General features: G+C 77.8%; 47 protein-coding genes and 1 pseudogene. 26 read left to right on the top strand and 22 right to left on the bottom strand.

What is annotated here, in order from left to right; genetic code table 11:
- Positions 1-308: 308 nt before the first annotated feature.
- The 15 genes from thrS (at position 309) to WDV86_RS15480 (ending at position 19,462) form a co-directional block, all read left to right on the top strand.
- Positions 309-2,294, top strand: coding sequence for a threonine--tRNA ligase (gene thrS / locus WDV86_RS15550; protein WP_445263122.1), 1,986 nt, complete (start codon positions 309-311; stop codon positions 2,292-2,294).
- Entirely contained in the window at positions 2,291-2,896 is a 606-nt protein-coding gene (locus tag WDV86_RS15545) for an HIT family protein (protein WP_339568550.1), read from the top strand. Before thrS ends, WDV86_RS15545 begins: the two co-directional genes overlap by 4 nt.
- 56 nt (positions 2,897-2,952) lie before the next feature.
- The gene (gene pgsA / locus WDV86_RS15540) at positions 2,953-3,573 is read left to right on the top strand and encodes a phosphatidylinositol phosphate synthase (protein WP_339568549.1); all 621 of its coding nucleotides are present in this window, start codon (positions 2,953-2,955) and stop codon (positions 3,571-3,573) included.
- Positions 3,570-4,529, top strand: a complete 960-nt coding sequence (locus tag WDV86_RS15535; protein ID WP_339568548.1) for a phosphatidylinositol mannoside acyltransferase — start codon at positions 3,570-3,572, stop codon at positions 4,527-4,529. Before pgsA ends, WDV86_RS15535 begins: the two co-directional genes overlap by 4 nt.
- Positions 4,526-5,839 (top strand): glycosyltransferase family 4 protein, encoded by a 1,314-nt coding sequence (locus tag WDV86_RS15530; protein ID WP_339568547.1) that lies wholly within the window; start codon positions 4,526-4,528, stop codon positions 5,837-5,839. Before WDV86_RS15535 ends, WDV86_RS15530 begins: the two co-directional genes overlap by 4 nt.
- A gap of 11 nt (positions 5,840-5,850) precedes the next feature.
- Complete coding sequence (locus WDV86_RS15525; RefSeq protein ID WP_339568546.1) at positions 5,851-6,525, top strand: hypothetical protein; 675 nt, start codon at positions 5,851-5,853, stop codon at positions 6,523-6,525.
- A 154-nt stretch (positions 6,526-6,679) separates the two neighbouring features.
- Positions 6,680-7,636, top strand: coding sequence for a pyridoxal 5'-phosphate synthase lyase subunit PdxS (gene pdxS / locus WDV86_RS15520; RefSeq protein ID WP_339568545.1), 957 nt, complete (start codon positions 6,680-6,682; stop codon positions 7,634-7,636).
- Positions 7,637-7,780: 144 nt separating this feature from the next.
- Entirely contained in the window at positions 7,781-9,019 is a 1,239-nt protein-coding gene (locus WDV86_RS15515; protein WP_339568544.1) for a hypothetical protein, read from the top strand.
- A gap of 167 nt (positions 9,020-9,186) precedes the next feature.
- Entirely contained in the window at positions 9,187-10,281 is a 1,095-nt protein-coding gene (locus tag WDV86_RS15510; RefSeq protein WP_339568543.1) for a hypothetical protein, read from the top strand.
- Entirely contained in the window at positions 10,265-11,029 is a 765-nt protein-coding gene (locus WDV86_RS15505; RefSeq protein ID WP_339568542.1) for a class F sortase, read from the top strand. Before WDV86_RS15510 ends, WDV86_RS15505 begins: the two co-directional genes overlap by 17 nt.
- 116 nt (positions 11,030-11,145) lie before the next feature.
- Positions 11,146-12,492: a glycosyltransferase family protein gene (locus tag WDV86_RS15500; RefSeq protein WP_339568541.1), complete on the top strand. Its 1,347-nt coding sequence runs from the start codon at positions 11,146-11,148 to the stop codon at positions 12,490-12,492.
- Positions 12,479-13,816, top strand: a complete 1,338-nt coding sequence (locus WDV86_RS15495; RefSeq protein ID WP_339568540.1) for a glycosyltransferase — start codon at positions 12,479-12,481, stop codon at positions 13,814-13,816. The genes WDV86_RS15500 and WDV86_RS15495 overlap by 14 nt, the downstream gene beginning before the upstream one ends.
- Entirely contained in the window at positions 13,813-15,138 is a 1,326-nt protein-coding gene (locus WDV86_RS15490) for a glycosyltransferase family 4 protein (protein WP_339568539.1), read from the top strand. Before WDV86_RS15495 ends, WDV86_RS15490 begins: the two co-directional genes overlap by 4 nt.
- Complete coding sequence (locus tag WDV86_RS15485) at positions 15,138-17,042, top strand: ABC transporter ATP-binding protein (protein WP_339568538.1); 1,905 nt, start codon at positions 15,138-15,140, stop codon at positions 17,040-17,042. The genes WDV86_RS15490 and WDV86_RS15485 overlap by 1 nt, the downstream gene beginning before the upstream one ends.
- Positions 17,039-19,462, top strand: coding sequence for a hypothetical protein (locus WDV86_RS15480; RefSeq protein WP_339568537.1), 2,424 nt, complete (start codon positions 17,039-17,041; stop codon positions 19,460-19,462). Before WDV86_RS15485 ends, WDV86_RS15480 begins: the two co-directional genes overlap by 4 nt.
- 879 nt (positions 19,463-20,341) lie before the next feature.
- Here the strand turns inward: WDV86_RS15480 and WDV86_RS16295 are convergent.
- The 5 genes and pseudogenes from WDV86_RS16295 to WDV86_RS15450 all read right to left on the bottom strand — a co-directional run bounded on the left by WDV86_RS16295 (position 20,342) and on the right by WDV86_RS15450 (position 25,976).
- Positions 20,342-21,003, bottom strand: a pseudogene (locus WDV86_RS16295) (response regulator transcription factor).
- Positions 21,000-22,703, bottom strand: coding sequence for a sensor histidine kinase (locus WDV86_RS15465; RefSeq protein ID WP_339568534.1), 1,704 nt, complete (start codon positions 22,701-22,703; stop codon positions 21,000-21,002). Before WDV86_RS15465 ends, WDV86_RS16295 begins: the two are co-directional and overlap by 4 nt.
- An 86-nt stretch (positions 22,704-22,789) precedes the next feature.
- Positions 22,790-23,227: a hypothetical protein gene (locus WDV86_RS15460; protein ID WP_339568533.1), complete on the bottom strand. Its 438-nt coding sequence runs from the start codon at positions 23,225-23,227 to the stop codon at positions 22,790-22,792.
- A gap of 101 nt (positions 23,228-23,328) precedes the next feature.
- The gene (panB, locus tag WDV86_RS15455; protein ID WP_339568532.1) at positions 23,329-24,198 is read right to left on the bottom strand and encodes a 3-methyl-2-oxobutanoate hydroxymethyltransferase; all 870 of its coding nucleotides are present in this window, start codon (positions 24,196-24,198) and stop codon (positions 23,329-23,331) included.
- Entirely contained in the window at positions 24,195-25,976 is a 1,782-nt protein-coding gene (locus WDV86_RS15450; RefSeq protein ID WP_339568531.1) for an NAD+ synthase, read from the bottom strand. The genes panB and WDV86_RS15450 overlap by 4 nt, the downstream gene beginning before the upstream one ends.
- Positions 25,977-26,258: 282 nt before the next feature.
- Between WDV86_RS15450 and WDV86_RS15445 the strand changes: the two genes are divergently transcribed.
- From WDV86_RS15445 to WDV86_RS15435, 3 genes are all read left to right on the top strand, one after another.
- Complete coding sequence (locus tag WDV86_RS15445; RefSeq protein WP_339568530.1) at positions 26,259-27,626, top strand: glutamine synthetase family protein; 1,368 nt, start codon at positions 26,259-26,261, stop codon at positions 27,624-27,626.
- Positions 27,627-27,711: 85 nt separating this feature from the next.
- On the top strand, positions 27,712-28,551 hold the full coding sequence (locus WDV86_RS15440) for a type 1 glutamine amidotransferase (RefSeq protein ID WP_339568529.1): 840 nt from the start codon (positions 27,712-27,714) through the stop codon (positions 28,549-28,551).
- Positions 28,548-31,670: a bifunctional [glutamine synthetase] adenylyltransferase/[glutamine synthetase]-adenylyl-L-tyrosine phosphorylase gene (locus WDV86_RS15435; RefSeq protein ID WP_339568528.1), complete on the top strand. Its 3,123-nt coding sequence runs from the start codon at positions 28,548-28,550 to the stop codon at positions 31,668-31,670. Before WDV86_RS15440 ends, WDV86_RS15435 begins: the two co-directional genes overlap by 4 nt.
- A 21-nt stretch (positions 31,671-31,691) precedes the next feature.
- Here WDV86_RS15435 and WDV86_RS15430 read toward each other — a convergent pair whose 3' ends face one another.
- Positions 31,692-31,979, bottom strand: a complete 288-nt coding sequence (locus WDV86_RS15430; protein WP_339568527.1) for a YrhK family protein — start codon at positions 31,977-31,979, stop codon at positions 31,692-31,694.
- A gap of 200 nt (positions 31,980-32,179) precedes the next feature.
- Here WDV86_RS15430 and WDV86_RS15425 point away from each other — a divergent pair, with 200 nt between their 5' ends.
- Complete coding sequence (locus WDV86_RS15425; protein WP_339568526.1) at positions 32,180-32,839, top strand: maleylpyruvate isomerase N-terminal domain-containing protein; 660 nt, start codon at positions 32,180-32,182, stop codon at positions 32,837-32,839.
- Positions 32,840-32,905: 66 nt separating this feature from the next.
- Here WDV86_RS15425 and WDV86_RS15420 read toward each other — a convergent pair whose 3' ends face one another.
- Positions 32,906-33,802 (bottom strand): glycosyltransferase family 2 protein, encoded by an 897-nt coding sequence (locus WDV86_RS15420; RefSeq protein ID WP_339568525.1) that lies wholly within the window; start codon positions 33,800-33,802, stop codon positions 32,906-32,908.
- A gap of 204 nt (positions 33,803-34,006) precedes the next feature.
- Here WDV86_RS15420 and WDV86_RS15415 point away from each other — a divergent pair, with 204 nt between their 5' ends.
- The 3 genes from WDV86_RS15415 to WDV86_RS15405 all read left to right on the top strand — a co-directional run bounded on the left by WDV86_RS15415 (position 34,007) and on the right by WDV86_RS15405 (position 36,497).
- Positions 34,007-34,204 (top strand): DUF2795 domain-containing protein, encoded by a 198-nt coding sequence (locus WDV86_RS15415; protein WP_339568524.1) that lies wholly within the window; start codon positions 34,007-34,009, stop codon positions 34,202-34,204.
- 120 nt (positions 34,205-34,324) lie between these two features.
- Positions 34,325-35,278 (top strand): NAD-dependent epimerase/dehydratase family protein, encoded by a 954-nt coding sequence (locus tag WDV86_RS15410; protein WP_445263121.1) that lies wholly within the window; start codon positions 34,325-34,327, stop codon positions 35,276-35,278.
- A 19-nt stretch (positions 35,279-35,297) separates the two neighbouring features.
- Positions 35,298-36,497, top strand: coding sequence for a putative manganese transporter (locus WDV86_RS15405; protein WP_339568522.1), 1,200 nt, complete (start codon positions 35,298-35,300; stop codon positions 36,495-36,497).
- Positions 36,498-36,565: 68 nt separating this feature from the next.
- Here the strand turns inward: WDV86_RS15405 and WDV86_RS15400 are convergent, their stop codons facing one another.
- The 11 genes from WDV86_RS15400 to WDV86_RS15350 form a co-directional block, all read right to left on the bottom strand.
- Positions 36,566-37,423, bottom strand: a complete 858-nt coding sequence (locus tag WDV86_RS15400; RefSeq protein WP_339568521.1) for a fructosamine kinase family protein — start codon at positions 37,421-37,423, stop codon at positions 36,566-36,568.
- The gene (locus WDV86_RS15395) at positions 37,420-37,809 is read right to left on the bottom strand and encodes a hypothetical protein (protein ID WP_339568520.1); all 390 of its coding nucleotides are present in this window, start codon (positions 37,807-37,809) and stop codon (positions 37,420-37,422) included. Before WDV86_RS15395 ends, WDV86_RS15400 begins: the two co-directional genes overlap by 4 nt.
- A 68-nt stretch (positions 37,810-37,877) precedes the next feature.
- The gene (locus WDV86_RS15390) at positions 37,878-38,837 is read right to left on the bottom strand and encodes a DNA-3-methyladenine glycosylase family protein (protein ID WP_339568519.1); all 960 of its coding nucleotides are present in this window, start codon (positions 38,835-38,837) and stop codon (positions 37,878-37,880) included.
- A gap of 7 nt (positions 38,838-38,844) precedes the next feature.
- Positions 38,845-39,837 (bottom strand): glycosyltransferase family 9 protein, encoded by a 993-nt coding sequence (locus WDV86_RS15385; protein ID WP_339568518.1) that lies wholly within the window; start codon positions 39,835-39,837, stop codon positions 38,845-38,847.
- An 89-nt stretch (positions 39,838-39,926) separates the two neighbouring features.
- A complete protein-coding gene (locus tag WDV86_RS15380; protein ID WP_445263120.1) occupies positions 39,927-40,622 on the bottom strand; it encodes an SDR family oxidoreductase in 696 nt (231 codons plus the stop codon).
- Positions 40,623-40,702: 80 nt separating this feature from the next.
- Positions 40,703-43,102 (bottom strand): PfkB family carbohydrate kinase, encoded by a 2,400-nt coding sequence (locus WDV86_RS15375; RefSeq protein ID WP_339568516.1) that lies wholly within the window; start codon positions 43,100-43,102, stop codon positions 40,703-40,705.
- The gene (locus WDV86_RS15370) at positions 43,099-44,394 is read right to left on the bottom strand and encodes a glycosyltransferase (protein ID WP_339568515.1); all 1,296 of its coding nucleotides are present in this window, start codon (positions 44,392-44,394) and stop codon (positions 43,099-43,101) included. The genes WDV86_RS15375 and WDV86_RS15370 overlap by 4 nt, the downstream gene beginning before the upstream one ends.
- Complete coding sequence (locus WDV86_RS15365) at positions 44,391-45,422, bottom strand: glycosyltransferase (protein ID WP_339568514.1); 1,032 nt, start codon at positions 45,420-45,422, stop codon at positions 44,391-44,393. The genes WDV86_RS15370 and WDV86_RS15365 overlap by 4 nt, the downstream gene beginning before the upstream one ends.
- Entirely contained in the window at positions 45,419-46,756 is a 1,338-nt protein-coding gene (locus WDV86_RS15360; RefSeq protein ID WP_339568513.1) for a glycosyltransferase family 9 protein, read from the bottom strand. The genes WDV86_RS15365 and WDV86_RS15360 overlap by 4 nt, the downstream gene beginning before the upstream one ends.
- Complete coding sequence (locus WDV86_RS15355; RefSeq protein ID WP_445263119.1) at positions 46,753-48,333, bottom strand: HAD-IIIA family hydrolase; 1,581 nt, start codon at positions 48,331-48,333, stop codon at positions 46,753-46,755. The genes WDV86_RS15360 and WDV86_RS15355 overlap by 4 nt, the downstream gene beginning before the upstream one ends.
- Positions 48,334-48,440: 107 nt before the next feature.
- A complete protein-coding gene (locus WDV86_RS15350) occupies positions 48,441-50,084 on the bottom strand; it encodes a carbamoyltransferase family protein (RefSeq protein ID WP_339568511.1) in 1,644 nt (547 codons plus the stop codon).
- A gap of 124 nt (positions 50,085-50,208) precedes the next feature.
- Here WDV86_RS15350 and WDV86_RS15345 point away from each other — a divergent pair, with 124 nt between their 5' ends.
- On the top strand, positions 50,209-51,678 hold the full coding sequence (locus tag WDV86_RS15345; protein ID WP_445263118.1) for an aldehyde dehydrogenase family protein: 1,470 nt from the start codon (positions 50,209-50,211) through the stop codon (positions 51,676-51,678).
- 217 nt (positions 51,679-51,895) lie between these two features.
- A complete protein-coding gene (locus WDV86_RS15340) occupies positions 51,896-53,026 on the top strand; it encodes a hypothetical protein (protein WP_339568509.1) in 1,131 nt (376 codons plus the stop codon).
- Between the two features lie 46 nt (positions 53,027-53,072).
- Here WDV86_RS15340 and ppgK read toward each other — a convergent pair whose 3' ends face one another.
- Both ppgK and map read right to left on the bottom strand, forming a co-directional pair.
- Positions 53,073-53,861: a polyphosphate--glucose phosphotransferase gene (ppgK, locus tag WDV86_RS15335; RefSeq protein ID WP_339568508.1), complete on the bottom strand. Its 789-nt coding sequence runs from the start codon at positions 53,859-53,861 to the stop codon at positions 53,073-53,075.
- Positions 53,858-54,745 (bottom strand): type I methionyl aminopeptidase, encoded by an 888-nt coding sequence (gene map, locus WDV86_RS15330; RefSeq protein WP_339568507.1) that lies wholly within the window; start codon positions 54,743-54,745, stop codon positions 53,858-53,860. The genes ppgK and map overlap by 4 nt, the downstream gene beginning before the upstream one ends.
- Before the next feature lie 54 nt (positions 54,746-54,799).
- On the opposite strand from map, the gene WDV86_RS15325 reads away from it, so the two are divergent.
- Together WDV86_RS15325 and WDV86_RS15320 are read left to right on the top strand one after the other, a co-directional pair.
- Entirely contained in the window at positions 54,800-55,012 is a 213-nt protein-coding gene (locus WDV86_RS15325) for an SPOR domain-containing protein (RefSeq protein WP_339568506.1), read from the top strand.
- A gap of 91 nt (positions 55,013-55,103) precedes the next feature.
- On the top strand, positions 55,104-56,372 hold the full coding sequence (locus WDV86_RS15320; RefSeq protein ID WP_339568505.1) for a hypothetical protein: 1,269 nt from the start codon (positions 55,104-55,106) through the stop codon (positions 56,370-56,372).
- A 15-nt stretch (positions 56,373-56,387) separates the two neighbouring features.
- On the opposite strand, the gene WDV86_RS15315 is transcribed toward WDV86_RS15320, so the two are convergent.
- Complete coding sequence (locus tag WDV86_RS15315) at positions 56,388-57,431, bottom strand: TIGR03557 family F420-dependent LLM class oxidoreductase (protein WP_339568504.1); 1,044 nt, start codon at positions 57,429-57,431, stop codon at positions 56,388-56,390.
- A gap of 40 nt (positions 57,432-57,471) precedes the next feature.
- Positions 57,472-57,671 (bottom strand): kynureninase/PvdN C-terminal domain-containing protein (locus WDV86_RS15310; RefSeq protein ID WP_339568503.1); only part of this gene is annotated, 200 nt, incomplete at its 5' end.

Genomic DNA, 57,671 nt, shown 5'->3' with positions numbered 1-57,671 from the left:
CCGCGGACGGGGCAGACGTCGACGGGGAGCCGCCCGGAGGACGCCCAGCCGTGTGATCCGGCGCAGGAGCGGGGCTGGGCGTCCCCAGAGCCTGCGTGTCCTCGCCGCGAGAACGACGAGGCGGGCTGTCGGCGGCCGTGGCTAGCATCGCGGCCGTGTCCCAGAGCTCCAGCCCCGCCGCCGACGCCCGCCCCGACGACGCACCCGCAGGCGGCGACGCGACGCCGCCGGCCGCCGAGACCGGCGGTGGGCCAAGCCTGCTCGTCACGGTGCACGGCGTCGACGGGCCGGCCGAGCGGCGGCTGCCGGTGGGCTCGACCGCCGGGGACGCCCTCGCCGCGCACCGCGGCGCCCGCGGTGAGGAGGCGCTCGTCGTCGCGCGCGTCGACGGCGAGCTGCGCGACCTCGACAGCCCCCTGGCCGACGGCGCCGTCGTCGAGCCGGTCCTCGCCGGCTCCGCCGACGGGCTCTCCGTGCTGCGCCACTCCGCGGCGCACGTCCTCGCCCAGGCCGTCCAGGCCGCCCGGCCCGACGCGCGCCTGGGCATCGGCCCGCCCGTCACCGACGGCTTCTACTACGACTTCGACGTCGAGGTGCCCTTCACCCCGGAGGACCTGCAGGCGCTGCAGAAGGCCATGGCCCGCCTCGTCAAGGAGGGCCAGCGCTTCCGGCGTCGCGTCGTCACCGAGGAGGAGGCACGCGCCGAGCTCGCCGACGAGCCGTACAAGCTCGAGCTCATCGGCCTCAAGGGCCCCGGCGCCGACGGCGACGGCGAGGAGGTCGCGGAGGGCGCCTCCGCCGAGGTCGGCGGCGGCGAGCTGACGATCTACGAGAACCTGCGCCGTGACGGCTCGGTGGCCTGGCGCGACCTGTGCCGCGGCCCGCACGCCCCCAGCACCAAGGCCCTCGGCAACGCCTTCGCGCTCACCCGCTCCGCCGCGGCCTACTGGCGCGGGGACCAGGGCAACGCCCAGCTGCAGCGCGTCTACGGCACCGCCTGGGCCACCAAGGAGGGCCTCGCCGCCTACGTCGAGCGCCTGGCCGAGGCCGAGCGCCGCGACCACCGGCGCCTGGGCAGCGAGCTCGACCTCTTCTCCTTCCCCGACGAGATCGGCTCGGGCCTCGCCGTCTTCCACCCGCGCGGGGGAGTGGTGCGCCGGGAGATGGAGGACTACTCCCGCCGCCGGCACGAGGAGTCGGGCTACTCCTTCGTCTACACCCCGCACATCACGAAGAAGGACCTCTTCGAGACCTCCGGGCACCTCGGCTGGTACGCCGACGGCATGTTCCCGCCCATGCACCTGGACGAGCAGCGCGACGCCGACGGCACGCTGCGCCGCCAGGGGCAGGACTACTACCTCAAGCCCATGAACTGCCCGTTCCACAACCTCGTGTTCGGGAGCCGGGGGCGCTCCTACCGCGAGCTGCCGCTGCGGCTCTTCGAGTTCGGGTCGGTCTACCGGTACGAGAAGTCCGGCGTCGTGCACGGGCTCACCCGCGTGCGCGGCATGACGCAGGACGACGCGCACATCTACTGCACCCGCGAGCAGATGGCCGGGGAGCTGGGCGACCTGCTCGCCTTCGTCCTGGGCCTGCTGCGCGACTACGGGCTCAACGACTTCTACCTCGAGCTGTCCACGCGCAACCCCGACAAGTCCATCGGCAGCGAGGAGGACTGGGCGCAGGCCACCGACGCGCTCGCCCAGGCCGCCGCGACGTCAGGGCTGGAGCTCGTGCCCGACCCGGGCGGCGCGGCCTTCTACGGCCCGAAGATCTCGGTGCAGGCGCGCGACGCCATCGGCCGCACCTGGCAGATGTCGACCATCCAGGTCGACTTCCAGCTGCCGCAGCGCTTCGAGCTGGAGTACCAGGCCGCCGACGGCTCCCGGCAGCGGCCGGTGATGATCCACCGGGCGCTGTTCGGCTCCGTCGAGCGCTTCTTCGGCGTCCTGCTGGAGCACTACGCGGGTGCCTTCCCGCCGTGGCTGGCGCCCGTGCAGGTGGTCGGCATCCCCGTCGCCGGGGACTTCGCGCCGCACCTGCACGACGTCGCCGCGCTGCTGCGCGCCCGCGGGGTGCGGGTCGAGGTGGACGACTCCGACGACCGGATGCAGAAGAAGATCCGCACGCACACCAAGGCCAAGGTGCCGTTCCAGCTCATCGCGGGCGCCGAGGACGTCGAGAAGGGCGCCGTGAGCTTCCGCTACCGCGACGGCACCCAGGACAACGGCGTGCCCGTCGCCGAGGCGGTCGAGCGGGTCGTCGCGGCCATCGCCTCGAAGGCGCAGGTGTGACGGCGTCCGACCTCTCCGGTGAGCCCGACGGCCAGGCGCCGCAGGTGCAGCGCTCCGGAGACCTCCCCGGCGTGCCCGACGCCTTCCAGCGGCTCTGGGTGCCGCACCGGATGGCCTACGTCGGTGGTCAGGACAAGCCCGGTGACGACGGCGAGGGCCCGCAGTGCCCCTTCTGCCGCAGCGGCCGCTCGGACGACGACGCGGCCTCCCTCGTCGTCGCGCGCGGCGAGGAGTGCTTCGCCGTCCTCAACCTCTACCCGTACAACCCCGGCCACCTGCTGGTCTGCCCCTACCGGCACGTCGCGTCCTACGTCGACCTCACGCCGTCGGAGACGGTCGAGGTGGCGCGCATGACCCAGACGGCGCTGCGCGTGCTCGCCGAGGTCAGCGCCCCGCACGGGTTCAACCTCGGGATGAACCAGGGACAGGTCGCCGGCGCGGGGATCGCCGCGCACCTGCACCAGCACGTCGTGCCGCGCTGGGGCGGGGACGCCAACTTCCTGCCCGTCGTCGCCCGCACCAAGGCCGTGCCGCAGCTGCTGGACGACGCACGGGGACTGCTGGCCGCGGCCTGGCCGGGGCCGGACCGCACGCAGCCCTGAGCCGGCGGCGCCGCCTGGCCGGCCGGGCGCGCCGGTCTGGCTAGGGTTCGACCACGATGCTGAGCCGTTACGCCCGGGCCGTGATGGCCGCCGTCTTCGCCCCGACGGCGCGTGCGCTCGTGCGTCGCGGCGTGAGCCCGGACGTCGTCACCGTCCTCGGGACGCTCGGCGTCGTCGTCTCGGCGCTGGTGCTGCTGCCGGCCGGGCACCTCGTCGCCGGGCCGCTCGTCATCACCGTCTTCGTGCTCTCGGACACCCTCGACGGCGCCATGGCCCGAGAGCTCGGGCGCACGGGCCCGTGGGGGGCCTTCCTGGACTCCACGCTCGACCGGGTCGGTGACGCCGCCATCTTCCTGGGCGTGGCGCTGTGGTTCCTCGGGGCGGGGGAGGACGCGACCGCGGGGGTGCTGGCCCTCGTGTGCCTCGTCCTGGGCTCGGTCGTCTCCTACGCCAAGGCCCGCGCCGAGGGGCTCGGCCTGAGCGCCGACGTCGGCGTCGCGGCGCGCGCCGACCGGCTCGTCGCCGTCCTCGTCGCCACCTTCCTCGTCGGGCTCGGCGCCCCGACGCTCCTCATGACGGTGACGCTCGGCGTCCTCGCCGTGCTGAGCGCGGTGACGGTCGGCCAGCGGGTCGCCGTCGTCCACCGCCAGGCGACCTCGCGCCCGACCGTCCGATGAGCGCGCACCCGCTGCTGCTGACCTGGCGGGCGGTGGGCGCCCTGCCCGAGACGCTCGCCCACCGCGCTGCCGCCGGGCTGGCCGACGTCGTCTGGGTCGCCTCGGGGACCCCCGGCATCCGGCGGGCTCCAGCCCTCGGCGGCGTCCGAGCCCTGGCCGCCAACCTCGACGCGGCCCGGCCGGGCCTGGGCCGGCGTGCGTCGCGGCGGCTGCTCCGGGCGGCGCTGCGCTCCTACGCCCGGTACTGGGTCGAGCTGTTCCGCCTCGGCTCCTGGAGCGAGGAGCGCCGCCGCGCCGCCTACCGGCCCGTCGCCTTCGAGGAGCTGCGGGCCGAGCTGGCCACCGGCCGCGGCGCCGTCGTCGCCCTCTCGCACTCGGCCAGCTGGGACGTCGCGGGCGCCTACGCCGCGCTGGACCTCGCGCCGACGACGACGGTCGCCGAGCGCGTCGAGCCCGCCGCCGTCTACGACGCCTTCGTCGCCGCGCGTGCCGCCGTCGGCGTCGAGGCCCTGCCGCTGACCGGGGGCGCCCCGCCGCTGCCGCAGCTCGTGCGGCGGCTGCGCGCCGGGCACCTCGTGCCGCTCCTGGTCGACCGCGACCTCGGCGGGGCCGCCGTCGAGGTCGACCTGCTCGGCGGGCGCGCGCGCGTCGCCTCGGGGGCGGCGGCGCTGGCCGACCTGGCCGGGTGCGGGCTCTTCGTCCTGGAGTCCTGGTACGAGCGCGACGCCGCCGCCCCCGGGGGGTGGGTCGTCGCCGGCCGTGCGCACCGTGTCGAGCGTGCCACCTCCGGCCCGCGGGGCGAGCGGGTGACCGCGACGACGCAGGCCCTGGCCGACCTCCTCGGCGCCGCCATCTCCCGCCACCCGCAGGACTGGCACGTCCTGTCCCCGGTGCTGCTCCCCCCTCGCGCGAGGCAGGCCTCCGCAGGCGCAGGGCCTCGCCCGGTGGCCGCGTGAGGGTCGGCGTCGTCTGCCCCTACGCCGTCGACGTCCCCGGCGGCGTGCAGCTGCACGTGCGTGACCAGGCCCGGGCGCTCGGTGCCCTCGGCCACACCGTCGGCGTCCTCGCCCCGGGGGAGGACGGCACCGTCTGGGACGACCCGGGGCTCGCGTCCGTGGACCTGCAGCTGGTCGGCCGGCCCGTCGCCGTGCCCTACAACGGCTCGGTCGCGCGCCTGGCCCTCGGTCCTCTCGCGGCGGCGCGGGTGCGGCGCTGGCTGGAGGTGGGCCGTTTCGACCTGGTCCACGTGCACGAGCCCGCCGCGCCGAGCATCGGGCTGGTCGCCCTCCTGGCGGCCGAGGTCCCCGTCGTCGCCACCTTCCACAGCGCGCTGGAGCGCTCGAGGGCCCTGCTGGCCGCCCAGCCCATGCTGCGTCCCGGGCTGGAGCGGGTCGCCGCCCGCGTCGCCGTCAGCGAGGACGCCCGTCGCACGGTGGTCGAGCACCTCGGCGGGGACGCCGTCGTCGTCCCCAACGGGGTCCGGGTCGCGGACTTCGCGGGCGTCCCGCCCCGGCAGGAGTGGCTCGGGCGGCGCGCGGGCGGCTCGCCGACGCTGGCCTTCCTCGGCCGCCTCGACGAGCCGCGCAAGGGCCTCGCCGTCCTCGCCGCCGCGCTGCCCGCCCTGCGCCGGCGCCACCCCGGGCTGCGGGTGCTCGTCGCCGGCTCCGGGGACGGCGAGGCCCTGCGCGCGCTGGCCCCGGAGGACGCCGCGGCGGTCGTCCGGCTCGGGGCGCTCGACGACGCCGGCAAGCGGGCCCTCCTCGCCTCCGTGGACGTCTACGTCGCGCCGCAGACGGGCGGGGAGAGCTTCGGCGTCGTCCTCGTCGAGGCGATGGCGGCCGGAGCGCCGGTCGTCGCGAGCGACCTGCCCGCCTTCCGGCGCGTCCTCGACGAGGGCCGGCTCGGGGCCCTCGCGGGAGTCGGCGACGCCGGTGCCCTCGCCGCCGCCGTCTCGGCCGCGCTGGAGGACGAGAGGGGGACGGCCGCCCGCCGCGAGGCCGCGAGCGTGGCGGTGCGCCGCTACGACTGGTCGGTCGTGGCACGCGAGCTGCTGGCCGTCTACGAGACGGTGCTGCTGGGCGAGCGGGCGGGGGCCGGGCTGTCGGCGCTGCCGGCGCACCCAAGCAGCGCAGGCCAGGAGGTGGTGCTCGTCCCGTCGCACCGGCGCTGGCGCTCCCGGCTGGTCCGACGGGCCCGCGCGGTCGCCCCGGGGCTCCCTCGACGCGGCGGGGCGAGCCGGGGGGCCTGGCGGGGGGTGGGGGAGTGAGCCCCTCGGCGGTGACGGGTCCAGGGGCGGCGACCATCCCCGGGGTGGACGAGCGGTGGGCCGTCGTCGTCGACCTCCGGGTCCTCGTGCTCGTGGGCGCGCTCGTGCTGGCGCTGGCGCTGGCGACGCTCGTCCTCAGCACGGCCGCGCGGCGCCTGGACCGGCTCCACCGCCGCGCCGACGGGGCTCGCGCCGCCCTCGCCGAGCAGCTGGTGCGCCGGGCCGCCGCGACCGACCGGCTAGCCCGCAGCGGGCTGCTCGACCCGGCCGCCTCGGTGCTGCTGGCCGCCGCGGCCGCGGAGGCGCTCGGCGGCGGGGAGACGTCGTCGGGCCAGGCGTCGGGCCAGGCGCCGGGCCAGGCGCCGGGGGAGCAGGTCGCCAGCCCTCCGCCTCCGCCCGACCGCGCGCGGGCCGAGGGCGACCTCACGGCGGCGCTGCGCGCGGCGTTGACGCCCGACGTCCTCGACGACCTGCGCTCGCGCCCGGAGGCCGAGGGGCTGCTCGGCGACCTCGCGACGGCGTGCCACCGGCTCGTGCTCGCCCGGCACATCTCCAACGCCGCCCAGACCCAGGTGGCCCGTCGCCGCGGGACCCGGCTCGTGCGCTGGGCCCGGCTCGCGGGGCGCGCCCCGAGCCCGCGGACCTTCGACGTCGACGACGCGCCACCGCCTGGGCTCCTCGGCTGAGACGACCTGCGCCTGGGACGACCTGCGCCTGGGACCACCCGGGACGGGTCCGGGGGGGTGCTGCCTCGCCCCGTCGTGGCGGCCGGGCCAGGTGCGGCGGGCCTACCATGACGGTGCACGACGACACCCCGAACCACGACCCTGCGAGGTACCGGTGCCCACGCCCGAGACGACCCAGCCCGCCGCCGGCCAGCCCCCGCTCGGGCCCGGCGAGACCGCCCGCGACAGCGCGGCGCGCGGCACCGCCCGGGTCAAGCGGGGCATGGCCGAGATGCTCAAGGGCGGCGTCATCATGGACGTCGTCACCCCCGAGCAGGCCAAGATCGCCGAGGACGCCGGCGCCGTCGCCGTCATGGCCCTCGAGCGGGTCCCGGCCGACATCCGCGCCCAGGGCGGCGTCGCCCGCATGAGCGACCCCGACCTGGTGCAGGGCATCGTCGACGCCGTCTCGGTGCCGGTCATGGCGAAGGCCCGCATCGGCCACTTCGTCGAGGCACAGGTGCTGCAGAGCCTCGGCGTGGACTACGTCGACGAGTCCGAGGTGCTGACGCCCGCCGACTACACCCACCACATCGACAAGTGGCGGTTCACGGTCCCCTTCGTCTGCGGGGCGACGAACCTGGGGGAGGCGCTGCGGCGCATCACCGAGGGCGCGGCGATGATCCGCTCCAAGGGCGAGGCCGGCACGGGCGACGTCTCCAACGCCACGGGGCACATCCGCACGATCCGCGCCGAGATCGCCCGCCTGACCTCGATGAGCAGCGACGAGCTGTACGTCGCGGCCAAGGAGCTGCAGGCGCCCTACGAGCTCGTGGCCGAGGTCGCCGCGGCGGGCAAGCTGCCCGTCGTCCTCTTCACCGCCGGCGGCATCGCCACCCCGGCCGACGCGGCGATGATGATGCAGCTGGGCGCCGAGGGCGTCTTCGTCGGGTCCGGCATCTTCAAGTCCGGCAACCCCGGCGACCGCGCCGCCGCGATCGTGCGCGCGACGACCTTCTACGACGACCCCGACGTCGTCGCGAAGGTCTCCCGCGGCCTCGGCGAGGCCATGGTCGGGCTCAACGTCGACGCCATCCCCGAGCCGCACCGCCTCGCCACGCGCGGCTGGTGAGCCCGCGCGGCCCGCGACCGCCCTCGGAAGGGGCGTCGCCCGGTCTGCGGTGATCGTGGTCACTTCTTCTGTGGGGGACCTGTGCTCCGGGCTAGGGTCGCGGCGCCGCGGGCACGGGCCCGCTCCGACCCGAGAGGGCCATCCATGCACCGCACCACGTCTCGACGAGCGGCCTCCACCGGGCTCGTCGCCCTGGCCGCCACCACCGCGCTCGCGCTCGCCGCGCCGAGCGCGGCGGCGGCCACGGTCCCCGTCGCCCTCGAGCCCCCGGCAGACGCGACCTTCGCCCTGCTCTCCCCGTCACCCGCCGACGAGGACCTCCTCGAGCAGTACGCCGAGGACGGCGTGCTGCCCCTGCCCGAGGGCGCCGCGGCGGGGGAGGACGGCCAGGTGGTCCTCGAGCTGCCTGGCTCCGTGGCCCCGTTGGCCCCGGGCGTCACCGCGGCCTTCCTGACGGTCGAGGACTCCTTCGCGGTCGAGGTCGGCGAGACGCCGGAGAACCCGCCCCTGCTCGCGGAGGGCGCCGGCCTGACGACCACCACCGACGACGGGCAGGTCACCGTCACCGTCGACGCGGGCGCCGTGGAGACGCTCGACCAGGACCTCCTCGAGGACGGCGTCGGGGCGCTCGTGGTGGCCGGGCTCGGCCTGGTCGGTCTCCCCGACCAGGTGCTGACCACCTCCGTCCTGCTCGACACGGAGCCCGACGAGACCTTCACCGGCCCGCTCGTCCTCCAGGGCGTCGGCGTGGCCGGCGGCTTCCTGCCCGACCCCGTGGTCCTCGAGCCGGGTGACGACCTCGAGCTGCAGCTGCCCGCCGACGGCCTCGTGCGCTCGCTCGGCCTGGACCTGCGCGACGCCGAGATCACCCTCGTCGACCTCGAGGCGGTGCTGGACGAGCCAGCCGGGGTGGACGACCCTGCGGGGCTGGCAGGGCTCGGGGTCGCAGGTCTTGCCGCCGTGTCCGAGGACGAGACCGACGACGGCTCCGACGGTCTCGTCGACCTCGAGGTCACCGTCTCCGGCGACGGCGCGACCGCGTCCGTGGTCCTGCCCGAGGGCGCAGAGCCCGGCGACTACGGCCTCGACGTCACCTTCCTCGACCCTCCGCTCGAAGACCTCGAGGCCGGCGACCTGTCCGGGCTCGACCTCGTCGCCAGCGTCTCGGCGGACGTCGAGCTGACCGCGGCTCCCGAGCCCGTGCCGACCGTCACGGTGACGGCGGCGCCTCCGGCCCAGAACCCGGGCCTGCGCTCCAACACCGGGGTCGAGGGCGGCGGGGTCGACAGCCGCCTCGTCGCGGGCGGTGCGGCCCTGCTCGCCCTGGCGGGCGGCGCGGGCGTGCTGGCCCTGCGGACCAGGAGCCGCGGCGCCCGCGCCTGAGAGGTCGCCCAGGCCGGCGCCGGCGCCTCCTGCTGGAGGCGTCGGCGCCACGCTCGTGGGTCTGTGCGACGCCGATCACACCCGCCGAACCCTCGGCCGCGCACACCTCCCCGGCTAGGCTCCGGCTGCCGCGGGCACGGGCCCGCTCCGACCCGAGAGGGCCATCCATGCACCGCACCACGTCTCGAGGAACTGCCTCCACCGGGCTCGTCGCCCTGGCCGCCGTCACCGCGCTCGCGCTCGCCGTACCGAGCGCGGCAGCCGACACGACGGGGACCGTGGTGCTCGACCCCGCCGCGGACGAGCTGGACCTGAGCCTCGTGCCCGTCCCGGCCGACCCGGCGCTGCTCCAGAGCGGTTTCATCCCCGCGCCCGCCTCGGCCGCTGCGGTGTCCGTGACGCTCTCCGACGCCGTCGTCGCGCCTGCCACCCTGACGGCGTTCGCGGTGGGCAGCGACCAGGCGGACGCGCTCGCCTCCGGCGGGTCGGCGACCGGCCCGGAGGTCCCCGTGACGGTCGGCGACAGCGGGCTCGTCCTCGACGTCACGCCCGAGGTGGCGGCGCTCGACCCCGACGGCGAGGTCGTCGTGGTCGTCGACGGGCTGGAGTCCTCAGACCTGCCCGGCGCGCCGGTGACGACCGTCCTGCCCCTGGACGTGGTCGACGGCGCGGCCCCCGTGTCGCTGACCGGCCAGCTCGTCGCCGCCTCGCTGGGCGAGGAGCCGCTCACGGCCACGGCCGGGACCGCCTTCTCGGTCGAGGTGCCCGCCGAGGGCTCTTTCGCGACGCTCGGGCTCAGCACCCTGCTGGCGGAGGGGGTGCTCCTCGTCCCCGCCGACGACCAGCTCTCGGGCGGCGAGCTCGATCAGGAGGAGCTGCTCGAGCTGACGGAGGACTTCCTCGGCAACGCGACGGTGGAGGTGGCTCCTGGGGGAGGGAGCGCCACGGTCACCCCGTCGGCGGACCTGGAGGCCGGGGACTACCTGCTCGTCGTGTCGCTCCTGCCCGAGGACCTGGCCACGCTGCCCTCCGTCACCGGCGCGGCCCTCGTGCCCGTCGACCTGGTGGCGGCACCCGCGCCGCCGGCCCAGCCGGCCCCCCGGGACCCCGCCCCTCAGAACCCTGGCCTGCGCTCGAACACCGGCGTCGAGGGCGGCGGGGTCGACGGCGGCCTCGTCGCGACCGGCGCCGGGCTGCTCGTCCTCGCGACCGGCGCGGGTGCCGTGGCCCTGCGGTCCCGGCGTCGTGACGACGGGGCCTGAGACGCCGTCCGCGGCGGGCGCCGACGTCTCCCCCCGGGGACGCCGGCGCCCGCCGCGGCGCGTCTGGGCCCTGGCCCTGGTGCTCGCCCTGGCGGTGCCGGGCGCGGCCCTCGTCGTCACCGGGCTCGTCGGCGACGAGCCCGAGGTCGTCACGGCGAGCCCTGCCCCGGAGCCAGCACCGGAGCCCACACCGTCGACCTGGGACAACGAGCCGCGCGGGCTGCCGGCGCCCGTCCAGCACGAGCCGCAGCCCACGGCCGTCGCCGCTCTCGACGCACCCGCCGACGTCCGGCTGCGCATCCCCGCGGTCGACCTCGACCTCCCGGTGCACGCGCTGGAGCCCGAGCAGGGCGCCATCAACCCGCCGACCATGACGGATGCGTACTGGATCTCTCCCTACGGGGAGCCCGGGGCCGGCGCCAGCGCGCCCGACAACACCGTCTACATCGCGGCGCACTCCTGGAGCCGTGGCGACGCGGCCTTCGACCCGCTGCTCGACGACGACTTCGAGGGCAGCACGCTCGAGGAGGGCGACGTGGTCGCCGTCGAGAGCCCCTCGGGCACCGTCGAGTACGCCGTCACCGGCGTCGCTCGCTACGGCAAGGACGCCCTGCCCGCCGCCGACGCCGTCTGGCAGGTCAGCCCGGGCCGGCTCGTCCTCATCACCTGCTTCCAGCGCGAGGACGGGGCGCGCTCGACGGAGAACCTCGTCGTCACCGCCGAGCGCCTCGGCGCCACCTCCGGCTGACGACGCCCGCCCACGACGCGCGGCGGCGGGACGCTGCCTCGTTCACCCCCTGTTCATGAGAAGGCCCTCATGGGCGGCTCATGGGCCCGTCACCGCGCGGGTCGACGGTCGTCGCCATGGCCACCACGACCCCTCTGTCCGCCCGACGTGCCGGCGGGCCGCCGAGGCGTCCCCGCGTCGCCCTCTACGGGCACGACACCCAGGGCCTCGGGCACCTGCGCCGCAACCTGGCGCTCGCCGAGGTCCTCGCCGACGAGGAGCACGGTCTCGGTGCCGACGTCCTCGTGCTCTCCGGGGCGAGCGAGGCCGGGCTCTTCCCGCGGCCGCAGGGCGTCGACGTGCTCGTGCTGCCCGGCGTCCGCAAGGACGGCGACGGCCGGTACGCCCCCCGTGCGCTGCGGGGCGACCTCGGCGACGTCGTCGACCTGCGCCGGGCCACGCTCGCCACCGCGCTGCGGTCCTTCACCCCCGACCTCTTCGTCGTCGACAAGGCGCCGTGGGGCTTCGGCGGTGAGCTCGCCGACGCCCTGCCCCTGCTGCGCGCCGCCGGCACGCACACCGTGCTCGGCCTGCGCGACGTCCTCGACGACCCCGGCTCCACGAGGTCCCAGTGGGCCTCCGAGGAAGGCGACGAGGCCGTCCGCCGGTGCTACGACGAGGTGTGGGTCTACGGCGACCGCAGCGTGCACGACCTGCCGGAGGCCGCCGGCATGGCGCCGGACGTCGTCGCCCGGTGCCGGCACGTGGGCTACCTCTCCGAGGGGCGGCTCTCGAGGGAGGCGGCCCGGGCGCGGCCGCCCGTCGAGGGGAACCGCTGGGTCCTGGGGGTGGCCGGCGGCGGCCAGGACGGCGCGCCCCTGGCCCGCGCCGTCGCCGCCTCGGTCCCGCCGCCCGGCACGACGCTCGTCCTCGTCGCCGGACCCCAGCTGCCCGAGGCCGACCTCAAGCAGCTGCGCGCCGCCGGCGCGGCCCGCGGGGACCTGCACGTCGTCCGCTTCAGCAAGCACTGCGCGGCCTGGGCCGCCGGGGCGGAGGCCGTCGTGGCCATGGGTGGCGCCAACACCGTCGGCGAGCTGCTCGCCACCGACGTGCCCGCCCTCGTCGTCCCCCGCACCCACCCCCGGCGCGAGCAGGAGGTCCGGGCCCGCGCGCTGGAGGCTCGCGGCGCCCTCGACGTCATGCTGCCGGACGAGGTCAGCGCGGCCCGCGTCACCGCCTGGCTGCGCGGCGCCGTGGGGCGACGCACCGACCGCTCGTCCCTGCAGCTCGACGGCCTGAGCACCGTCCGCCGCCGAGCCGACCAGCTCGTCGGCGCCACCCGCCGCTCGCCTGCCCGCCCGGCAGCCGCACCGTCCCGCCCGGCCAGCACCAGACCGGCCACCACCAGACCGGCCAGCACCAGCGCTGCCACCGGCACCGACGACGACACCGACGCCTGGGAGGGCCACCGTGCTGCTGTCTGACCCGACCACCACGACGGCGGCCAGCAGCTCCGCGCCGGTCGGCGACGAGACCGCGTCGACGACGCCGGGGCCCGCGGCCCCGCGGCCGCGCGTCGGCTACGTCGTCAAGGCCTACCCGCGCTTCTCCGAGACCTTCGTCGTCCGCGAGGTCCTGGCCCGCGAGGCCGCCGGCGAGGACCTCACCATCGCCAGCCTCCGGCCGCAGCGCGACCCCCGCTTCCACGCCCTGCTCGCCCAGGTCCGGGCCCCCGTCGCCTGGATCGCCTCCGACGAGCGCGGCGGCCTCGCCCGGATGTGGGCCGCCCTCGCCGACGTCCGGGCCGCGGCCGCCGCAGCCGGACGCCCGGACGTCACGGACCAGACGCTCCGGGCCATGCTGGACGAGGAGCCCGGCGTCGCCGCCCAGGGCGCCCTCGTCGCCCGCTGGGCGCTGGAGGAGGGGGTCACCCACCTGCACGCCCACTTCGCCTCGCTGCCCGCCCGCACCACACGCCTCGCCGCGCTGCTCACGGGGCTGCCGTGGACGACGACCGCGCACGCCAAGGACGTCTTCCACGAGGACGTCGACCCGCAGCGGCTCCGCGCCGTGCTCGCGGCGGCCGACGGCGTCGTCGCGGTGAGCGACATGACGACCGCCTGGCTGGCCGAGCGTCACCCGCAGGCTCGGCTCCAGCGCGTCTTCAACGGCCTGGACCTGGAGGAGCTCGCGTGGTCCGGCCCGGCCCAGCGGCCCGCCGTCGTCGCCGCGGTCGGACGGCTCGTGCCCAAGAAGGGCTTCGACGTGCTCCTGGACGCGCTCGCGCTGCTGCGCGCCCGCGGCACCGACGTGCGTCTTCGCCTCGTCGGGGCCGGCGAGCAGGAGGCCGCGCTGCGGGCGCAGGCCGCCTCGCTCGGCCTGGTGGACGTCGTCGACATGCCTGGCCCCCTGCCCCAGCACGACGTCGTCGAGCTGCTGCGCACGTCCGCCGTCTTCGCGGCCCCGTGCGTCGTCGCCGAGGACGGCGACCGAGACGGCCTGCCCACCGTCGTCCTGGAGGCGCTCGCCGTCGGCTGCCCCGTCGTCTCCACGCCGGTCACCGGCATCCCCGAGGCCGTCCTCGACGGCGAGACGGGCGTGCTCGTGCCCGAACGGGACGCTCAGGCCCTCGCCGCCGCCCTGGCCCGGCTGCTCGCCGACGGCGAGGAGCGCGAGCGCCTGTCCCGGCGCGGACGCGCGCACGTCGAGGAGCACTTCGACGTCACCGTCCAGGCCGCGTCGCTGCGCGCCCTCACCGAGCAGGTGGCTGCCGAGCGCGCCGCCGTGGGCACCGGGGAAGCCCGGTGAGCGCGCTCAGCCGCCCAGGCACGGCCACCGGCGAGGTCGGCGCCGTCGTCTACGTCGTCCTGGACCCGGGCGTGCCTGCCTACGGGCGCAAGGGGTGCTCGGTGCACGTGCAGGAGGTGCTGCGCGACCTCGTCCGCCGCGCCCGGGCCGGCGGGCACGAGGTGCACCTCGTCGCCGCCCGGCTGGGCGGCGAGGCCCCCGAGGGGCTGGAGGACGTCGTCGTGCACGAGCTGGGCCGGCCGAGGGCCGACGGCCCCGCGGCGTCCGAGCGCGCCCTCGTGGCGCTCGACGCCCGCGCGGGCGACCTGGTGGCGCGCCTGGTGGGCGAGGCCGTGGCCGAGCAGGCCACCTCCGGCGGGCCGGCGCCGCTGGTCTACCAGCGCTACGGCCTGTGGAGCGCGGCAGTCCTGGAGCGCGCCGCCGCCGCCGGGGCCACCACCGCGCTGGAGGTCAACGCGCCCCTGGTCGAGGAGCAGGAGCGCCACCGGGTGCTCGTGGACCGCACGCTCGCCGTCACGACGACCCAGCGGGCGCTGCGCGCCGCCGACGTGGTCGTGGCCGTCAGCGCGGCCGTCGCCACGTGGGCCCGGGAGATGGCCGGGCGCGACGTGCTCGTGCTGCCCAACGGCGTCGACGCCGACCGGTTCACCGTGACGGGCGGGCCGCGGCAGCGAGGCGACGCCGAGCCCCTCGTCGTCGGGTTCGTCGGGACCTTCCGGCCGTGGCACGGGCTCGAGGAGCTCGTCGAGGCGACCGCCGCGGTGGCCCGCTCGGGCGACGCCGTACGGCTGCTCCTCGTCGGCGACGGGCCGACGCGCGAGGCCGTCCTCGCCCGCGCGGCCGCCGCCGGGGTCGACGTCGAGGCGCCCGGCGCCGTCGCGCCGCACGAGGTCCCCGGGCTGCTCGCCCGCTGCGACGTCGCCGCCGCGCCCTACCCGGGCGGGCAGACGTACTTCTCCCCGCTCAAGCTCGTCGAGTACCTCGCCGCCGGCCTGCCCGTGGTGGCCTCCGCGGTGGCCGACGTGCCCTCCCTCTTCCGCCGGGACGAGCTGCTCCTCGTGCCGCCCGGGGACGGGCCGGCCCTGGCCGCGGCGCTGGGCCGTCTGGTGCGCGAGCCGGCCCTGCGCGCCAGGCTGGCCGCCCGCGGCCGCGCCGCCGCGCTCGAGCGCTTCGGGTGGCACGAGGTCGTCGGGCGCACGCTCGAGGCCGCGGCCACCGGCCACGACGAGCGGTCCGCGCGCCGGGCCCGGGCGAGGCTGCCGCAGGCACCTGCGCCGACGTCCGTGCGCACGCCCGCGCCCGTCGGGGGAGGGAGGGGCTGATGCCGGGCGGACGCACGCCCCGCCCGCCGAAGGCACCCGGCCCGGTCTCCCTGCCCGCGCCGGGTGCGCTGCGGCGCACCCTCGGCGTGCTGCGCCCGCACGTCGCGGGCTCCCGCCTGCTCGTCGCCGGTGGGCTGCTCGCCGTCCTCCTGGAGGTCGCCGCCCGGCTGCTCGAGCCGATCCCCGTCGCCTGGGTCATCGACGGCGTCATCCCCGCCGTCACCGGCCAGGGCGTGCCCGGTGGCACGGTGGAGCTGCTCGTCACCGCCGGCGTCGCCGTCCTCGGCGTCGCGGCGCTGCGGGCGGGGGCCGCGTACGTCTCGACCGTCGCCTTCGCCCTCGTCGGTGCCCGGGTGACGACGCGGCTGCGCTCGCACCTGCACGACCGCCTGCTCGGCGCCCGGCTGTCCTTCCACGAGGGCGCCCGCAGCGGCGACCTCGTCAACCGGATGGTCGGCGACGTCGGACGGGTCCAGGAGGTCGCCGTCACCGCCGGGCTGCCGCTCGTCGCCAACGTCGTCACGGTGGTCGCGATGGTCGGCGTCGTGCTGTGGCTGGACCTGCTGCTCGGGGCGGTGGTGCTGGTGGTCCTGCCGCTGCTGCTGCTCTCGGGACGGACGGCGGCGGGCAAGATCACCGGTGCGTCCCGCAGCCAGCGCGCGACGGAGGGGCAGCTGGCCGGTGACACCGGCGAGTCCTTCGCCGCCGTCCGCACCGTGCAGGCCTACGGGCTCGTCGGCCACCTCGGGGACCGGTTGCGCACCGCCGACGCCAAGGGCGTCAAGGACGGCGTCAGGACCAAGCGGCTGACGGCCGGCCTGGAGCGGCGCACCGACCTCCTCGTCGGCCTGGCCACGGCCCTCGTGCTCGGCATCGGTGGCTGGCGCGTCGTCACCGGGGCGATCACCCCGGGAGAGCTCGTCATCGTCCTCACCTACCTCAAGACCACCTTCAAGCCGTTGCGCGACCTGGCCAAGCACACCGGCCGCATCGCCAAGGCCTGCGCCTCCGGCGAGCGCATCGCCGACGCGCTCGACCGGGCCGAGCCGGAGCAGGACCGCTCGTGGGCGCGCGCCCTGCCGGCGACGACGGCCGGCGAGCGGGGGGCGGTCGACGTCGTCGGCCTCGTCGCCGGCTACCCGGGCCGCGAGCCGGTGCTGCGGGGGGCTGACCTGCGGGTGCGCCCCGGCGAGCGCGTGGCCGTGGTCGGGCCGAGCGGAGCGGGCAAGTCCACGCTCCTCCAGGTGCTGCTGCGTTTCCTCGACCCCGCCGACGGCGTGGTGCGCGTGGACGGGCACGACGTCGCCGACCTGACCCGGGCGAGCCTGCGCGAGGCGACGGCGGTCGTCCTGCAGGACTCGGTGCTCATGGGCGGGACGCTCGCCGACAACGTCAGGCTGGGCAACCTCGGCGTCACCGACGAGGAGGCCGAGGTCGCCCTGCGACGCGCGGGGCTCGGCGCGCTCGTGGACTCCTTGCCCGACGGCGCGGCCTCGCCGGTGGCCGAGCGGGGGGCGACCCTCTCCGGCGGGCAGCGACAACGCGTCGCCGTCGCCCGGGCGCTCGTGCGCGACCCGGCGCTCGTGCTCCTCGACGAGCCCACGACCGGGCTGGACGCCACCAGCGCCGCCGAGGTGCTCGACGCGCTGATGGAGCTCGCCGAGGGACGCACGACCCTGCTCGTCACGCACGACCCGGCGCTGCTCTCGAAGGTCGACCGCGTGGTGGAGCTGCGCGACGGCCTGCTGGTCGAGGCACCCGCCCCGGTGGGCGAGCGGCCCGTCGGGCCGGGAGGCGGGCCCGTCGAGGGCGCCGGCGGCCCCCCGGACGACGCCGCCGGGCGGACGGCGGCAGCGCCGGCCTCGCGCGACGCGGAGCCGGCGGGGCCCGGAGGCCGCCGGTGAGCGCCGGGGCCGAGCCGCTCCCCTGCGGCCGCGCGGGCGACGCCGTCGCCGACCGTGCCGTCCTGGCCCGCAACCCCGACCTCCCCGGGCTCGGGCTGCTCCTGGACCCCGCCCGGCTGGAGCAGGCCCTGCTGCCGCTGCTCGCGCCGGGCGCGTCCGCCCGGGGCGCGCGCGTGGACCGGCTGCGGGTCAAGCCCGGCGCGTCGGTGCGGGCGTCGGTGGTCGTGCCCGCGCACGACCCGGCGACCTCAGACGGGGGTGCCCTCCGCCTCCTCGTCACCGCCTACGCCGCGGACCAGTGGCAGGAGAAGTCGGCCAAGGACCTCGCCGTCGCCCGGCAGGTCGGCGTCGCAGCGGTCGTGCGCGAGGACGAGCAGGTGGTCCTCGCCCCGGTCGTCGCCGACCGGGCTCTGCCCCGGCTCGCCCGGGTGCGCCCCGGACCGGTCCCCGTGCGGCTGCGCCGGGTCCTGCGGGGTGCCCGCGCGCAGGACGCCGCGGCCGCCGGGCTCGGCGGCGACGCGCCGCCGAGCACCTGGGTCCGGGCGACGACGCTGTCCTACAACCCCGGTCGCCGGTGGGTGGGGCGGCTGGACCCCGTCCCGGACGGGGGCCCCGGCGCCTGCCCGGTGCTGCTGCGCCTGCACGAGGGCGGGCGGGTCGAGCTGGTCGCGTGGCAGCGCGGACGGGTCTGGCGGCGCGCGGACGGCACGGCCGTCGTCGTGGCGGCCCTCGCCCGCGCCCTGCCGGCGCAGGCCGGAGCGTCGGCGCACCTCGTCGACGTCGCCGCCGACGTCCGGGGCGCCGCCGAGGGGGTCGCCGCCCTCGACGACCGGTGGGGGAGGCGGGCGCACGCGCTCGCCGAGCGGCTGGGCCCGCTGCTCGCCGCGCTGCCGGCAGCGCCGGCGCACGGAGACCTGTCGCCCGACCAGGTCGTCGTCGACGGCGACCGGGCCTGCGTCGTCGACTGGGACCGGCACGGGCCGTGGCCGGTCGGCTGGGACGCCGCCACGTGGGAGGCGGCCCAGCGCGCCGTCGAGCCGGGCGCCGAGCCGGTGCCGCTGGACGCCCGGCCGGTCCCTGCGCCCGTCCGGGCCGCCGCGCACCTCCTGCGCGCCGTCGAGCCGTTCCGGCGACGTCGCCCCGGGTGGGCCGCGACCGTCGAGCAGCTGCTGGGCACGGCCGAGGCGGCCCTCGACGACGCGCCCGCGCACCTCTCCGACCGCGCTGGTGAGTCGGCTCTTGCTGGTGGGTCCGGTCTTGCTGGTAGGCTCGGTCTTGCTGGTGGGCTGGGTCTCGCTGGTGGGCCGGGTGCCGCTGCTGGGCCGGACCCGGACGTGGGGCCGCGCCTGCCGGCGCTGGTCGACGAGGACGGCTCGCGGCTGCGGCTGCGGCGGGCCTGGCCGGCGGACCTGCGCGAGCCCGGGCCCGACCTTGTCGTCGAGCTGCTCCGGTCCCCGGAGCCCGGCGGCGCCGAGGAGGTGCTGGGCGGCGTCGTCGAGGACGGGCGGCTGAGCGTGCTGCGGGCCGACCCGGCCCTGCCGGACCTGGCGCGGTGGCGGGCCGAGCCGGGCACCCGCGTGGTGGGCCACCGGACAGGGCGGCGCGCCGTCGTGCGGCTCGCCGACGGCCGGTTCGTCAAGGTCGCCCGGGCGTCGGCGACCCGGCGGGCGCTGGAGCGGCTCGACGCCGTCGAGGGGATGCTGGGGGACCCGGCGCACGGCGTCGTGGTGCTCGACGCGGCGCCCGGGCACCCGCTGGACGCGCTCCTGGCCTCGGCCCCCGACGCGGTCTGCGGGCGGGCGGGCGCCGTCCTGGGGACGGCGCTGGCCGTCCTGGCGCTGAGCGGCGCGCCCGACCCGGCTGCGCTCTCCTTGCCCGTCCACACCCGTGCGGACGAGGCGACGACGACGCGCCGCTGGTGCGCCGCCGCGCGGGCCGCGGGAGCGGTGCGGGGGCGGGCGGCCCGGGACCTCGAGCGCCGCGGCGAGGGGGCGCTCGAGGCCCTGGCGGGCCTGCCCGACGCGGAGCCGGTCCCGTCCCACCGCGACCTCCACGAGGGCCAGGTGCTCGTCCGGGGGGTCGGCGGTCCGTCCCGGCCGTGGCCCCGTGCGGGCGGGCGGGAGCCACGGGTGGGCGGCGCGTCGGCGCAGGTCACCCTCCTGGACTGGGACACCGCCGCCCTCGCCGACCCGGCCGCCGACGTCGCGAACCTCCTCGCCCACCTGGACCTGCTCGTCGCGCGTCGGCCAGACCGTCGTCGCGCCGCACGGGCCCTGGCCGGCGGCGTGCGCCGCGGGCTGGCCGCGGGCGGCCACCCGCTCCTCGCGCGGCCCGACGCGCAGCACCGCACCGCGGTGCTGCGCGAGGTGACGGCCGTCCGGCTCGTCGCCGTCCACGCCTTCCGGGTCGCAGCGGCCTGAGGTCGGTCGCGCCGACAGCGTCCGCCCGGGACGGGTCGAGCTGGCCGACGAGCTGGCCGCCCTCGACGCGCTCGTCGACGCCGCCGCCGGCCGGGCGACCCTGTGCGCTCACTCCTCGGGGTGCGCGGTCGTCCTGCGCGCCGTCGCCGAGGGGCTCCCGGCGGGGGGTCTGGTCCTCTTCGAGGCCCCGCTCGACCCGGCGTCGACAGGTACCGCCGCCTGGGGTCCTCGTCGCTGACGCCGTGCTTGCGGGTGCTGTCGGCGATGAGCGGCTCGACGCCCATGTCGACACGTTGACGTGCGACAGCTCGCGACGTCGACTCGTGGTCGGCGTCGGCGGCCCGTGGGCCGCTGCCGGCCTCGGTGCGAGGACGCTCCGGGACGGCCACCCCTTCTGGAGCACCGTCATGACCGCACTGCTCGCCGGGTACGCCCGTGTGTCCCCCGACGGACGGGACCTCGTCGTCCCGGGCGATGCGCTGGCGGCTCTCGGCGTGCCCGCGGCACGCGGTGCACGTCGACCACGGCCTGACCGGCACCGACCGCGGCCGTCCCGGGCCTGCGGGAGGCGATGGCCGCCTGCCGGGAGGGCGCCACCCTGACCTCTGCCGCTCGGAGCGTCGGCCACAGCACCCCCCCCGCGCCCTCAGCGCCGCCTTCACCCGCCACCACGGGCTCACCCCGACCGCCCACCGGCACCGCGGCGCCCCGGAGCACGAGCAGGCGGCACCGACCGACGTCCCTGCTCCGCGTCCCACGTGTCGCGGGACGGTCGCCGGACGGGCGCGGGCGTCCCGCCCTGGGCTGGTGCCCCGGCGCCGCCCGCGGACGCTCGGTCGGGCCGCCGCTCGACCGGGCCACCGGAGCAGCGGTCCTCGCTCAGCCCACGTCGAGCCGGTAGCCCATGCCCCGGACGGTCGTCAGCCGCCCGGCGCCGATCTTGCGGCGCAGGTAGCCGACGTAGACGTCGACGACGTTGGAGCCCGGGTCGAAGTCGTAGCCCCACACCCGGGCCAGCAGCTGCTCGCGGGTCATGACCTGGCCGGGGTGCCGCAAGAACGTCTCCGCGAGGCCGAACTCCCTCGCGGAGAGGTCTTTCGGCTCGCCGCCGCCGACGGACAGCTGACGGGTGCGCAGGTCCAGCTCGACGTCGCCGGCGCGCAGGGACGTCGCCGGCTCCGGGCGGGACTCCCGCAGCCGCAGGCGGATCCGGGCCAGGAGCTCCTCGAAGCGGAAGGGCTTGGCCATGTAGTCGTCGGCCCCGCCAGCCCCGCGAGGGTGTCGTCGAGGGAGCTGCGGGCGGTGAGGACGACGACGGGCACGCTGCTGCCCTGCTCGCGCATCCGGCGCAGCACCTCGAAGCCGTCGACCACCGGCAGGCCGATGTCGAGCACGACGAGCGCGACGTCGCCGCTCAGCGCGTGCTCCAGCGCGCTGGCGCCGTCGCCGACGACCTGCGGGGTGTAGCCCGCCGAGCGCAGCCCCTTGGCGACGAAGGAGGCGATGCGCGGCTCGTCCTCCGCGACCAGCACGACCGTCACGGACGACCACCTCGCCCGTCGTCGTCGCCGCCCTCGGCCGCGCCCGCGTCCCCGAGCGGGACCTCGACGGCGAAGACGGCGCCCGCGCCGACCGTGCTCGCGAGCGTCACCCGACCGCCGTGGGCCTCGGCGATGGCCGAGACGATCGCCAGCCCGAGCCCCGAGCCGTCGTGGCCCGCCGCCCCGTGCGCCGCCGGCCCGACGGACGTCCCGAGGTGACGGCCCTGCGCCGCCCGCTCGAAGATCAGCTGCTTGTCCGCCTCGGTCACCCCCGGGCCCGTGTCGCGCACCCACAGCCGCACGACGTCGAGCTCCACCGCGGCGCCGAGCGCGACCTCGTCCTCGGGCCCGGTGTGGCGCACGGCGTTGGACGCCAGCTGCATCAGGGCCTGCACGAGCCGCTGCCCGTCCCCGCGCACGACGACGCCGCTGCGGGCGTCGAGGCGCCAGCGCCGGTCGCCGAGGGCCCGCACACGCTCGAGGGTCCGCTCGACGACGGCGTCGACCTCCACGTCGCCCCAGTGCAGGAAGTCCGGCCGGCCGGAGCGGGCGAGCAGCACGAGGTCGTCGACGAGCCGGTGCATGCGGTCCAGCTCGTCCAGGGCCAGCTCGCGGGTCTCCTCGACGTCGGCGGGGTCGCGGGCGTCCATCAGCTCGACGTGGCCGCGGACGACGGTGAGCGGGGTCCGCAGCTCGTGGCCGACGTCGTCGAGCAGCTGCCTCTGCCCGGCGAAGGCGCGGTCCAGCCGCTCGAGCATGCTGTTGACGGTCCGGGTCAGCTCGGACAGCTCGTCGCCCCCGCGCACGGGGATCCGCTCGGAGAGGTCCTCCTCGGTGATGCGCCGCGCGGTGCGCGAGAGCAGACGCACCGGCCGCAGCAGCCGGGAGGCGACGGCTCCTCCGGCGAGGGCGACGAGCCCCAGGGCCGCGATCGAGGTGATGAGGTAGGCGTCCGCGGCGTCACGCACCTGGGCCCGGGCGCTGTCGAGGTCGACCGCCGTGACGAAGAAGCCCTGCCGCGGGTCACCGGGCACGGTCACGGGCACGGCGACGTAGCGCAGCTCGCGCAGCTCGCCGGCGACGGTGCCCTCGACGGTGCGCAGGCGGATCGTGGCCGTCGGGTCGACCGCGTCGACGTCGGCCCGCAGCTCCGGGACCTCCTCGGGGCGGATGCCGCGCTCGCCCTGGAGGACGAAGGGCACGGTGCCGTCGAGCAGCACCATGACGCCCTCGTCGCCGTCGGGGACCGTCTGCACCAGGGCGTCGTCCAGCAGGGCCTCGACGTCGGTGTACGGCTCGCCCCCCGCCTGGGTCGCCGCGAGCGCCCGCAGCTCGTCGACCTCCTGGGCCAGCGAGGCGTCGACCCGACGCTCCACGGCCTGCTCCTGCACCCACAGCGCCACACCGCCCGCCACGAGCATCCCGGCGCCGGCGACGGCGACGACCGTCAGGAGGACCCGTGCAGCGATCCCCGGACGGCGGCGCGGCTCCTGCCGTGGACGCCGGCGCCACGGGAGAGGTGGTCGCGCCCCGGCCGACGTCGGGCCGGGTTCGGCTGCACCCACGCGGTGGGTGAGGTCGTGGTCGCTGGCCTCCTGGTGCTCAGCGCCGGCGTCGGAGCGGTCGAGGCCGGGGACGGGCGCCGTGCGTGCGGTGGCGGCCCCGTCCGGGGCGCTGCTGCGGGAGCGCGACGTGTCCACCGGTGGTGTGCTCCCTGGCCCCGTCCTGGCGCCTTCCATCGTCCTGGCGCCTTCCATCGTCCTGGCGCCTTCCCTCGTCGCGGGCATCAGTCGTCGTCGTCGTCCGCGTCGTCGTCGTCATCCCCACCGTCGTCCGCGTCGTCGTCATCGTCGTCGTCCCAGTCGTCGTCGTCCCAGTCGTCGTCGTAGGGGACGGGTGGGTCGGGCGCGACGGGAGGGGGCGCGGCCTCCTGGGCGGGCGGTGGGGCCGGCGCTGGCTGCGGGGGCGGCTCGGGCGCCGGGTCGGAGGTGGGCTCGGGGACCGGTTCTTGCCCTGGCTCCGGCGACGTCGCCGGTGCGGAGGGGGAGGGCGACGGCGAGGGCGCCTCGGCAGGCACCGGTGCCGAGGTCGGCTGCTCCCCGGCGAGCACGGGCTCCCCGAGGGACGGCGCGTCGCCGTCGCCGGGCACCACGCCGGCCAGCAGGGCTCCGGCCACGGTCACCACGAGCACCCCGAGCAGCGGCAGGATCGTCCGTCGTCCCATGCGGAGCACTGTGCTCCCCCTCACCGCGTCATGGGTGAGAGCGGCGTGAGAGGTCTCTCATCACGGGCGACCCGGCTCGCGGGGCCGCGCCGCCCGGCTGCTCACGCGTCGAACCAGTGCTCGGGCGCCGGGAAGGCGCCGCTCTCGACGTCGTCGACGTAGGCGCGCGTCGCCGCGGCCAGCTGCCCGCGCAGGTCGGCGTACTGCCGCACGAAGCGCGGCACCCGGCCGTCGCCCCAGCCGGCCATGTCCGTCCACACGAGCACCTGGGCGTCGACGTCGGCGCCGGCGCCGATGCCGACGACGGGCACGTCCACCGCCCTCGCGACCCGTCCGGCCAGCGGCGCGGGCACCATCTCCAGGACGACGGCGAAGGCGCCGGCCTCCTGCAGGGCGCGCACGTCGGCGAGCAGGGCCTCCTCGGCCTCCTCGCCGCGGCCCTGGACGCGGTACCCGCCGAGGGCGTGCTCGGACTGCGGCGTGAAGCCGGCGTGGCCCATGACGGGGACGCCGGCGTCCACGAGGGCCCGCACGCTCGCGGCGACGCGGGTGCCCCCCTCCAGCTTCACGGCCGACGCGCCGCCCTCCTTGAGCATCCGCACCCCGGACGCCACGGCCTGCTCCGGGCCCCGCTCGTAGCTGCCGAAGGGCAGGTCGGCGACGACGAGCGCCCGGCGGGTGCCGCGGGCGACGGCGCGCACGAGGACGAGCATCTCCTCGACCGTCACGGGGATGGTGCTGCCGTGGCCGAGCACCGTGGTGGCCGCGGAGTCCCCGACGAGCAGCACCGGGACGCCCGCCTCGTCGAAGGCCGCCGCCGTCAGCGCGTCGTAGGCCGTGAGCATGGCCCACCGCCGGCCCTCGTCCTTCCACCGCCGCAACGTGGTCGTCCGGACCACCCGCGGCCGGGGCGGCTGCGGCACCCCGGCCGCCTCGGTCGACTCCCCTGCGGCAGGTGCGGTCTCGCTCATGCGTCCTCCTCGCGCCAGTGCGTGGTGACGGGTAGCCGTCGGTCCCGGCCGAAGGAGACCGACGTCGTCTTGGTGCCGGGCGCCCCCTGGCGCCGCTTCCACTCGGCCCGGTCGACGAGGCCGACGACGCGGGCGACGTCGCCCTCGGCGTGCCCGGCCTCCAGCAGCTCCGAACGACCCCGCGCCCGGACGACGTAGTCCTCCAGCAGCGCGTCCAGCACGTCGTACTCCGGCAGGGAGTCCTGGTCGGTCTGGTCGGGACGCAGCTCGGCCGACGGCGCCTTGGTGATGGACGCCTCGGGGATCGGCGGCCGCTCGCCGCGGCGCTCCGCCTCCCGGTTGCGCCAGCGCGCGAGGCGCCACACGTCGGTCTTGGCGACGTCCTTGAGCGGGGCGTAGCCGCCCACCGAGTCGCCGTAGATCGTCGAGTACCCCACCGACAGCTCGCTCTTGTTCGACGTCGTCAGCACGAGCTGGCCCTCGGAGTTGGAGATGCCCATGAGCAGGGTCCCGCGCACGCGTGCCTGCAGGTTCTCCTCCGCCACGCCGCTCATCGGCACGTTGGCGAGGAACGCGTCGACCATCGGGGCGATGGGGTGGACCCGGTAGTCGACGCCGAGCCGCTCCGCGAGGTCGTCGGCGTCGGTGCGCGAGTGCTCGGTGGAGTACCCGCTGGGCATCGAGACGCCGACCATGCCGCCCGGCCCGAGGGCGTCGACGGCCAGCGCCGCGCACACCGCCGAGTCGATGCCGCCGGAGAGCCCGAAGAGCACCTGGCGGAAGCCGTTCTTGCGCACGTAGTCGCCCAGTCCCAGCACGAGGGCGCCCCAGAGCTCGGCGAGGTCCTCCAGGGGCTGCGCCAGCGGCGCCTCGACGGGGGTGCGGGCGGGGGAGGGCTCCTCGCCGACGACGACGCGCGTGACCCTCTCGACCTGCGGCGGTGCGCCCGGGCCGGCCGGCAGGTCCAGGTCGAGCACGAGCAGCTGCTCGGCGAAGGCCTCGCCGCGGGCGAGCACCTCCCCGTCCGGCGCGACGACGAGCGAGCTGCCGTCGAAGACCAGGTCGTCCTGCCCGCCGACGGCGTTGACGTAGGCGAGGACGGCGCCGGCCTCGGCGGCGCGGCGACGGCACAGCGCGAGCCGGGTGTCGTCCTTGGCCCGCTCGTACGGCGAGGCGTTGAGGACGACGAGCAGCTCGGCGTCGGCCTCGCGCGCCGCGGCGACGGGACCGCCCTCCTGCCAGAGGTCCTCGCAGATGGCGACGGCGACGTCGACGCCGCGCACGCGCGCGACCAGCAGGTCACGCCCCGGGACGAAGAGCCGGAACTCGTCGAAGACGCCGTAGTTGGGCAGGTGGTGCTTGGCGTACCGGCCGACCCGCCCGCCGCGGTGCAGCAGCGCGGCGCAGTTCTGCGGCAGGCCCTTCGGCACCTCGGGTCCGGTCCCCTCCCGCTGCCCGCGCCCCGCGCTGCTCACGCCGTCGGCGACAGGTCCCTCGGCACGGTCGACGTAGCCGACGAGCACCGGCAGGTCCCCGTGCCCGTCGGCGTCGAGGTCGGCGGCCAGCTGCCGCAGGGCGGCGCGGGAGGCGTCGACGAAGGACCGCCGCAGGGCGAGGTCCTCGACGGGGTAGCCGGTGAGGGCCATCTCCGGCAGGACGAGCAGGTCCGCCCCGGCGGCGACGGCGTCGGCGGCAGCCCGGCGGACGCGGTCGGCGTTGGCCGCGAGGGCCCCGACCGTCGTGTCCACCTGGGCCAGGGCGAGGCGCAGGCTGGGCATGGCGCCACAGTAGCCAGCAGGCCGCTGCCGGCTCCTGGCGACGCTCCTCCCGCCGGTCCGCAGCGCCGGCACGAGGCCCAGGCCGGCGCGGCGAGCGTCACCGGGACCTCGAGCAGCGCTCCGGCGCCGGCCGGGTCGCCCGGTCGTGCCCGCGTGACGGTACGTCGAGGCACCGGACTGGCTCCGGAGGCGCCTGCCACCGCCGTCCGCTGGCAGGATGCGCCGGGCGACGACGCCGGGACGACGCGAGCGCCCGAGAGGGCGCTGGAGGGAGGGGACGGCGTGGACCGTCAGCAGGAGTTCGTGCTCCGCACCGTCGAGGAGCGCGACATCCGCTTCGTGCGGCTGTGGTTCGCCGACGTCCTCGGGGGCCTGAAGTCGGTGGCCATCGCCCCCGCCGAGCTGGAGGGGGCCTTCGCCGAGGGCATCGGCTTCGACGGCAGCGCGATCGAGGGGCTCGCGCGGCGCTCGGAGGCCGACATGATCGCGCGGCCGGACCCCTCGACCTTCCAGGTGCTGCCGCCGCGCCAGTCCGACGGCGGCACCAAGGTCGCCCGGATGTTCTGCGACGTCCTGGCCCCCGACGGCGAGCCGGCGCTGGCCGACTCGCGGAACGTCCTGAAGCGCACCCTCTCCCGCGCGGCGGAGAGGGGCTTCACCTTCTACACCCACCCCGAGGTCGAGTTCTACCTCTTCCAGGGCAGCCCCGCCGACAGCATCGGCGACGGCCGCGGGCCGGTCCACCCGCCCGTCCCGGTGGACACGATGGGCTACTTCGACCACGTGCCGGGCGGCGCGGGCCACGACTTCCGCCGCGCCGCCATCTCGGTGCTCGAGTCGATGGGCATCTCCGTCGAATTCAGCCACCACGAGAGCGGCCCGGGGCAGAACGAGATCGACCTGCGGTACGCCGACGCCCTCACCACCGCCGACAACGTCATGACCTTCCGCACGGTCGTCAAGGAGGTCGCCCTCGAGCAGGGCATCTACGCGACGTTCATGCCCAAGCCGCTGGTCGACCAGCCCGGCAGCGGCATGCACACCCACCTCTCGCTCTTCGAGGGCGACCGCAACGCCTTCCACGAGCCCGGGGCCCAGTACGAGCTGAGCACGACCGCCCGCCACTTCATCGCCGGCCTGCTGCGCCACGCCCCCGAGACCTCGCTGCTCACCAGCCAGTTCGTCAACAGCTACAAGCGGCTGTGGGGCGGGGCGGAGGCGCCGTCGGACGTCGCGTGGGGCCACAACAACCGCTCGGGGCTCGTGCGGGTGCCGCGGTACAAGCCGGGCAAGGCGCAGTCCGCGCGGGTCGAGCACCGCGGCATCGACGCCGCCGCCAACCCCTACCTGGCCTTCGCCGTGCTGCTGGCGGCGGGCCTCAAGGGCATCGAGGAGGAGTACCCCCTCGCCGACGGCGTCGACGAGGACGTCTCGCTGCTGAGCGCCCTCGAGCGCCGCGCCATGGGCATCACGCCCCTGCCCGCCAGCCTCGACCACGCCATCACCCTCACCGAGGGCAGCGAGCTGGTCGCCGAGACGCTGGGGGAGAGCATGTTCGAGCACGTGCTGCGCAACAAGAGGGCCGAGTGGGTGGACTACCGCGCCCAGGTGACCCCGTTCGAGCTGCGGCGGTTCCTGCCCTGGCTGTGAGCGCGTCGAGCAGGCACGCTGGGCTGCGCCAGCAACCGGCGTGAGGAGCCGGCACGAGGGCGTGCCGGCAGGGGAGGGGGTGGCCGTGGTCGTGGCAGGACGGGAGAGGCCCCTGAGGGTGCTCGTCGTCCAGCACGAGGGGCGCTGCCCGCCCGCCCGGCTCGGCGAGGCGCTGCTGGAGCGGGGCGCGCAGGTCGACGTCGTGCGCCCCGACCTCGGTGCGCCGCTGCCGACCTCGCTCGGCCGCCGGGGGCCGGGCCGCCCGGCTGGCGGGCACGACGCGCTCGTCGTCCTGGGCGGCAGCGCCAGCGCCGACGACGACGCCGCCTGGCCCTGGCTGCCCGCCGTCCGTGCCCTGCTCGCCGCCTGCGCCGCCGACGGCACGCCGGTGCTCGGGGTGTGCCTGGGCGCTCAGCTGCTCGCGGCCGCGACCGGCGGCTCCACCGGTCCCGCGCCGCTGGGCCCCGAGCACGGCCCGACCGACGTCGAGGCCGTCGGTGACGCCGTCGACGACCCGCTCGTCGTGGCTCTCGCGCAGGAGGTCTCGGCCGGGCCCGACGGCGGCCCGGCGGTGCCCCGCTGGCGCACCGTCCAGTCCCACGGCGACGCCGTCCTCGCCCTGCCCCCGGGCGCGCGGCTGCTCGCGTCCTCGGCGGCCTGCGGCGTCCAGGTCTTCGCCGGCGGACGGGACGGCACCGCGTGGGGCGTGCAGTACCACCCCGAGGCCACGCCGGCGCTCGTGGCGGGCTGGTGCGCCTCGGAGGGCTCCCGCGCCCGGCTCGCCGGTCTCGGCCTCACCGCCGAGGGGGTCGTCGCGGCGACCACGGCCGAGCAGCCGCGGCTGGTCGGTGCGGCGGGCCGCCACGCCGACGTGCTGCTGGCCGCCGCGGCCGCGCACGCCCTCGCCGCCCGGGACGCGGCGTGAGCGCGGCGACGGTCGGCTCGGGCTCGCTGGCCCGCCGGGGCTACGTCGACCCGGACGCCGCCCGTCGCGCGCTTGCCGAGCCGGCGCTGGCCTCGGCCCTGGGGCGCTGGGGAACCCCACCCGCGCGGGTGGCCCGAGCTCGCCCGGGCGGCCATCGACCGGGCGGTCGGCGCCGGGGTGCGTCGCCGCCGGGCCAGACCCTCGGCACCCAGGAGGCCGCCGAGGAGCTCCTCGGGCTGCTCGCCGCCGCCGCCGACCCCGACGCGGCGCTGCGGGCCGTCGCCCGTCTCGCCGAGGACGGCAGCTCGCCCGCGCTGGCCCTGCTCGCGGAGCCCGGCGACGCCCGCGGACGGCTGGTCGCCGTGCTCGGGGCCTCCACCGCGCTCGCCGACGGGCTCGTGCGCCACCCCGGCGACGTCGAGGTGCTGCGCGAGCCGGACGTGCGGGTCGAGCCGCAGGTGCTGCGCGCGGAGATGCTGCGCGCCGTCGGTGCCGACCCCGGGGCCGCGCCGCCTGGCGGGACGTCGGACGGGGGCCCCGTGGCGGCCGCCGAGGCCACCGGTGACGACCTGCGGCGGGCCTACCGCCGCCGGCTCCTGAGCCTGGCCGGGCGTGACCTCGCCGCCCCCGACCCCGAGCGACGCGTGGGCGACGTCGGCCGTGAGCTGGCCGACCTCGCCGCCGCCGCGCTGGAGGGCGCCCTGGCCCTCGCCCGCCGCGACGTCGGGGAGGAGGCCTGCGCCGCACGGCTCGCCGTCATCGGCATGGGCAAGTGCGGCGGACGCGAGCTGAACTACGTCAGCGACGTCGACGTCGTGTACGTCGTCGAGCCGGCCGAGGGGGCCTCGGAGAGGCAGGCGCTCGCCGTCGGCACCCGGCTGGCCCGCCTCACGGCCAGCCACTGCTCCGCCTTCACCACCGAGGGCACGCTGTGGCCGGTCGACGCGGCGCTGCGGCCCGAGGGGAACGCGGGGCCGCTCGTGCGCACCGTCGAGAGCCACCGCGCCTACTACGAGCGGTGGGCCAGCACGTGGGAGTTCCAGGCGCTGCTCAAGGCGCGGCACGTCGCCGGTGACGCGCACGTGGCGCAGGCCTACCTCGACGCCGTCCGCCCGGGCATCTGGACCGCCGCCCAGCGGCCTGGCTTCGTCGGCGACACCCAGGCGATGCGCCGGCGGATCGAGGAGCACGTGCCCGCCAAGGACGCCGCCCGCGAGCTCAAGCGCGGCCCCGGCGGGCTGCGCGACGTGGAGTTCAGCGTCCAGCTGCTGCAGCTCGTCCACGGCCGGGCCGACGAGCACCTGCGCAGCGGCACGACGCTGGACGCGCTGGAGGCCCTGGCGGCCTACGGCTACGTCGGTCGGGCCGACGCGGGGCACCTGGACCGTGCCTACCGCTGGCTGCGGGTGGTGGAGCACCGCCTCCAGCTGGCGTGCCTGACCCGCACCCACGTCGTGCCGCGGGGGGCGGCGGAGCTGCGGCGGCTCGCGCGGGCGGCCCGCGCCGGCGGCGTCGAGGGCCTGGAGCAGCGCTGCGCCGAGACGCGCAGCACCGTGCGCCGCCTGCACGAGCGGCTCTTCTACCGCCCGCTGCTCGAGGCCGCCGCCCGCCTGTCGACCGAGGACGTCCGCCTGTCGCCCGAGGCCGCCCGCGCCCGGCTCGCGGCCCTGGGCTACCGCGACCCGGCCGGTGCGCTGCGCCACCTCGAGGCGCTCTCCGGCGGGGTGAGCCGTCGTGCCGCCATCCAGCGCCAGCTGCTGCCGGTGCTGCTCGGGTGGTTCGCCGAGGGACCCGACCCGGACGGGGGCCTGCTGTCCTTCCGGCGGCTGTCGGAGTCCCTCGGCGGCACGCACTGGTACCTGCAGATGCTGCGCGACGACGGCGTCGCCGCCGAGCGCCTCGCCGCGCTGCTCGCGGGCAGCGCGATGGCGGCCGACCTGCTGCTGCAGGCTCCCGAGGCGGCCCGCTGGCTCGACGGCGACGTCGAGCTGCGCCCCCGCCCGCCCGAGCAGCTGCGGGCCGAGGTCTTCTCCGTCGTCGCGCGGCACCGGGACCCGGTCGAGGCCGTGACGGCGGCGCGGTCCGTGCGCCGGCGGGAGGTCACCCGCACCGCCGTCGCTGACATCTGCGGCCTGCTGACCCTGGACGAGGTCGGCTCGGCGCTGTCCACGGCGACCCGCGCCGTGCTGCAGGGGGCCCTGTCGGCGGCGCTGCGCTCCGTGGCGGCGCGGCTCGGGGAGCCGCTGCCGGTCCGCATGGCCGTCATCGGCATGGGCCGCCTCGGCGGCGGCGAGGCCACCTACTCCAGCGACGCCGACGTGCTGTTCGTCCACGAGCCCCGCGACGGAGCGCCGGAGGCACGGGCCCAGGAGGTCGCGGTCGCCGTGGCGGGGGAGGTCCAGCGCCTGCTGACGGCGCTCGGGCCCGAGCCGCCGCTCGCCGTCGACGCCGCCCTGCGTCCCGAGGGCCGCTCGGGGCCGCTGTCGCGGTCGCTGTCCTCCTTCGCCTCCTACTACGCGCGCTGGTCGCACGTGTGGGAGGCCCAGGCGTTGCTGCGCGCCGAGCCGGTCGCCGGCGACGTCGAGCTCGGGCAGGCCTTCTGCGCGCTCGTGGAGGGCGTCCGCTACCCCGCCGGCGGGCTCGACGACGCCCAGGTGCGGGAGATCCGGCGCGTCAAGGCGCGGGTGGAGGCCGAGCGGCTGCCCCGGGGCGTCGACCCGCGGCGGCACGTCAAGCTCGGGCCCGGCGGCATCGCCGACGTCGAGTGGACCGTCCAGGTGCTGCAGCTGCAGCACGCGCACCGCCAGCGCGGCCTGCGCACCACCTCGACGCTGCAGGCGCTGGGCGCCGCCGTCGGCGCCGGGCTCGTGACGCCGGCCGACGCCGCGGTGCTGGAGGGCGCCTGGCGCTGGTCCTCCCGGGTGCGGGCCGCCCTGGCGCTGTGGACCGGCAAGCCCGCCGACGTCCTGCCGACCGACCTCGACGACCTCGAGGGCGTCGCCCGCCTCATGGGGATGCCCACCGGGTCGGCCGGCGCCGTCGAGGACGAGCACCGCCGCCGCACCCGCCACGCCCGCGCCGTCGTCGAGCGGCTGCTCTTCGGGTGGGACGAGCGCTAGGAAGCCGGGCGGTCGCAGCCCTCAGTACTCGGCGCCGCTGTCCAGCGCCGTGGCGCGGCGTCGCTGCAGGTGCACGCGGCGGGCGAGCCGGATCACGGGGCGGACCATCAGCTCGACGCTGCCGAGCAGGAAGAACCAGGTGCCGAGCTCGGTGGTCGCGGGGGAGAAGAACAGCACGCTGCCGGCGATGAACCAGGCCGCGACGAGGATGTCGTTGACGATGCTCAGCACCTCGTAGCGCTGCCGCAGGACGAGCTCCTCACGGCCCAGGTGCAGGTGCAGGTCGTCGTCGTGCGTCGTGCCGCTCATCGGGGGGCCTTCTCTCGTCGCGTCGTCGTGCCGTGGTCGTGCCGTGCTCGTCGTGCCGTGCTCGCGGTGGGGCGGCACGTCGGCAGGGCCGTGGGTGCCGCGCCAGGACGCCGGCCGGCCGCATGCGAGGGCGCCACGTCCTGGCGACGAGGGCGCGCCCTGCTGCGGCACCCCTGGGTGACGGCGCTACGGTGCCGCACGTGCCTCTGTCTGTGCCGGCCGACGCCGGGCGCGCTCTCTTCGAGGAGTCTGCCGGTGCCCTGCTGAAGGCCGTCGACGGCCTCTCCGAGCTCGAGCTCTTCGAGGCCTCCCGCTGCCGGGGGTGGACGCGGCTCGACGTCGTCGTGCACGTGCTCGCCGGCTGGCAGGAGGTGCTCGGCGGTCTGGTCTCGGTCGTCGAGGACGCCCCGACCGTCGACGCGGCGACCTTCTGGACGGCCTTCACCTCGACGGCCGACGCCGACCCGGTCGGCGTCCTCATGGAGCAGCGCCGCCGCACCGCCACCTACGCCCGGCCGTCGGCGGCCCTCGCGCAGCTGCAGGACGTCGCCCGCGCCGTCCGCCGGGGCGTCCACGCCGCGCCCGCGGGCAACCGGCTGTGGTGGGGCGAGGTCTTCACCCTCGGTGACTTCTTCGCGACCTGGGCGGTCGAGCACGTCGTCCACCACCTGGACCTGAGGGTGAGCACCCCGCCGTCGCCCACGTCGCTGACGCTGGCGCGCGAGAGCGTCGAGGTCCTGGCCGGCGGCGTGCTGCCGACGACCGACGACGTCGAGGCCGTGCTCGTCGGCACCGGCCGTCTGCCCGTCCCCACCGCGTGGGACGCCGGCTGGCACCGCCGCCTCCCGGCCTTCGGCTGACAGGCGGCCGGAGGGCGCCACGGCGCCGACGCGGCCGGCGCGCGCCGGCACGCCCCGTGCCCGCGCTCACCCGGCCTCGGCCAGCAGCCGCAGACCCGCCTCGACCTCGGGCGGGTTGGGGCGGCGGGCGCGCAGGGCCGCGCGCAGCGACGGGAGCGCGCGGCGCAGGGCGGCGGGATGACGCCGGGCGGTCCGCAGCACCGTCCGGGCGACCACGGGCCAGGGCCGGCGCATGACGTCGGTCAGGAGCGCCGCCCGGGCGATCCGGACCGCCCGCTCGGCGGGTGCGTCGCGGGCGGGGGAGGGGTGGTGGTGGACGACGAGGTCCTCCACGTAGGCGAGGCCGTGCCCGGCCGCGGCCAGGTCGTAGGCCAGCCGGGCCTCCTCGCCGGGGAAGACGACGACGTCGTCGAAGCCCCCGGCGGCGAGGAAGGCGTCGCGGCGGACGGCGCTCGCGCACGCCACGAAGCCGAGCACGGACGGCCCGGGCAGGTCCTCGTCCGTCCCCAGGGCCGAGCGGGCCATGACGTCGCAGATGCCGTCTCGGCGCTCGTCGACGCCGTTGAGCATCCGGGCGGCGACGACGGCCAGGCGCGGCGAGGCGTCGAAGAGGTCCGCGACCTTCCCCAGCATCCCCGGCGCCCACCACGAGTCGTCGTCGGCGAAGGCGACGTAGGGCGTGCGGGCCCGCTCGACGCCCAGCGTCCGGGCGGCGGCACCCCGGTTCGCCGGCAGCTCGACGACGTCGACGTGCGGCAGCTCCCGTCGCACCGCCTCCGCGCTCCCGTCGCTGCTCGCGTTGTCGACGAGGACGACGGGCCCCTCGTGGCGGCGCAGGCTCGCGAGCAGCTCCTCGCGGCGGTCCCGGCTCGCCACCACGACCGTCACCCGCGGCCCGCGGCGGCCCGTCGGGAGGTCCTCGGGGGAGGCTGCCGGCGAGGGGGTGGTCCGCGTCGTCGTCACAGGCCGGGACGCTAGCGGCGGGCCGTCGCGCAGCCTGCGGCGGGAGGCGGCAGAGTGTCCGGCGGTCGCGCCCCGTGCCCGCGTCCCCGCCCCCTGCCCCCGGGCTGCGGAGGTGGCCGCGCGACCACGCACCACGACCCACCACGCACCACGACCCACCACGCCGCCCAGGCCGCCCGGGTGGCCCACCGACCAGGAGGACCCATGGCCAACCGTCCCAACCCCATCGAGCTGCAGAAGCACCTCTCCGGCCTGGACTACCCGGCCAGCAAGGACGCCGTCGTCGCCAAGGCTGAGGAGAGCGGCGCCCCCGAGGACGTCCTCGAGGCGCTGCGGGGCATCCCCGACCGCGAGTACGAGGGCCCGAGCGGCGTCAGCTCGGCCTTCTCCGACCAGGCCTGAGGAGGTCACCCGCCCGTGAGCGACGTCGACAGCCCCGTCCCTGCCCCGCCGACCCCGCCGGGTCAGGGGGACGGTCGAGACGTCGGCCACGGGCGGGCGGACCCGCCCCGCCGGGCCGTCGTGACGGGCGCCGCGGGCTTCCTCGGCAGCCACCTCGTCGAGGAGCTGCTCGCGCGGGGCACCGAGGTCGTCGGCCTCGACAACTTCCTCACCGGTGGCCCCGGCAACCTGGCCCACCTCGTCGAGCACCCGGGGCTGCGGCTCGTGCGGTGCGACATCACCGACTACGTGCACGTGCCCGGCGACGTGGACCTGGTGCTGCACTTCGCGTCCCCGGCGTCGCCGGTGGACTACCTGAAGCTGCCGATCGAGACCCTGAAGGTCGGCTCGATCGGCACCATGCACGCCCTCGGGCTGGCCAAGGACAAGGGCGCTCGCTTCCTGCTGGCCTCGACGTCGGAGGTCTACGGCGACCCCCAGGTGCACCCGCAGCCCGAGAGCTACTGGGGGCACGTCAACCCCGTCGGCCCCCGCGGGGTCTACGACGAGGCCAAGCGCTACGCGGAGGCGCTGACGACGGCGTACCGGACGGCGCACGGCGTCGACACCGCGATCGTGCGGATCTTCAACACCTTCGGCCCGCGGATGCGGCCGATGGACGGGCGCGCCATCCCCACCTTCATCCGCCAGGCCCTCGCGGGCGAGCCGCTGACGGTCGCCGGTGACGGGATGCAGACCCGCTCGGTCTGCTACGTCGACGACCTCGTCCGGGGCATCCTCGCCCTCGCCGCCTCAGACCTGCCCGGCCCGATGAACGTCGGGAACCCCACCGAGCTGACGGTCCAGCGCATCGCCGAGGACGTGCTGGCGGCGACCGGCTCGCGCTCGCCGATCGAGCTCGTCGGCCGGCCCGTCGACGACCCCCAGGTGCGCCGGCCGGACACGAGCCACGCCGAGAGCGCCCTGGGCTGGAAGCCGGAGGTGGACTGGGCCGAGGGCCTCGCCCGGACCGTCGCCTGGTTCCGTGAGGCGGTCGTCACACCTGAGGCGGCGGTGCACAGCCCGGCCGGGTGAGCGCGGCAGGATGTCGACGGTGACCGACCTGCTGCTGACGCCTCTGGCCGACGCCTTCCTGCAGGTCGGGGTGCCGGTGGCGGTGCTCGTCGCCGCCTTCGGGCTGCTGCAGCTGCGCCACGGCGACCGTCTGCTCGAGCTCCTGCGGCGGCGGGCGGGGTGGGCGCCGGCCGTGGGCGCCCTGCTCGGCGTCACGCCGGGGTGCGCCGGCGCCATCCTCGTCATGCCCCTCTTCACGCGCGGGACCGTGAGCTTCGGGACGGTCGTCGCCGCGCTCGTGGCGACGATGGGGGACTCCTCGTGGGTGCTCATCGCCGGAGAGCCGGTGACGGCGCTGTGGGTGCACGGGGCGCTGCTCGTCGCGGGGCTCACGACGGGGTACGCCGTCGACGCCCTGCGCATCGGCCCGCGGCCGGAGGACCTCGCCGCGCAGGAGGCCGAGCTGGCCGGCTCGGCGACGTCGCGGCGCCGTCGCCGGGCGGGTGAGCGGCAGGGCTCCGGCGGCACCGAGGACGCTGCCCCCACCGAGGCCACCGAGGCCGCCGCGACGCCCGGGCGGGCCCGCCGGCACCGGCCCGTCGGGGGCTCGGAGTCGGCGCTGGTGCGCTGGACGGGCGTGCGGGGGGCGGGCGTGCTGCTCGCCTTCTGGGCCGTCGTCGTGCTGGCCCTGCCGGCCTCGGTGGCCCTCACCGCGCAGGTGGGCACCGGTGCCCTGACGGCGGCGCTCGGCGGGCTCGACCCGGTGCTGGCGCTCGGGGTCCTCGGGGCGGTGGTGTGCGGCGCCGTCCTCGTCGTCCGCCACGGGGGCTCGGACCGGCTCGCCGCGCAGGTGGGCAGCCGCGGCGACGTCCTGCGGCGCGGGGCGGCCGAGACGTCGGTCATCGTGGCCTGGGTCGCGGCCGCCTTCGTCGCCTGGGAGGTGCTCTCGGCGACCACGGGCTTCGACGGCAGCCAGCTGCCGCTGGTCGGCGTCGCCGGCGTCGTCCTCGGTGCGCTCGTGGGGCTGGTGCCGGGGTGCGCCGTCCAGATCGTGCTGACCTCGCTCTACCTCACCGGGGCGGTGCCGCTGCCGACGCTGCTCGCCAACGCCGTGAGCCAGGACGGCGACGCCCTCATCCCCCTGCTCGCGATGCGTCGTCGCTCGGCCCTGCTGGCGAGCGCCATCACCACCGTGCCGGCGCTCGTCGTCGGCGGCGTCGCCCTGGCGCTGACGACCTGACGCGGGCGGGACGTGCCGTCGCCGACCGCCCCGCCAGGCCCGCCCGTCCCGCCGTCGCGGGCGACCCGTCAGGCCCGGCGGGCGGCGTCGCCGGCGGCCGGGCCGTAGGCGCCGCCGAAGCGCGCGGCGTGCGAGAGCAGCGGGGGCAGCTGGTGCAGGCCCACGCGGTCCGCCCAGCCGTCGGCCAGCGGGCTGACCTCCTCGTACCCGGCGAGCAGCGACGACGGGACGCCGCCGAAGAGGTCGAGCAGCGCGAGGTCGGCCTCGCGGTGACCCCCGTGGGCGTTCGGGTCCAGCAACCAGGTGGTGCCGTCGCGGGTGCGGACGACGTTGCCCCACCACAGGTCGCCGTGGCACCGGGCGGGCGGCTCGGGCGGGCCCAGCAGCTCCTCGGCGCGGGCGGCGGCGGCCTCGACGGCGGCGGCGTCGCGCGGGGCGATGCCGCCGGCGTCCACCGTCGTGCGCAGCAGGGGCAGCACCCGCTGCTCGGCCCAGAACGACGCGAAGGAGCTGGTCGGCCGCACCGGCACCCGCAGGGACCCCAGGTGCGGCTCGGCGCCGTCGGGCACGACGCCGAAGGCCTCCGCGCCCGCGGCGTGCAGCCTCGCCAGCCCGCGCCCGAGCTCGGCCAGGCCCGCGCCGGCGCGCACGGACCCGGCGACGTCGAGCAGCTCCAGCGCCAGGACGTCGCCCTCGGCCACGACGACCTCGGGCACCGGCGGTGCGCCGTCGACCTCGCCGAGCCACCGGAGCCCCGCGGCCTCGGAGGCCACCATGCCGGCGCCCCCCTCCTGGGCGTAGCGCTTGACGAAGACCCGGCGCCCGTCGGCCAGGTGCACCTCCTCCGAGGACCCCACGTCCCCGCCGCCGAGCGGCCGCCGCCGCAGGACGCCGCCGAGCGCCGCGGGCAGGGCAGCGGCGCTCACCGGGCTCCCGCCGAGGGAGCAGAGGTGGCGACCGTGCCGGCGCCCGACCCGGCGGCGGGTGGTCGCGGGGCTCGCCTCGGCGCCTTGCCGCGCCAGGTGAGGCTGCGGGCGTCCAGGTCGGCCACGAGGGCGGCGCCCTCGGCGTCCATGCGCTCGGCCAGGTCGACGGCCCGCCCCAGCTGCGCGTCGTCCAGCCGCGTGAAGGCGGGGCCACGACCGGCCGGCACGAGCGTGCGCCAGGCGCCGCCGACGGCGTTGTCCAGCACCACCCGGCCGACGCAGTGGTCGAGGTGCACCACCCATCCCTCCTCGCGGCCGCGCCGCGGCAGCCGGTCGAGCACGAGCTCGCGGTAGCGGACGAGGAGCTGGTCGCGGGAGGTCACCACCCGATCATCGTGGCCCGCGGGACGACCGCCCGCCCGACCAGCGCGGCGAGCGGTGCTGCGGCCCGCCCTCAGCCCGGCAGCCGGTTGACGGCGTGCGGCAGCGTGCCCCACAGGTGCTGCAGCGCGTAGCCGCGCACCGGTGACCAGTCCGCCGAGCGCCGCTCCAGCCCCCGGGCGTCCTGCGCGAGCCCGAGCGAGCGGGCGGCGGCCAGGGCGCCGAGGTCGGAGGGCAGGAAGGCGTCGTCGTCGCCGAGCCCGCGCAGGGCGACGGTCGACGCCGTCCACGGGCCGACGCCGGGCAGCGCCCGCAGCGCCGTGAGGTGCTCGGCCGTCAGGGACGGGGTGGGGCGGCCGGGGGGCAGGTCCAGCAGCCCGTCGCCCAGCGCGGCGACGAGCCCGAGCAGGGTCTGCTGCCGGCTGCGGGGCAGCGCCAGCTCCTCGGCGACGAGGGCCGCCAGCCGGGCCGGCGAGGGGAACAGGTGCGTGAGCCCCGCGACCGGGGTCGGCAGCGGCTCGCCGTGGCCGGCGACGAGGCGGGCGGTGTGCGTGCGCGCCGCGGCGGTGCTCACCTGCTGGCCGAGGACGGCGCGGACGGCGGTCTCGGCGGCCGAGAGGGAGCGGGGGACGCGTCGGCCGGGGGCCGCGGCCACGAGCGGCGCCAGGTCGGCGTCGCCGGCCAGCACCTCGTCGGCGACCGCCGGGTCGGCGTCCAGGTCGAGCCACCAGCGCACCGCGTCGGCGGCGTGCTGGAGGTCCGCCGCCGCGCCGGCGAGCAGGTCCAGCCGGAGCGAGACCGCCCCCTCGGCCGGCAGGTGCGCGCGCACGACGCCGGGCCCGGACGGCAGCGAGAGGGCCCGCAGCAGCGCCCCGTCCGCCCACCCCTCGACGCCGGGGACGGCGGTGGCCGCGAGGTGGCCGAAGAGCTGGTCGACGTGCAGCGGCGGCGTGAACGTCACCTCGCCGGTGGCCACGACCGCCACCTCGGCCCCGTCCCCGGGGCTGCTGCCGGTGCCGACGACGGCGCTCACGACCTGCTCACCGCCCCGGCCGGGGCGCCAGCGCCCCCAGCGCGGCCAGGACGTCCGCCGACGTCGTCCGCGCCAGCACCGGGTCGACGGCGTCGCCGTGCGGGTCGCCGCGGTAGCCCGCGGTGGGCGCGGGCCACAGCACCGGGTGCAGGTCGACGTCGACCGCCGGCCCCCACGAGCGCGGGGAGACCGGGCCGAAGAGCAGCACCGAGGGCGTGCGCAGCGCCGTGGCCAGGTGCGCCACGCCGGTGTCACCGCACACCAGCGCCCGCGCCGCGGCGACGACGGCGGCGAGCTGCTCCAGGTCGCAGCGGCCCGCGAGGTCGACCAGGCGCCCGTGCCCGGCCACCCCACCCGCCCCCCGGTCCCTGACCGCGGCCGTCACCCTGGTCGTCAGGTCGCTCTCGCCCGGGCCGCCGGTGAGGACGACGTCGTCGCCCTCGGCCAGCACCGCGGCGGCGACCTCCGCCCAGCGCTCGACCGGCCAACGCCGGGCTCCCGACGCCGCGCCCGGGTGCAGGACGAGCGGGGCGCTGGGCCCGGGAGCCGCTGCCGCAGGACCGTGACCACCGGGCGCAGGGGGCAGCACGAGGTCCTCGGCGCGGCTCGCGCCGCCGACGGCGGCCACGAGCCGCGACCACCGGTCCACCTCGTGCACGTCCTGCTCCCACGGCGGTCCGTCGGCCAGACCCGCTGCGGCACAACGGTGCGCCAGCAGCGCGGCCTTCGCCGCACCACGCTCGTGCAGCACCGCCCGCAGCGCCCGCACGCTCTGCGGCCCCGCCCCGTGCAGGTTGACGGCGAGGTCCACGCACCGGCCCGGCGCCAGCGCGCCGGGGTGCGCGGCCAGGGCGCTCACGACGGCGTCCTCGGCCAGCGACCGCACGCCCTCCACGGGCAGCACGGCGTCGACGACACCGCGCCGGTGCAGCAGCGCGCCCGGCCCCGGCGGCCCGGCGAGCACGAGGCGTGCGTCGGGCCGGGCCCGGCGCAGGCCCACGAGCGCCGGGACCGCGGTGAGGGCGTCACCGAGCCCGAGCGCCCGCAGGGCGAGGACGACCGGTCGGCCGTCCTCGCCCCCGGCCCCGCTCAGGGCCAGGACGGCTCGGTGGAGACGGTGACGACGAGCTCGCGCACCTCGGTGCCGACCGGCTGCCGCAGGGCGTGGACGACGGAGTGGGCCACCACCCGGGGGTCCATGAGGTCGGCGTCCGGCCCGGGCTTGTACTGCTCGGTGCGCCCGTCGAAGAAGCGGGTGCGCATCCCGGCGGGGACGAGCATCGTCACGCCGACCTCCCCGGCCAGCTCCAGCTGCAGCGCCCGCGTGAGCCCGACGACGCCGAACTTGCTGGCGCAGTAGGCGGTCGCGTCGCTCGCGGCGCGCAGCCCGAGAGAGCTCGACACGGTGACGACGACGCCCCGCGCTGCCTTCAGGTGCGGCAGGCACGCCCGCACCGCGGCCGCCGTGCCGACGAGGTTGACCCCGACAACCTGCGCCCAGCGGTCGGCGGGCACGTCCTCCAGCCGGCCCACGGCGTCGGTGCCGGCGGCCGTGACGACGGCCGTCGGCGGGCCGACCTGCTCGACGAGCTCGGCCACCGCACGCTCGACCGCTGCGGCGTCGGAGACGTCCGCGAGGGCGTGCGCGCCGCCGGCCGCGGGCGGGTCCCGGTCGATGACCGCGGCGGTGCCGCCGAGGGCGGTGACGACCTCGACGACCGCCGCCCCCAGCCCCGAGGAGCCACCCGTGACGTACACGGTGCCGAGCTCGCGCTGCCCCGCGATGCCGCCGTCGTCGCCGACGGCGGGCCCCGTGGGCGGGGCGATGGTGCGGGTCGTGCCGGTGCTGCCGGTGGTGCTCTGGCTCAACGCTTCTCCTGGTCCAGGACGGCCGCCGCGGGGGCCCCGCGGCGGAGGATCTCGGTGGTCGAGCGCCCGTCGAGGTAGGGCAGCAGCACGACCCGCCCGCCCCACCCGCGCACGAGCGCCGCCTCGGGCAGCTCGGTCGTGCCGTAGTCGCCGCCCTTGGCCCACACGTCGGGCTGCAGGACGGCGAGCGCCGCCCGCGGGTCGTCCTCGTCGAAGACGGCGACGGCGTCGACGGACTCCAGCGCCTCGAGGACGTGGACGCGGTCGGCCTGGGTCTGAACCGGCCGGCCCTCGCCCTTGAGCCGGCGCACGGAGGCGTCGGAGTTGACGAGGACGACCAGCGCGTCGCCCAGCTGCCGTGCCGCCTCGAGGCAGCCGACGTGCCCGGCGTGCAGGACGTCGAAGCACCCACCGGTCGCCACGACGACACCGCCGGCCGCGCGGGTCCGGGCGATGACGCCGGCTGCGTCCTCCGGGCGGTGCCCGACCGTCGTCCCTGCGGCGCCGGGCCGGCTCGCCCGCGGCCGCAGGCCCGAGCCCGCCGCGGCGGGGGTCCGGGCTGCGCGGCGGGACCGCCAGCCCGAGGCACCGCCGTCACCGACCCACGCCGAGGCGTCCGCGACGGCCTCGACGACGGCCTCGGGCAGCACGGCCCCGCGGGCCAGCGCGAGCGCGGCCGTCGCGGCGAAGCGGTCGCCGGCCCCGCACGGGTCACCGCCCGCCACGGCCGGGGCCGGCACGTACGTCGGCTCCCCGCCCGGGTGGCCGAGGAAGGCGCCGCGCTCGCCGACGGTGACGACGACGCCGCGCGCGGCCCACCGCCGGGCCAGCGCGCCGGCGGCGTCGTCGGCGCGGGGTGCCCCGCCCAGCGTGCGGGCGGCCTCGGCGTGGTTGGGCGTGACGAGCGCGCAGCCGTGGACCGGCTCCCCGCCCCGCGGGTGGGGGTCCCACACCACCGGGACCGCGGCCGCGGCCGCGCCCAGGAGAGCGCGCACCCCGGGGTCGTGCGTCGTCCCCGCGCCGTAGTCGGAGACGAGCACGACGTCCGCGCGCGCCAGCACGGCGCGCAGCTCGTCGAGGTCGGGCGCGGAGGGCGTGCCCGGCCCGCCGGAGTCCAGCCGCACGAGGGACTGGCCGGCCGCCCGCACCCGCGTCTTGGTCCGCGTCCCGCCCGTGTGGGGCAGCGCCACGAGCTCGAGACCGGTGCCGGAGGCCGCGAGCGCCTCCCTCAGCCGCTGGCCGTCCTCGTCGTCGCCGACGGGCGCGACGAGGACCACGTCGACGGGCTCGGCCTCCTGCCCGCGGCCGCCGGTCCCGGCCGCCACGAGCAGCGCGGTCAGACCGGCGCCGCCGGGGCTCTCCGTCCGGCTGCGCAGGTCCACGACGGGGACCGGCGCGTCCGGGGCCACCCGTTCGACGACGCCCTCGAGGTCGCGGTCGAGCACCACGTCCCCCACGACGACCACCCGGCGGCGGCGGCGCGGGCGCTCCCCGCCCGTGCTGACGACAGCCGTCTGCTCGTCGTCGCGGGTCTGCGCGGACGTCCCGGCGTCCTCCTGGGCCGGCTCGGCGGCCGACGGGGGCGTCTCCGCCACGCCCCGGGTGGTGCTGGCAGCCCGGGCGGTACCGGCGACGTCCTGCGTGGCGGCCAGGGCGGAGTCGACCCCGGCGCACAGGGCGTGCACCAGGACGAGGTGCCCCTCCTGCACGGCCGACGTCGACGGCGCCTCGACGGCGACGACCTCGTCGGCGAGATCGGCGAGCGGGTTGGGGGCCGGCCCGGTGAGGGCCCAGACCCGCAGGCCGCCGGCCCGGGCCCGGGCCGCCGCCTCCAGCACGTTGGGGCTGCGGCCGGACGTCGACAGCAGCACCAGCACGTCCCCCGGGCGCCCGTGCGCCTGCACCTGGCGGGCGAAGACCTCTGCCTCGCCGTAGTCGTTGGAGATGGCCGTCGTGCTGGAGGAGTCCGCGTGCAGCGCGATCGCCGAGAGCGGGCGCCGCTCGCCGACGAAGCGCCCGACGAGCTCGGCGGTCAGGTGCTGGGCCTCCGCGGCGCTGCCGCCGTTGCCCGCGGCGAGCAGCCGGCCGCCGCCGGCCAGGACGCCCGCGAGCTCGGCGCCCCACCGGTGCAGCACGGGGGCGCTCGCCCGCAGCCGCGCCAGCGCCCGGCCGAGCTCCTCGACGTGCTGCTCCAGCCACGGCCCGGCCCCGGCCCCCGGCTGCTCCCGCGGCCCGGCGACGCCGAACGGCTCGTGCCCCGGACGCGGGCCAGCCGCCCCGTGCCCGTCGGTGCCGTGCCCGTCGCCGCCGTGCCTGTCGCCGCCGTGCCCGTCGCTGTTGTGCCTGTCGCTGTTGTGCCCGTCGGCGCTGGGCCTGCCCGTGCCGTGCTCGCTCATGCCTGCTCCTGGTGGTGCCGCTCGTGGTGCCGGCGGCCCGGCGCGGCCGCGGGCCACGCCGGTGCGGCGGCCGGGGTGCGCGCCAGCACCCGCCGGTAGGCGTCCTCCGTGCGCGCCGCCACGCGGGCCCAGCCGTAGCCCTGCTCGGCCCGCTCGCGGGCGGCCAGGCCCACCGTGCGTCGGCGCTCGTCGTCCGCCAGCAGCGGCCCGAGGGCGGCGGCCAGCGCCACCGGGTCGCGCGGGGGGACGAGCACGCCGCTCACGCCGTCGTCGACCGTGTCGAGCAGGCCGCCCACGGCCGAGCCGACGACCGGGACGCCGCAGGCCATCGCCTCCAGCGGCACGATGCCGAAGGGCTCGTACCAGGGGGCCGCGACGACGACGTCGGCGCTGCGCAGGAGCGCAGGCAGGTCGCCGTGCCCGACCCGGCCGAGCAGGCGCACGCGCTCGCCCACCCCGACCTCGGCGGCGACGTCGCGCAGGTGCCGGGCGTAGGCGTCGAGGCCGAGCTGGGTCTCGGCCGGCCCGCCCGCCACGAGCAGCTCCGTGCGCGAGAGCGCGTGCCCGGGCGCCCCGGCGGGCACCAGCGCCAGCGCGCGGACGACGTCCTCGACGCCCTTGCGCTCGACGAGCCGGCCGACGACGAGCACGCGGTGCGGCTGGTGGCGCGGGGGTCCGCCGACCTCGCCCGAGGGGGTGAAGGCGTCGAGGTCGACGCCGCAGGGCACCACGTCGACCCGCTCGGCCGGTGCGCCGAGCTCGGCCAGCTCGCGCACCTCGTCGCGGCAGGTGGCGAGCACGAGGTCCGCCGAGCCGGCCAGCTGAGCCTCGACGGAGACCCGCGACGGCGGGCTCGTGTCCTCCGCGCCCTGCCAGCGCCGCTTCACCGACCCCAGGGCGTGGAAGGTCTGCACGACCGGCACGCCGACGGAGGCGGCTGCCTCGCGGGCCGCGACGCCGCTCATCCAGAAGTGGGCGTGCAGCAGGTCCGCCGGCCGCTCGAGCAGGGCGGCGGCGAGCTCGCGTCCCAGCGCCTCGACGTGCGGCAGCAGCGCGTCCTTCGGCAGGGGCAGCGGCGGCCCGGCGTCCAGGTGGACGACGCGGACGCCTGGACTCAGGGGCACGACGCGGGGGAGTGCCTCGTCGTCGCGGCGGGTGTAGACGTCGACCTCGTGCCCGCGGGCCGCCAGCGCGGCGGACAGGGCGGCCACGTGGACGTTCTGGCCGCCGGCGTCCACCCCGCCGAGGGCGGCCAGCGGGCTGGCGTGCTCGGAGACCATCGCGACCCTCACGCGAGCACCTCCCGGCGGGCCGCCCGGGGCAGACCGTCGCTCACGTCGCCGGCGACGACGGCGGCGAGCACCTCGTCCCAGTCCCGCAGGAAGCGCGCGAGGCCGAAGCGGGCGAGGGCGTGCTCGCGCGCTGCCGCGCCGGCCTCCCGGGCGGCCGCCGGGTCCGCCAGCCACCGGCGTGCGGCCTCGGCGAGCACGCGGGGGTCGGCCGAGACGACCCCGCCCTCGCGGGGCACGGCGTCGGCCGCCGCGGTGGAGGCGACGGCGAGGACGGGCAGGCCGATGGTCATGGCCTCCACGAGGGCCAGGCCGAGGCTCGTCCACCGGTAGGGGTGCAGGTAGGCCCGGTGCGCCCCCAGCGCGGCGTGCATCTGCTCCTGCGGGACGTCCTCGTGCAGCGCGGGCGAGCCGGTCCCGAGGGAGGGGACCCCGCGGGCGTCGGCCAGGGCGGCGAGGGCGGCCATGCCCATGCCGTAGACCTCCAGGGGCAGCTCGCGGGCGAGGTCGAGGACGACGTCGGTGCCGGCGACGCGCTCGCGGCGCACGGGCTCGTTGACGACGACGCCGAGGGAGGCCCGCTCGCCGGTGGCCAGCGGCCCCGGGTCCACGACGCCGTGCTCGACGACGGTCACGGGCGCGGAGCCGTTGTCCCACATCAGGGCGTTGAAGGCCGTGACGTGGACGACGAGGTCGGGCCCGTCCGCGGCGCGCTGGCGGCTGCGGGCGGCGTGAGCGGTGGGGGCGTCGTGCTCCAGGTGCACCACGGGGACGTCGACGCCCGCCCGCAGCCCGGTCCAGCGCTCCAGCAGCTCGGCCTCGTGCGCCCGCTGGAGGACGACGACGTCCGGTGCGGCGGAGGCCATCTCCTCCGGGGCGACCTCCAGCGCCGAGGCCGGCCACCGCCACGTGCGGGCACGCCCCCGCCCGTCCGGCCCCCGGCCCGGCAGCACCGGGAGCAGGTAGGTGTGCGGGCCCTGGACGAACGACGTCGTCCACGAGCCGTGCACGTGCCACAGCAGGACCCTCACGTGCCTACCCCTCCGTCGTCGCCGGGCGCGGTCGCGGCACCCGGGCTCGTCCCCACCGGGCCCCGAGGGGCCCGGCCGGTGCCGTGGTGCTCCCCGACGCCGGTCCAGGGGGCAGGGGACCGGTCGTCGGCACGGGCGGCGCCCGCTGGCGCGGGGCCGACGACCGACCGTACGGCCTCCACCACCTCGTCGCCGCGCACCGACAGGCAGGGGTGGCCCGGCACGGGGCACTCCCGGGCCCGGGAGAGCGCGCAGGCGGCGTCCTGGTCGCCCAGCAGCGCCACGGGCACCCCCCAGGGCGCCCAGCGCTCGGCGGGCACGACGGGGGAGAAGAGCGAGACGACGGGCGTGCCGACGGCCGCGGCGAGGTGCGCCGGCCCGGTGTTGCCGACGACGACCGCGCGGGCACGGCGCAGCAGGGCCGCGAGCCCGGCGAGGTCGGTGCTCCCGGCCGCGTCGACCAGACGCCCGGGCCCGCCGCCGGTCGCCGCCGGGGCGGCGTCGAGCTGACGGGCGGCCAGGGCCCCGACGAGCGCGACGAGGTCGGCCTCGGCCGCCGAGCCGGTGAGGACGACGTCCCAGCCGTCGGCGACCAGCGCCGCCGCCGCGCCGGCCGCGACCTCCGGCGAGGGGGCCCGGGCGGGCACCGACGCGCCGGGGTGCAGGACGACGAGACCTCGGTCCTCGCCGACGCTGCGCACGAGGACCTCACCCAGGCCCGAGACGGCCGGCAGGTGCTGGTCGGCGGCGTCGACGAGGTCCCGGCGCAGGGCCAGGCGGGGCGTGCTCGGCACGGCGCGCCCGGTCGCCGCGACGAGCGCCAGCGCCGCGAGCACCTCGTGCCCGCCGCCGCTGCCGTCAGCGCCGCCCCCACGGCGGTGGCGCACGTCGAGCAGCGAGCCGGGGTAGTCCTCGCTGGCGCCCACGACGGTCGGGGCGCCCGCCATCCGCGCGAGCAGCGCCATCGGCAGCGGGCTCTGGTGGAAGGAGGTCACGACGACGACCTCGTCGTGGCGGCGCTCGCGCAGCCAGCCGAGCAGGTCCTCGACGGCACGGGGGTCCAGGGCCGCAGGCCGGTAGCCGCTCCACGGGGGGTCGAAGACCCGCAGCTGCGCGACGCCGGGCAGCAGCGCGCCGGCGGCCCGGCCGGCGGGGGAGACGAGCAGGTCCACCTCGCGCGGCCGTCCGTCCGCGCCGGTGCCGAGGGCCGCGACGGCCGGTCCGGTGAGCAGGACGTCACCGTCGCTGTCCAGCCGGACGGCGAGGACCCGCCCGCTGGGACGTCGCCCAGGGGACGTCCCGGCCCTCGTCCCGGCTGTCGCCTCAGCCGTCACGCCGGCGGCCCCGACCGGGCGGCGACCGCCGCGGCGGGGTCGACGACGGGGGCGGAGGGGTCAGGCGCAGCGGGGACGGTGAGCCCGGGGACGAGAAGAGCCGCCGCGGCGGCGAGGTCGTCGGCGACGAGGGGGGCGTCGTCGACCTCCCGGCGTCGCGTCACCGGGGTCGGGACGAGCACCGAGCGGGCCCCCGCCGCCTGCGCCGCGCCGACGTCGGCGCCGATGTCCCCGACGACGGCGCAGGCCGCGGCGGGCACGCCGAGGGCGGCCGCCGCCTGCTCGACCAGGCCGGGGCCGGGCTTGCGGCAGCGGCAGCGGTCCTGCGGTCCGTGCGGGCACCACGCCCAGGTGCCGAAGGGGCCGACGAGATCGTCCACCCGGGCGTTGACCGCCTCGACCTGCGCCGGCGTCAGGAGCCCGCGGGCCACGCCGGACTGGTTGCTCACCACCCCGACCGCCACGCCCGCGTCGCGCAGGGCGGCGACGACCTCGCGGGCCCCCTCGACCGGGGCCACCGCCGCCGGGTCGCCGTTGTAGGGCACGTCGTGGACGAGCGTGCCGTCACGGTCGAAGAGCACGGCACGCACGGGCGGGCGCCAGGGCGCGAGCCCGCCCCGGCTCCGCCAGGTGCCCCGCAGCCGGTGCACCAGGGCCGCCGGGGGGATGGCGGCGCTCGTCGCGACCATCGCCCCGACCTCGCGCGCCGTGCGGGGTCCCGGGCTGATCCGGCGTCGGGCGAAGTCGGCCGTCAGCGCACCCCAGGCCGCGGCGCCGAGCGCGGCGGCGCGCGGCCGGCCGAGGACGGCGGCGCCCGCGCCGAGCGCTGCGGCCGCGCACGTCGCCACGTGCCACGGCAGCCGACCCCGCGGCACCTGCGCCGCGGCCCGCCAGCCCGGCCCGTGCAGCGCGCGCATCGTCGCGTCGTCGCGGTTGCCCGCCTGCACGCGCAGGCTGACCCAGGGGTCGGCGGGTCGCACGGGGTGGGTGGTCACCCGCGTCCCGCGCACAGGCGTCCAGCCGGCCCGGCGCACCCGCAGCGCCAGGTCGGCGTCCTCGCGGTAGGCGCGCGGGAAGCGCTCGTCGAACCCGCCGACGGCCTCCAGGGCCGCTCGGCGGTAGGCCATGTCGGCGGTCGCCCAGGCGGCGCCCTCGAGCCCCTTCGTGCCGCGCTCCCAGTCGGTGGGACGCCGGCCGACCGGCAGCGGCACGTGCAGGCGGCCCTGGCTGGCGCCCGTGCGCCCGTCGCAGGCGGCCAGGTCGGCCACCAGCGCGCCCGTCCACCCCGGCGGCAGCACGACGTCGTCGTCGAGGAAGGCGACCCACGGGGACCGGGTCACCTGCCAGCCGAGGTTGCGGGCCCCGGCCGGCCCGCGGCCACGGCTCGCGAGCACCCGCAGCCGCCAGGGCAGCCCGGCACCGAGCCCGGCACCGAGCGCGGCGAGCAGCTCCTCCTCCAGCCCCGCTCCCGGCTGCGGGCGGTCGTCGACGACGACGACCTCGGCCGGCGGGGGGTCCTCCTGGCCGGCGAGGCTGGCGAGCAGGACGCGAAGGCTGGGCCGCCCGACGCTGGGCACGACGACGTCGTAGCGGACGGCGTCGCCAGCGCCGGGGCGCTCCGTCCCGGCGCCGCGCGCGGGGGAGGCGACGCCGCGGCGCGGGCCGGCGCCGGGTGGGCCGGGCCTCACGCGGGCGCGAAGGCGTCGGCGCGGCGCACGAGGTGCGGGCCGAGGACGAGGACGTCGACCGGGGCCGAGCCGAAGAGCTCGAGCGCGTCGCGGGGGTCGTCGACCATGGGGCGCCCTGCCGTGTTCAGGCTCGTGTTGACGACCACCGGCAGCCCCGAGCGCTCCGCGAAGGCCTCCAGCAGCGCCGCGACCCGCGGGGTGCCGGCGTGGTCGACCGTCTGGATGCGCGCCGTCCCGTCGACGTGCACGACGGCGGGGATGCGCTCGCGCCACTCGGGCCGCACGGAGTGGACGAAGAGCATGTAGGGGCTGGGGAACGGCCCGTCGGTGAAGATCTCCTGCGCCCGGTCGGCCAGCACCATCGGCGCGACGGGGCGGAACTGCTCGCGCCCCTTGACGTCGTTGAGCCGCTCGAGGTTCTCCGCGCGTCCGGGGTGGGCCATGAGCGAGCGGCGGCCCAGCGCCCGCGGCCCGAACTCCGCGCGCCCGTCGAACCAGGCGACGACGCCGTCGGCCGCGAGCACGTCGGCGACCTCGCCGGCCAGGTCGTCGGGGGTGGTGAAGGGCACGCGCGCCGTCCGCAGCCACTGCGCGAGCTCGTCGTCGTCCCACGAGCGCCCGAGGTCGGCGCCGGCCATCGGCACGACCTGCACGCCGGCGTCCGCGCTGACCTGCAGGGCGGCGCCCAGGGCGGTGCCGGAGTCGCCGGACGCCGGCTGGACCCAGACCTCCTCGAAGGGGGACTCGCGCCAGACGCGGCTGTTGGCCACGCAGTTGAGGGCGATGCCGCCGGCCATGGTGAGCACCCGGTCCCCGGTCTGGCCGTGCAGCCAGGTGGCGAGGTCGACGAGCAGCTCCTCGACGAGCAGCTGCACCGAGGCGGCGAGGTCGGCGTGCGCGCCGCCCCACGTGCCGTCGTCGACACGCGCCGGCGCGAAGCGCGCCCAGTCCGGCTCGCGCGCGACGAAGCGCCCGTCGCCGGTGGCGTGCAGGTGCTCGCGCAGCTCGCCCGCGAAGCGGGGCTCGCCGTAGGAGGCCAGCGCCATGACCTTGAACTCGTCGCTGGAGCGCAGGAAGCCCAGGTGCTCGGTGAGGGACTCGTAGACGAGGCCGACCGAGTCGGGCAGGTCGGTCGTCACCAGCGTGTCGAGCTTCCCGCCCGCGTAGCGACCCGCCAGGTGCGAGCCGCGCTCCCCACGCCCGTCGAGCACGAGCACGCTGGAGTCGCCGGCGACCGCCAGCCCTGCCGAGGCGGCGTGGGCGACGTGGTGGCGGACCATGACGACCTTCTCGCGGTCCAGCCCCGGCAGGGCCGTGGCGAGGAAGCCGGCGGCCTTCTCGGCGTAGGTGGTGCGCAGCGAGTCCCAGGGGTCGGCCAGGCCCATCTCCTCCGCGGGCCGGCACCAGGAGGCGTCGTAGGAGTAGGCGACCGCGTCGAGGTCGGCGGGGGTGAGCCCGGCCTCGGCCAGGCACCACCGCATGGCCAGCTCGGGCAGCTCCCACGCCGAGAAGGGCACGGGCCGCTTGCCGTGCTTGCGCCGGCTGAAGCGCTCCTCCTCGGCGGCGGCGACGACGCGGCCGTCGACGACGAGGGCGGCGGCGGGGTCGTGGAAGACGGCGTTGACGCCGAGGACGCGCATGGGGCACTTCCTACCGCGGGCCACCGACGGGGCGCGCCCCGGGGCGCGCCCACCGGGTGCTCGGGTAGAACAGCCCGCCGTGAGCACCTCCGCGCCCGAGCCCGCCGCCCCGACGCCGACCCCGATGCCGCAGCCGCTCCCCGCCCCCGGGCCAGCGGGCGGGGCGGGGACCGCCGAGCAGCTCGTCGGGGGCCGGGCGGCGCCCGCCCGCGGTGACCGGGTGCTCGCCCTGCGCGACCCGGTGACGGGCGAGGCCGCCGGGGACCTCGTGCTCGCCTCCGACGCCGAGGTGGACGCCGCCGTCGCGGCGGCCGACGCCGCGCGAGCGGCGTGGCGCCGGACGCCGCCGGGCGAGCGGGCGGCCGCCCTGCGCGCCGCCGCGGCGGTCGTGCGGGCCGACGCCGACGAGCTCGCCGACCTGCTGTGCGCCACCACCGGTCGGCTGCTCGGCCAGGCGCGCGCGTCGGCGCTGGTCGCCGCCGAGCTGCTGGAGGAGGCCGCCGTCACCGGGGTCCTGGACACCGGGCGCTCCCTGGGCGGGGCGGTGGGCGCCGTCGACGTCGTCCGCCGCGAGCCGCGCGGCGTCGTCGCCGTCCTCACGCCCTGGAACGACCCCTACCCCGCGGCCGCGGGACTGCTCGCGGCGGCCCTCGTCACCGGCAACACCGTGGTGCACAAGCCCTCCGAGCGTTCCGCGCGCCCGGGGCTGGAGCTGGGACGTCGCATCGCCGCCGCTCTGCCGCAGGGCGTGCTGTCCGTGCTCGTGGGCGACGGCACCACCGGGGCCGCCCTCGCGGCCGACCCCCGCGTCCACGTCGTCGCGCACGTGGGGAGCACCGCGACGGGCCGCAGCATCGCCGCGACGGTCGGCGCCCGCGGCGGGCGGGTGCTGCTGGAGAACGGGGGCAAGGACGCGCTCGTCGTCGACGCCGGCGTGGACCCGGCCTGGGCGGCTCAGCAGGTCGCCCTGGGGGCGTTCGCCAACACCGGCCAGCTGTGCACGGCCGTCGAGCGGGTCTACCTGCACGAGGACGTCGCCGACGCCGTCCTCGCCGAGCTGGTCTCCCTCGCCGAGGGCCTGCGCACCGGGGACCCCGCCGACCCGGCGACCACGCTCGGCCCGCTCGTCGACGAGCGGGCGCGGGCGCTCGTCGCCGCGCACGTCGACGAGGCGGTCGCCGCCGGGGCCCGTCTCCTCACCGGCGGCGAGGTGCCGGCCGGCCCGGGCTGCTGCTACCCGGCCACGGTGGTCGAGGGGTGCACGGCCGGCATGCGCCTGATGGCGGAGGAGACCTTCGGCCCGGTGGCGGCCGTCACGCGGGTGCGCACGTTCGAGGAGGGCCTGGCGCTGGCCGACGCGGGGGCCTACGGGCTCGCGGCGACCGTGCTGACGCCGTCCCAGGCGCACGCGCTCGAAGCGGCCGAGCGGCTGGAGGTGGGCACCGTCAAGGTGAACGCCGTCTTCGGGGGTGCGCCGGGCGGCTCGGCGGACCCTCGCCGCGGCAGCGGCCAGGGCCGCGGCTTCGGCCCGGACCTGCTCGGGGAGCTGACCGCCCTGAAGGCGGTGCACCTCGAGGCAGCGCCTGCCACGTGATCTCGCCCGTCCGGGTGCGGCGATCGGGTGGACCGCCCTCTCAGGAGTGGTACGGACGGGTGAGCGGTCGGCCGAACGGGTGAGAAGGGCGCTGCGCGGCCGGGCGCGGCGCCCGGAGCACCTGACCCCGGGAGGTGCCGAGGGCTAGTCTCGGCCGACCAGCCAGTCCTCGTCGACGGTCGACGGGTCCAGCACGGCAAGCAGGGAGGTGGCGGCGATGGCGACGCGTCGGCTCCTGCGCAACCCTGCCGAGGTCGTGACCGTCGGCACCGGGGTCCTCCTGCTCGTGGCGGCCGGGCACGGGGCCATCGCCAGCGCCACGGGCTCGACCGTCGTCGTCAGCTCCTCGGCCCTCGCCGGCGACGAGACGCAGCCACGGCCCCAGCCGACGCCGGACGCCGCCGCCCCGCGAGCCACGGCCGGCTCCGACGTCGTCGCCGGCGCGGACGGGCCGGTCCTTCGGCGCCCGGCCGACAGCGTGTTCGCCGCCGCCGGGCCCGACACCTTCGTCGCCCCCCGCCTGCCCGGGGAGGGGGTCCTGCCCGCCCCGCCGCGGCCTCTTCCCGACCCGCTCGTCCCGTCGCTGGTGACACCTGGACCCCTCGTGCCGCCGGTCGACCTTCCCCTGCCGGAGGACGAGGCGGACGCAGAGCCGCCGGCTGTGGTCCCGCCGCTCGTCCCAGAGGTGCCGGTCCCGCAGCCGCCGCTGCTGCCCCCGGCGCCCGAGCGGCCGGTCACCCCGCCGGTCGTGCCGTCCGACCCCGTGGTCGTGCCCCCCGTCGAGCCGCCGGTCGTGCCGCCGGTCGTGCCTCCTGCCGAGCCGCCGGTCGTGCCTCCTGCCGAGCCGCCCGTCGAGCCGCCGCCCGTCAGCCCGCCGGTGCCCGACCCGCCGTCGACGCCCCCGACCCCGGCACCCCGACCCCCCGCGCCGGAGCCGCCCGTCGTCCCGCCGACGACGCCGCCGGTCACGCCCGAGCCGAGCCCGGAGCCCGGAGCCCCTCCCGCCGTCCCGCCGACCCCGGCACCGGGGCCCGAGGAGCCCCAGCCCGCGCCGGTGCCGGACGACCCGCAGGAGGACTCCTCCTCCTCTGACGCCGCCCCGACGGACCCGGTGGTCGAGACGCCGGTCGCCGACGAGCCGGCACCCGCGGACGAGACGCCCGTCGCCGACGAGCCGGTGGCCGACGCCGAGCCGGCGGCCGAGGTGCCCGAGGACTCCGGTGACGCGGCGGGCGCCGGCGCGCTGGGTGCCGTCGCGCTGCTGCCGTGGCTGCGGCGGCGCCGCCAGCTGGCGCTCGTGCCGACGGGCGACGTCGTCGCCCTCGAGCGGTGGACCGGGCGGGCCTGAGCCCTCGGACCCGGCAGCAGCCGGCGGGCCTCAGCTGCAGGGAGCCTCAGCCGGGCGACGGCCCGGTGGGTCCACCGGCGAGCTCGGCCTCCGCCGCCAGGGCCGCCGCGCCGACGATGCCCGCGGTGTTGAGCAGCTGGGCGGGCACCACCGGCGTCGCGAGGTCCAGCAGCGGCAGGTACTTGTCCGCCTTCTTGCTGACGCCGCCGCCGACGACGAAGAGGTCGGGCTGCAGGAGAGCCTCGAGGCTCTCGAAGTAGCGCTGCAGCCGCTTGGCCCACTCCTTCCAGGAGAGGTCCTCGCGGGTGCGGGCGGCGTCGGAGGCCTTGGTCTCGGCGTCGTGGCCGTCCACGACGAGGTGGCCGAGCTCGGTGTTGGGCACCAGGACGCCGTCGTGCAGCAGCGCGGTGCCGATGCCTGTGCCCAGGGTCGCCATGAGCACGACGCCCCGCACGTCCTTGGCCGCTCCGTAGCGGGCCTCGGCGACGCCCGCGGCGTCGGCGTCGTTGACGACGTGGACGCTGCGCCCGGTGAGGGTGCGCAGCAGCTCCGCGGCGTCCGTGCCGATCCAGGCGTCGTCGACGTTGGCGGCCGTGAGGGCGACGCCGTCCTTGACGACGGCGGGGAAGGTGACGCCGAGCGGCCCGTCGGGCCAGCGGGCCGAGAGCGCCGCGACGACGTCGGCGACGGCCCCGGGCGTCGACGGCTGCGGCGTCGGCTCGCGCACCCGGTCCTGCGCGAAGTCGCCGCTGGAGAGGTCCACGGGCGCGCCCTTGATGCCCGAGCCGCCGATGTCGATGCCGACGGCGTGGCCGGAGAGCTCGGCGACGCTCACGGCAGCGTGAGAATCTCGGGCCCGGCCTCGGTCACCAGGACCGTGTGCTCGAACTGGGCGCTGCGGCGGCGGTCCTTGGTCACCGCCGTCCAGCCGTCGTCCCACAGGTCGTGCTCGGGCGTGCCGAGGCACAGCATCGGCTCCACGGTGAAGGTCATGCCCACCTCGATGACGTCGTCGTGCAGGGGAGCCGAGTCGTAGTGCGGGACGACGAGGCCGGAGTGGAAGGACGTGCCGATGCCGTGGCCCGTGAAGTCGCGGACGACGCCGTAGCCGAAGCGCCTGGCGTAGGTCTCGATGACGCGGCCGACGACGTTGACCTGCCGACCCGGCAGCGCCGCCCGGATGCCGCGGCGGGTGGCCTCGCGGGTGCGCTCGACGAGCAGGGCCGACTCCTCGTCGAGCTCGCCGGCGGCGAAGGTGGCGTTGGTGTCCCCGTGGACACCGATGCCGTCAAGAACCATGTAGGCGGTGATGTCGATGGTGCAGAGGTCGCCCTCAGCCAGCACGCTCGAGTCAGGGATCCCGTGGCAGATGACCTCGTTGACGCTGCTGCACAGCGACTTCGGGAAGCCACGGTAACCCAGCGTCGAGGGGTAGGCGCCGTGGTCGAGCAAGTACTCGTGGCCGACGCGGTCCAGCTCGTCGGTCGTGACGCCGGGGACGACGTGGCGGCCGACCTCCTCCAGCGCCCGGGCGGCCGTGCGGCCGGCGACCCGCATCGCCTCGACGGTCTCGGCGTCCTTGACCTCCGAGCCGGTGAAGGGCTGCGGAGCCGGCCGGTCGACGTACTCGGGGCGGGGGACGTGCGCGGGGACGGGGCGCCGCGGCGACACCCGACCCGGGCGCACCCGCCCGGGCGGGGCGGCGACGGGTGGGGCCATGGCCTCAGTCAAGCACCGACGACGCCGTGGTGGCGCTGCGGCACGATGGCGTCCGTGGCGGACATCGAGCGGACGGCCTGGTTCTACAACGTCGTGACCGGCGAGGTCGAGCACGGCCCGCAGAGCCTGGGGCGTCGTCTCATGGGCCCCTACGACACCGAGGCCGAGGCGAGGAAGGCCCTGGAGACCGCTCGGGCACGCACCGAGGCGTGGGACGAGGAGGACGAGCGCCGGCGCCGCGAGGAGGAGGAGTGGGGCCAGGGATGAGGGGGAGGAGGGCCGAAGGCCCGGGTGGTCCGACGGCGCACGCAGGAGCCGACGCCCTCCAGCCGCTCGTCCGGGCTGCCGACGTGACGGCGTGAGGTCTCGCGAGCGCTGCGCAGGCCGGGCCGTCGTGCCGGCCGTCGCCCTGGCCGCCCTGCTGGCCGGCGGGTGCTCCGTCGCCGCGCCGTGGGCAGACGGCGACCGACGCACCGTCGCCGAGGCCCTGCCCGACGAGCTGCCGCGCCTGAAGGCCTTCGTCGCGCAGGAGCGCGGCCTGGGGTGGACCCAGGACGTGCCCGTCCAGGCCCTGGAGGAGGAGGCGTTCCTCACCGCCCTGCAGGCGGACCCGGAGGGGACCGAGGAGGCCGCCGGCGGCGACGCCGAGGAGCCCACGTGGGCCGTCGGGCTCGAGGACCCCTTCGACGGGCGCGCCGAGACCTACGCCGCGCTCGGCCTCACGCCGTCCGCGTCCGCCTACGGGCGGGCCTGGGAGGACGGGGACGCGACGGTGACCGGCTTCTACGACAGCGTCACCCACGAGGTGTACCTGCGCGGCCAGACCTGGACGCCGCTGGTGGAGGAGACGCTCGTCCACGAGCTCGTCCACGCGCTCGACGACCAGCACGTCGACCTCGACGCCCTGCCGCGCGAGGGCGCCGGGCCAGAGGAGGCCACCGCCGCCACCGCCGTCGTCGAGGGCAGCGCCGAGTCGGTCACGTGGGCCTGGTACGACGCGCTCGACGCGGACGAGGTCGACGCCTACGAGCGGGCCTGGGGGGACTCGGCCCCGGTCACCGCGGACGGCGACGAGCCGGCCTACGACCCGCTGCTGGAGACGCTGGCGCTCTTCCCCTACGACTACGGGTTCCTCGCCGTCGACGCCGTCGCCGCCGACGCCGGGCCGGAGGGGGTCGACGACCTGCTGCGGGACCCGCTGACGACGACGGAGCAGGTGCTCGCCGCCCGTCCGGACCCCCGCCGTCTGCGGAGCCTCGCCCCGCCCGTCGACGTCGAGGCGCCGGCCGCCCCCGCGGGCGCGGAGGTCCTCGGCACCGGCGGGCTGGGGCTGTACCCGCTGTCCCTGCTGCCGCTGGCCGCAGGCGCGGCCGCCGACGGGTACCTGCTCGACCCGGCCGACGTCGTCACCTACGCCTGGGCCGGGGACGCGTGGACGACGTGGGTCGACCCCGAGGACGAGGACCTCGCCTGCACCGCCGTGGTCGTCCGCCTCGACGACGCCCGCGGCCGCGACCTGCTCGCCGAGGACCTCGCCGGGTGGGCGGCGGACGCGGGGCAGGCCGGGGCCGCCGTCACGCCCGTCGGCGAGAGCGACCTGCGCCTCACGGGGTGCGGCGAGCGCTGACCTCGGGTGCCCGGCTCAACGGTGGAGCGCGGGCAGCACCTCGCGCCCGAAGACCTCGACCCACTCGCGCTGGTTGCGCCCGACGTTGTGCAGGTACACCCGGTCGAAGCCCAGGTCGACGTGCGCCTGGATGGCGGCGCGGTGGACGTCGGGGTCGCTGGAGATGACCATGCGGCCCTCGAAGTCCTCCTCGCGCACCAGCCTGGCCATCGCCGCGAAGTCGTGGGGCGAGCGGATGTCGGCCTTCGGGAACTTCATGCCGCCGTTGGGCCACTCGTGCATCGCGTTGGCGAGGGCCTCCTCGTCGGTCGGCGCCCAGGACAGGTGCAGCTGCAGCACCTTCGGCATCGACGCGGGGTCCTTGCCGGCCTCGCGGGCGCCGTCGTCGAAGCGCTCGAAGAGGCCCGCGATCTTCTCCAGCGGCGCCCCGACGGTGATGAGGCCGTCGGCCAGACGCCCCGCCCTCCTCGCGTTGAGCGGCCCCGCGGTCGCGACGAGCACCTGCGGGCGCTGCTCGGGCATCGTCCACAGCCGCGTCGTCTCGTGCCGGTAGTAGGTGCCGGCGAACTTGACGTCCTTGCCGGCGAGCGAGGCGTCGAAGAGCTTCGTCATGAGCTCGACGGCCTCGAACATCCGCGCCGAGCGCTCGCCGCCCTCGGGCCAGTACGGCGCGACGACGTGCTCGTTGAGCGCCTCGCCGGCGCCCACGCCCAGCCAGTGCCGGCCGGGGTACATGGCCGCGAGCGTCGCCGAGGCCTGCGCGACGACGGCGGGGTGCCAGCGCCACCCGGGGGCCACGACGCCGGTGCCGAAGTCCCCCCTCGTGCGCTCGCCGACAGCCGTCAGCACCGGCCACACCGACGCCGCCTGGCCCTGCTGCGGCACCCACGGGGCGAAGTGGTCACCGGCCATGCACCCGGAGAAGCCGTGCTCCTCCGCCAGGGCCGTGAGCGCCACCGCCTCCGCGGGCGAGAACTGCTCCAGCATCGCGGCGTAGCCGACGGTGAGCCCGCCGGTCTGGCCGACCCCCTGTGCGCTTGCGGCCTCGGCAGACGTCATGCCGGGACGCTACCGCCGGCCGGCGACGGCGCCCCGCGGCTCAGGTCACGGTCGGGCGGACGGCGTGCGCCGGGTCGGCGTGCTCGCCGGCGTCGAGCACGGCGCGCAGGGCCAGGACGCCGGCGGCCAGGTCGGCGTGGGTCGTCGTCGCGGCGCAGACGCCGAGCCGCACGAGGTCGGGCGCCCGGAAGTCGCCGACGACCCCGCGGGCGGCGAGCGCCCGGACGACGCCGTAGGCCT

The organism is Pseudokineococcus sp. 1T1Z-3, from assembly GCF_037482365.1.
In the GTDB taxonomy this organism is placed as follows: Bacteria; Actinomycetota; Actinomycetes; order Actinomycetales; family Quadrisphaeraceae; genus Pseudokineococcus.
Note: the sequence above shows the minus strand (reverse complement) of the source record. Positions and strands in the feature narration are given on the sequence as shown.

Excerpts from the sequence above, each read along its gene's own strand:
- pgsA (WP_339568549.1), top strand. The coding sequence starts at position 2,953 with ATGCTGAGCCGTTACGCCCGGGCCGTGATGGCCGCCGTCTTCGCCCCG.
- WDV86_RS15535 (WP_339568548.1), top strand. The coding sequence starts at position 3,570 with ATGAGCGCGCACCCGCTGCTGCTGACCTGGCGGGCGGTGGGCGCCCTG.
- WDV86_RS15515 (WP_339568544.1), top strand. The coding sequence starts at position 7,781 with ATGCACCGCACCACGTCTCGACGAGCGGCCTCCACCGGGCTCGTCGCC.
- WDV86_RS15510 (WP_339568543.1), top strand. The coding sequence starts at position 9,187 with ATGCACCGCACCACGTCTCGAGGAACTGCCTCCACCGGGCTCGTCGCC.
- WDV86_RS15500 (WP_339568541.1), top strand. The coding sequence starts at position 11,146 with ATGGCCACCACGACCCCTCTGTCCGCCCGACGTGCCGGCGGGCCGCCG.
- WDV86_RS15485 (WP_339568538.1), top strand. The coding sequence starts at position 15,138 with ATGCCGGGCGGACGCACGCCCCGCCCGCCGAAGGCACCCGGCCCGGTC.
- WDV86_RS15460 (WP_339568533.1), bottom strand. The coding sequence starts at position 23,227 with ATGGGACGACGGACGATCCTGCCGCTGCTCGGGGTGCTCGTGGTGACC.
- panB (WP_339568532.1), bottom strand. The coding sequence starts at position 24,198 with ATGAGCGAGACCGCACCTGCCGCAGGGGAGTCGACCGAGGCGGCCGGG.
- WDV86_RS15450 (WP_339568531.1), bottom strand. The coding sequence starts at position 25,976 with ATGCCCAGCCTGCGCCTCGCCCTGGCCCAGGTGGACACGACGGTCGGG.
- WDV86_RS15430 (WP_339568527.1), bottom strand. The coding sequence starts at position 31,979 with ATGAGCGGCACGACGCACGACGACGACCTGCACCTGCACCTGGGCCGT.
- WDV86_RS15415 (WP_339568524.1), top strand. The coding sequence starts at position 34,007 with ATGGCCAACCGTCCCAACCCCATCGAGCTGCAGAAGCACCTCTCCGGC.
- WDV86_RS15375 (WP_339568516.1), bottom strand. The coding sequence starts at position 43,102 with ATGAGCGAGCACGGCACGGGCAGGCCCAGCGCCGACGGGCACAACAGC.
- WDV86_RS15350 (WP_339568511.1), bottom strand. The coding sequence starts at position 50,084 with ATGCGCGTCCTCGGCGTCAACGCCGTCTTCCACGACCCCGCCGCCGCC.
- WDV86_RS15345 (WP_445263118.1), top strand. The coding sequence starts at position 50,209 with ATGCCGCAGCCGCTCCCCGCCCCCGGGCCAGCGGGCGGGGCGGGGACC.
- WDV86_RS15340 (WP_339568509.1), top strand. The coding sequence starts at position 51,896 with ATGGCGACGCGTCGGCTCCTGCGCAACCCTGCCGAGGTCGTGACCGTC.
- map (WP_339568507.1), bottom strand. The coding sequence starts at position 54,745 with ATGGCCCCACCCGTCGCCGCCCCGCCCGGGCGGGTGCGCCCGGGTCGG.
- WDV86_RS15315 (WP_339568504.1), bottom strand. The coding sequence starts at position 57,431 with ATGACGTCTGCCGAGGCCGCAAGCGCACAGGGGGTCGGCCAGACCGGC.